Source organism: Paraburkholderia gardini, from assembly GCF_907164575.1.
Classification (GTDB): Bacteria; Pseudomonadota; Gammaproteobacteria; order Burkholderiales; family Burkholderiaceae; genus Paraburkholderia; species Paraburkholderia gardini.
The window spans coordinates 57672-113231 of sequence record NZ_CAJQYY010000009.1 but is presented as its reverse complement, the minus strand read 5'-3'; the positions used below and the strand labels follow the sequence as shown (position 1 = coordinate 113231).

Sequence of the window (55560 nt, the reverse complement as noted above, 5' to 3'; positions counted from 1 at the left end):
TGCTCGCGGTGACGTCCTGCGACGCTCATCTGGACCCTGGGGCACTGAATCGTGGTCACGGTGAAGTCCGTCACGTCACCCGATCCATGAAGCAAAACGCCGCCCTGACAGGGTCGGGGGCGGCGCTGCGTGGTTACTGCTTACTGCCATCCAGTTTCCGCGCTTCGTTCGAATTATCCGAAACGCAGCAGGCCGCATCCGCGAAATAACCGCCGATGCAGGTCCGACAGCTTTACAGCCAGTACACGACAACGTACAGCCCGAGCCACACGACGTCCACAAAGTGCCAGTACCAGGCCGCGCCTTCGAACGCGAAGTGATGATCCGCCGTGAAATGGCCGCGGATCATGCGCACCAGGACGACTGCCAGCATCGTGCCGCCGAGGAACACGTGGAAACCGTGGAAACCGGTCAGCAGGAAGAACGTCGAGCCATACACGCCTGAAGCCAGCGTCAGGTTCAGTTCGTTGTACGCGTGAAAGTATTCGAAGGCCTGGAGGAACAGGAAGCTGACGCCAAGCACGAGCGTCGCGGCCAGCCAGACGATTGCCTTGCGACGATGATCCTCACGCAGCGCATGGTGCGACACGGTCAGCGTCGCGCCCGACGACAACAGCAGCGCGGTATTGATGGTCGGCACCGGCCACGGCTGCATCGACTTGAAATGCGAGACGAGCGCAGCAGGACCGTTGTTCGGCCACACCGCCGAGAAATCCGGCCAGATCAGCTTGTAATCGAGGCTGCCGAGCTGATGCAGTGCGATTTCGCGTGCATAGAACAGCGCACCGAAGAACGCGCCGAAGAACATCACTTCGGAGAAGATGAACCAGCTCATGCTCCAGCGGTACGACGCGTCGACACGCTTGCCGTACATGCCGCTTTCCGATTCGGAGATTGCATCGCCGAACCAGTGCCACAACGTGAAGAGCAGCCACAGCAGGCCGACGGCCACGCCGAGGGGCCCCCAGCTCGCATCGTTGATCCACGACGCAAGCGATCCGAGCATGACCAGCAGCCCGACCGCCGCGCTGATCGGGTGCCGCGACGGATGCGGTACGAAATAGTACGGGCTCTCGTTTTGACCGCTCATTCTTGATTCTCCACTTCAGTCCAGTTGTTCCGCTTGGTCCGGTTGGTTCCGGTTTTATCTTCGACGGCGCGTGGATACCGCACCGTTTCACGCTAATTTGTGGGCCATCCTGGACCCGCGCTACCCGCTATCTCCGGGACAGCTTTATCCGACCACGAGGCGCACCACGAAGATCAGCACGCCAATGAAGATCGCCGTGCAAATCAGCGCTGCGACGATCACATGCAGCGGATTGAGATGCGTCGCGTCCGCTTCGAGATCGCGCCGTTTGCGCACCCCCAGAAACGACCACATCACAGCCCTCATCGACTGCATGAAACTGCTTCTGCGCCCACCGTTGTCGCTCATTCGCGTCGCCTTCCCTTGCCTGCATCACGCGCCGTCAGGCGGGGTTCGGCGCCTTGATGCCCGTACCAGCCGCCTCGTTCGCGGTGCCTTTCGTTGTCGGCGCCGGCGTATTCAGTTCGAAGAACGTGTACGACAGCGTGATCGTCTTCACATCCTTCGGCAGTTTCGGATCGACGACGAACACCACCGGCAACCGCTTCGTTTCGTTTGCAGCCAGCGTCTGCTGCGTGAAACAGAAACATTCGATCTTCTTGAAGTACCCGGTCGCCTCGCGCGGCGCGTAGCTCGGAATCGCCTGCGCGTGAACCGTGCGCGCCTGCTCGTTGCTGACCTGATACATCACTGTTGTTACTTCACCCGGATGCACGTCCATGCTGTGCTGTTCCGGCTTGAAACCGAGCGGGCCACGCGCGTTCGCATCGAATTCGATCGAAATCGTGCGGCCCATGTCGACCTGCGTATTCTTCGCCTCGCGCTCCGTTGCATCGCGCTGCACGAGGTTGTTGATGCCCGTAACCTGACAGATCGCGCGATACATCGGTACCAGCGCGAACCCGAAGCCGAACATCATCAGCGCGACGACGAACAGCTTGATCAGCATCGAACGGTTAAAAGAGCGGTCGGCCTCGGCCGGCGGGTGCTTCGACATCGAACTTCCTCAATCACGCTGCCTGGGCAGGGTCAGACAGCGCGGTCAGCTAAACCACACCTGCTTGATCACCGCGGCCGCAAAAAACGCAATCACCACGACGAGCAGAATCAAACCCAGCCGCTTGTTGCCCGCGCGAATCTGCTCGGGAGTACGTCTTTGCTGTGAATTCCGGATCATGCTCAATTTCTGGGTACTTTACTGAACGGGCGGCTACGCTGCCACCACCCGTCTCGCATCCCGGTTCAAACGGCTTCTGGCCGAACCGGGATGCATTGACCGAAGCATCTTATTCGACGGTCGGCGGGTTTTCGAACGTATGGAACGGAGCCGGGCTCGGCACGGTCCATTCGAGACCCGTTGCACCGTCCCACGGCTTGTCCGATGCTTTCTCGAGTTCGCCACCGCCGCGATAGGTCGGCAGTGCAACCGCGAACAGGAAATAGACCTGTGCCAGACCGAAGCCGAAGGCGCCGATCGAGATGACCTGGTTCCAGTCGGTGAACTGCGCCGGGTAGTCGGCGTAACGACGCGGCATGCCGGCGAGACCCACGAAGTGCATCGGCAGGAACGCGAGGTTGAAGAAGATCATCGACGCCCAGAAGTGGATCTTGCCGCGCGTCTCGTTGTACATCCAGCCGGTCCACTTCGGCGACCAGTAGTACCAGCCGGAGAAGAGACCGAACAGCGAACCTGCCACCAGCACATAGTGGAAGTGGGCGACCACGAAATACGTACCGTGATACTGGATGTCGAGCGGCGCCATCGCGAGCATCAGGCCCGTCAGGCCACCGAACGTGAACACGAACAGGAAGCCCACCGCGAACAGCATCGGCGTTTCGAAGGAGAGCGAACCGCGCCACATCGTGGCAACCCAGTTGAACACCTTCACGCCCGTCGGCACGGCGATCAGCATCGTCGCATACATGAAGAACAGCTGGCCCGTCACCGGCATGCCGGTTGCGAACATGTGGTGCGCCCAGACCATGAACGACAGGATCGCGATCGAAGCCGTCGCGTACACCATCGAGCTATAGCCGAACAGCGGCTTGCGCGAGAACGCCGGGATCACCTGCGAAACGATCCCGAACGCCGGCAGGATCATGATGTACACCTCGGGGTGACCGAAGAACCAGAAGATGTGCTGGTACATCACCGGGTCGCCGCCGCCAGCCGCGCTGAAGAACGACGTGCCGAAGTGACGGTCGAACAGCACCATCGTGATCGCGCCTGCCAGAACCGGCATCACGGCGATCAGCAGGTAGGCGGTGATGAGCCACGTCCACGCGAACATCGGCATTTTCATCAGCGTCATGCCCGGGGCGCGCATGTTCAGGATCGTCACGACGATGTTGATACCGCCCATGATCGACGAGGCGCCCATCAAATGGAGCGCGAAAATCGCGAAGTCCATGCCCGGGCCCATCTGGGTGGACAGCGGTGCATACAGCGTCCAGCCCGCGGCGGTCGCGCCGCCCGGTGCGAAGAACGAACTGACCAGCAGCACGGCAGCCACCGGCAGGAGCCAGAAGCTGAAGTTGTTCATCCGCGCGAAGGCCATATCGGATGCGCCGATCTGCAGCGGCACCATCCAGTTCGCGAAGCCGACGAATGCCGGCATGATCGCGCCGAACACCATGATCAGGCCGTGCATGGTGGTCAGCTGGTTGAAGAACTCGGGACGCATGATCTGCAGACCCGGCTCGAACAGTTCGGTACGGATCGCCAGCGCCATCACGCCCCCGGACAGGAACATGACGAACGAGAAGATCAGGTACAGCGTACCGATATCCTTGTGGTTGGTGGCGTGCAGCCAGCGACGCCAGCCGTGCGGCAACTCATGGGCGTGGCCGTCGTGCTCGTGACCAGCGGCTACATCGTGTCCGATGCTAGACATGACAATCTCCTAAAACGAATACTGCAATGCTGACCGTGACACGTCAGGCCGCTGCGCTGATCTCGACACGCCGGGCTTCTTTCGCGTCAGCACCGCCCGTGATCGTTTCCGGCTTCTTCAAAATGATGTGGTCTTCGGCGATGCCCGCGGCCTTCAGCGCGTCACGCACGGCTTCCGCGCGGGTCTTCGCGAGCTTCGCGTTGACGCTGGCCGAACCCGTCTTGTCGGTGAAACCCGACAGCGTGAACTTCGCGTCAGGATGCGCCTTCGCGTACGCAGCCGCCGCGTCCACCGCCGCTTTCGCGTCGGCCGGCAGCGCGCTCTTGCCCGTCTCGAAGTAGACGCTGGCAGGCAGGCCTGCCTGCGGAGCCGAAGCCGCGCTGTCCGAGCCCGCTGCGCCAGCCGATGCCGGTGCCTCGCCCGAAGCCGCCTCGGCGCCGCTCGCCGCGGCTGCGTCGCTCGCACCTGCTGCGGCACCTGCGCCTGCGTCAGCCAGATGGTTGCCGCCTTCCGGCAGCTTGCCGTTACGGGCGTCGGCGACCTGCTTCGGCTGCAGGATGTCGCCGGTGTGATTGCCCCACGAGTTACGTTCGTACGTGATAACCGAAGCGATCTCGACGTCGTTCAACGTCGGTGCCCACGAAGGCATTGCATTCTTGCCCTTCAGCACGAGGCTGACGTGTTGCGCGATCGGACCGTTGGCGATCTTGCTGCCGTCGAGTGCCGGGAATGCGCCCGCGCCCTTGCCGTTCGGCTGGTGGCAGACCGCGCAGTTCGCCGCGTAGACCTTGCTGCCGCGCTCCGTCAGTTCAGCGAGCGTGTACGTCTTGTTCGGATCGTCGGCGCCGGCGGCCATCTTCTTCTTTTCGCCGTCGACCCACGCCGCGTAATCCTCAGCCGACAGGACCTTCACGACGACCGGCATGAACGCGTGTTCCTTGCCGCAAAGTTCGGTGCAGAAACCACGGAAGGTGCCCGTTTTGTCGGCCTTGAACCATGTGTCGCGCACGAAGCCCGGAATCGCATCCTGCTTCACGCCGAAGGCCGGCACGTACCAGGAGTGAACGACGTCGTTCGCGGTGGTGATGATGCGGATCTTCTTGTCGACCGGCACGACCAGCGGATTGTCGACTTCCTGCAGATACGTATCGGAAATTGGCTGGCTGCCGTCCGTTTCAGCACGCGGCGTAGCCAGCGTGGAAAGGAAGCTGATGCCTTCGCCCGGGCCCTTCACGTAGTCGTAGCCCCACTTCCACTGATAGCCGGTGACCTTGACGGTGAGATCGGCGTTGGTCGTGTCCTTCATCGCTACGACGGTTTTGGTGGCGGGCAGCGCCATCAGAATGACGATGATGAACGGCACGATCGTCCAGATGATTTCGACGGTGGTGCTTTCGTGGAAATTGGAGGCTTTGTGGCCCTTCGATTTGCGGTGGGCAAAGATCGAATAGAACATCACGCCGAACACGGCGATGAAGATCACCGTGCAGAGAATCAGCATGAACGTGTGGAGGTTGTAGAGCTCCTCAGCGATTTTTGTAGCAGGCGGCTGGAGATTGATCTCGTTGACGGCTGGGCCGCCCGGACTGTTACCGACTGCCATGGCCGCACCGGCGAAGAACATCCCGCTAAACGCCAGCACGCCCATGAGGGCTCGCTTGATTGTTTTCATAGCTTCCTTACCCAAAATTTCCATTCAAACCCTCGACCCCGCTGGAAGGCTTTCCGCGCTTTTAACCGCGCATTTTCCGCTCTGTCCGGGAACGGCATACGGCTCGGTGCATCTAATCGCAACGTCCAAGCCACACTCGCAATTCGCCAGCGAACTGGGCACGCCGGTACTGCGCGAGATGCTGCCCGATCATCACCGCCTGACCACGCGACACCAGCGTGATCCGGTCACGCGGCGTTGCTCCGGTTTCGACCCGCACCCAGCGCGGATTGAATTCGAATTGCGTGATCTGCTCCGCACTCACCTGCTCAATCACCAGCCGGTTCGGATAAAGCCGGATGCGCTCGTAATCCACAGCGTGACGCGCATAGATGGCAAACGCGACACCTACCGTCAGCAGCTCGATACCCGTGAACGGCAACACCAGCCACGCGCCGCACAGCAAAAGCATGAAAGCGATCGCCGACGAGACCAGCGCAAGCGACACATAGAAGCCAACGAACTGCCGCGGTGAAACCGAACAGTTACGCTTCATGGTCCAGTCTTTCAGGACCGGTTCTGAATCCGCCAGCAGACCGGACGCTTGCATCGCTGCCTCCCTGCACCCTGTAACGACCCTGACACCGCTACTTTCGACGCTTTCGGCCTGATTCCTGTCTATTCCCGCCTTGATCTGCCGCACCAAATGCGGGAACGCCGGGCGACAAACTGACGCATTATAGGCGCGTTCAATGGCATCCACAAGCAATGCACTATCGGCTTGCAAGCCAGTAGCGACAAGCTTCTGCGCCGTTTTGACGCACCTCGTTGACGTCTTTTGCAGTGGTAATTTCAGACATAACAGATGTCATCTTTACCGCATCACCGATTCTTCGATGAACCTCGTCCGATGTCCTCGATCCGCACGATGCCATGGCCCTCGGCCGTGGTCCGCGGCACTGCTTTCCACGCGTGTCCGTAGATGACTTCGAAGGTGAGCGCGATCGTGCCGTCGGGCCGCCGGCGGGCTTCGAGCGCCGACAGTAACGCCTTGTGCAGACGCCTTGACGTGCCCGGCGAAGCGGTTTCGCGCTCAAACGGGTAGGCGCCCCAGCGGCGCACATCCTCGAGCAGCGACTCCGGCGACTTGTAGGTGATGGTAAGCACTTCCTGATCCATGACCGGGATCTCGAATCCGCTCTCGACGAGCATGTCGCCGAGATCGTGCATGTCGACGAAGTCGATTACATGCGCGCGCGAACTCACGCCGTGCGACGCCTCGACTTCGGCCCACGCACCCCGCAATTCCTTGAGCGTGTCGGGACCGACCGTGCTGAACATCAGCAGACCGTTCACCTTCAGCACACGTTGCCACTCGGGAAAGACGAGGTCGGGACGCGAATGCCAGTGCAGGGCGAGGTTGGACCAGACGAATTCGAACGCGCCATGCGCGAACGGCAACGCCGAGAAATCGGCCTGCGCGAAACGCGGACCGCGCGCGCCGAGCGCCTTGCTGATCGATGCCGGCAGAAAGCGTCGCCAGGTGGTGTCGCCGGCGTCGTGATGCAACGCGCGGCGCAGCATCGCGTGCGACAGGTCGGTACCGAATACCGGCGCTTCGGGGAACCGCTCGCGCAGCAGGGGAAGGTCGTCGCCCGCGCCGCAGCCTGCATCGAGCACGCTCGCCGGACTCATCTTGATGAAATCGAGACGCTCGCGCATGCGTTGCGCGATTTCGCGCGGCAGGAACGCGACTTCGTCGAAAGTCGCGGCGCGGCGATCGAAAATCCGTCGCAAGCGCCGCGAATCGTAGGCCGGACGGCTGGTTTTGGCGGAAGTTGGGGGCATGGCGGTCGAACGGACGAAGAGTGCGAAGTATACTCGCTCGCTCCCTTTGCTTCAGTGCAGGAGGCCTTTGCGGGCACATTCAGCCATGCCGGTCACGTTCGTTTCCCCGTCGTCGCGAGACCGTTTCGCGATCGTCTCGCGTCAGGTCCGCTCCCTCTGCCAGCAGGTGGCTGCGTTCGCGTTGCCGACACTTTGCGGGCTATGCGGCAATTTGTCGCAGCGAACGTTATGCGATGGCTGCGACGCGGCGTACTGGAACGAAGCGCGTCTGCGCTGCACGGTCTGCGCGATTCCGCTCGCGGCGTCGGTGCGGCGGAGCAGCCAGAAGCGCGACCGGTATCGCTGCGGCGATTGCGTTACCGCGCCGCCCGCATTCGACGCGACCTTCGCGCTCGCCGATTATCGTGCGCCGCTCGATTCGCTGGTGCTTGGGCTGAAGTTTCGCGCGCGGCTCATGCTGGCTCGCGAGTTCGGCGAACGGCTCGCGCACCTCGCACAAGATTCGCTCGACGCCGGCTCGCGCCCCGAGGTGATCGCGCCCGTCCCGCTCGCACGCCGCCGGCTGGTCGCGCGTGGATACAACCAGGCGTGGGAAATCGCAAAGCCGCTCGCAGATGCACTGGAAATACGGCGCGATGCGACGCTGATCCGGCGCATCATCGATACCGCGCCGCAGTCGCGGCTCGATCTCGACGCGCGGCGCGGCAACGTCGGGCACGCGTTTGCCGTGGCAAAACCCGTGGAAGGATTGCATGTCGGAATTGTCGACGACGTGATGACCTCGGGCGCCACGCTGGAAGCCGTCGCGCGTACGCTCAGGCAGGCAGGCGCACGACGCGTCACGTGCTTCACCGCGCTGCGCACACCGAAAAACTAGTTTCCAACCTGTTCAAACCATGTTCAACGTCGTTCTCGTCGAGCCCGAAATTCCGCCGAATACCGGCAACGTGATCCGCCTGTGCGCGAACACCGGCGCGCGGCTGCATCTGATCGAACCGCTCGGTTTTCCGCTCGACGACGCGAAGATGCGCCGCGCCGGCCTCGACTATCACGAGTACGCGCAGATGCATGTGCACGCCAGTTGGGACGCGTTCATCACCGCCGAATCGCCCGATGCCGCGCGCATGTTCGCGTTCACGACGCGCGGCTCGGGGCGCTTTCACGATCATGCGTTTCTGCCGGGCGACTGGTTCGTGTTCGGCGCCGAGACACGCGGGCTGTCCGATCATGTGTTGTCGCAATTCGCCGGCGAACAGCGTGTGCGTTTGCCGATGCGTCCTGACAACCGCAGCCTGAACCTGTCGAATACCGTCGCTGTGGTCGTGTTCGAAGCGTGGCGTCAGGCAGGTTTCGAAGGCGGCGCCTGACGATCGTTGTCCAGTTCGGTTTCGTATAGCCGGAACATCGCATCGTCGAAGCAGGCGAACGTCATGTGTCGGATCGAGCCGGGCGTTTGCCGCAAGGATTCGATCACCGTGCTCACGGCAATCCGTACCGCCTGCTGCGCAGGGAAGCGATAAACACCACAACTGATGGCGGGAAACGCGATGCTCGCGCAATGCGTGTCTTGAGCGAGTTCCATCGAACATCGATAGCAGGAGGCAAGCAGTTCCGCCTCGCCGTGGCCGCCACCGCCCCATACCGGGCCCACTGCGTGAATCACCCGTTTCGCTGGAAGTCCGTAGCCAGCGGTGATCTTCGCATTGCCCGTGGCGCAGCCGCCGAGCGTCTCGCATTCGCGTAAAAGTTCGCGCCCCGCCGCACGATGGATCGCACCATCGACGCCGCCTCCGCCCAGCAATGACGTGTTCGCCGCGTTGACGATCGCATCGACGGCGAGCGTCGTGATATCGACGACCCGCGCTTCGAGCCTGCATTGACCGATCGAGAGCATGGCAACCTCCGTATCCGGACGCCTGTCTTCATGTGGACAACGCGGTAACGCAGCGGTTCGGAACCGCGCCTGGGAATGGAGAGAAAGAAGCGAATGTCCAGCGTCGGAAACGCGACGCCGGACGCCGAAACTATTCGGCCTTCGAATCGCGGCGTAAAAGCGCGCTGACCGCATCGCGTGGCGCGATACCGTCGAACAGCACGGCGCAAACCGCCTGCGTGATCGGCATGTCGATGGCATGCGCGCGGGCGATGGCCAGCACCGCCTGCGCGCATCGCACGCCTTCGGCCACATGACCGAGGCCACCGAGAATATCGTCGAGCGGGCGACCCGAGGCGAGTTGCACGCCCACTGTCCGATTGCGGGACAGATCGCCTGTTGCGGTAAGAATCAGGTCGCCGAGACCCGTGAGACCCGTGAACGTTTCCGCCCGGCCGCCAAGCGTCACGCCGAGCCGCGACATTTCCGCGAGCCCACGCGTGATCAGCGCCGCACGTGCGTTGAGACCGAGGCCGAGGCCATCCGAAATGCCCGTTGCGATGGCGAGCACGTTCTTGACCGCGCCGCCGACTTCGACACCGACGAGGTCCTCGCCGGTATAAATGCGCATCGCGCCGTGATGAAACGCCGCGACCGTGCGCTCGCGGCACGCGGCCGCGCCGCTCGCCACCGTCAACGCAACCGGCAGCCCCTGCCCGACTTCACGCGCGAAGCTCGGCCCGGACAACACACCGTTGCTCGTGTGTCCCGCCAGTTCCGCCGCGACCACCTGATGCGGCAACAACTGCGTATCCGCCTCGAAACCCTTGCACAGCCATACGACGTGCGCGGGCACGCTGCCCGCATCGCGCATCGCGCGAAACAGCCCGCGCAATCCGGCGACCGGTGTCGCGACAACGCACAACGCATCGTCTGCCGCGCAATGCGCGAGCGCTGCCTGAAGATCCGCTTCGTAGCGAAGCGCGGACGGTAACGAAACGCCCGCCAGATAGCGGGCGTTTCGTTGCGTCGAGGAAAGGTCGGCAATGAGCGCGCTGTCACGCGCCCAGAGCACCGTATCGTGCCGCGCGGCCAGATGGCCCGCGAGCGCGGTGCCCCATGCGCCCGCGCCGAGAACGGCGACCTTCATGCCCGGCACTGGACGCGTCCCTTAATGGGTCTGGGTCGCGTTGCCGTTGGGCACGCCGTCCTGGCCGCCGAGCTGCGCGAGGCGTTGCTCGTAGAGCGCCTGGAAGTTGATTTCGGCGAGGTGGATCGGCGGGAAGCCCGCGCGCGTGATCGCGTCGGCGATGTTCGAGCGCAGGTACGGGAACAGGATCGTCGGGCATGCGATGCCGACGAGCGGATCGATCTGTTCCGCCGGGATGTTGCGGATGTCGAAAATACCTGCCTGCTTGGCTTCGATCAGGAACGCGACCTTGTCCTTGACCTTGGCGGTGACCGTGCCGGTCACGAGGATTTCAAAGACCGTGTCGGCGAGGCGCTCAGCCTTCACGTCGACTTCGACTTCGACCGACGGCATGTCCTGTTCCAGGAAAATGGCCGGCGAGTTCGGCTGCTCGAGCGACATGTCCTTCAGGTAAATGCGCTGGATGTTGAAGAACGGCTGGTTGTTCTCGTCAGACATGATTGAATGGTTCCTGGATAAATTCATGACGGCGGGCCATCGCCGATGGTCCGCCGGATTTTTGGGTAAGCCGCGTCAAAGTGCCGTGACTCGCCGGTCAAGGCGATGCGAGCTGCTACGTTACGCGACCGCTTCGAGCAGCGGCGCCAGACCGCCCGCGCGATCGAGCGCGGAAAGATCGTCGTAACCGCCAACATGCGTCTCGCCGATGTACACCTGCGGCACTGTCCGCCGCCCGGTGCGCGTCATCATTTCCTGACGGCGGGCCGGGTCTTTGTCGATGAGCACTTTTTCAACGTGCTCGACGCCGCGCGACTTTAAAAGACGTTCGGCCATCTGGCAATACGGACACACCTGCGTGCTGTACATGATCACTTTGTTCACTTCGCAACTCCTTGTTTCACGACCGGCATGCCGGCCTGCTGCCAGGCGTTGAGCCCGCCCTGCAACACATGGACTTCGGCGTAACCCGCATCCTGAACGACGCGCACCGCCTTGTTCGACTGCTGGCCGGTCTGGCACACCAGCAGCACCGGGTTGCTCTTGTTCTTCACGAGCGGGCCGATTTTCGCCTGCAAGCCTGCGAACTCGATGTGACGCGCCGACGGAAGATGACCTTTATTGAAATCCTCGGTGGAACGAAGGTCGATGACCACGGCATTGCGCCGGTTGATCAGTTGCGTGGCTTCGGCAGCGGAAAGGCCGCCGCGGCCGCGCCGGATGATCGCCGGCCACAGGAGCAACGCCCCGGAGATGAGGGCAATCGCGATGAGTACAAGGTTTGTGTAATCGGTGAAAAACTTCACGGAAAATCCGCCGAAAAAGAGAGAAATCGGAAAGGGCAATCTTCCCATTATAAAATAACCGCCTGACGCGATGGCGGCGACCCGTCCGGCCCCCTGCGAATGACCCGCCAGCGTGCTTTACCGCTTCCTTACTACCGACCGGCACCATGTACAAACTCGTTCTCATCCGCCACGGCGAATCGACGTGGAACAAGGAAAACCGATTCACCGGCTGGGTCGACGTCGACCTGACCGAACAGGGTAACCGCGAAGCGCAGCAGGCGGGCGTGCTGCTGAAGGAATCAGGCTACACGTTCGACATCGCGTACACGTCGGTGCTCAAGCGCGCCGTGCGCACGCTGTGGCACGTACAGGACCAGATGGACCTGATGTACCTGCCGGTCGTCCATTCGTGGCGGCTGAACGAGCGTCACTACGGTGCGCTGTCGGGCCTCAACAAGGCCGAAACGGCGGCGAAATACGGCGACGAACAGGTGCTGGTCTGGCGCCGCAGCTATGACACGCCGCCGCCCGCGCTCGATCCGTCCGACGACCGCACGGCCTACAACGACCCGCGCTACGCAAAGGTTCCGCGTGATCAGTTGCCGCTCACCGAGTGCCTGAAAGACACCGTCGCGCGCGTGCTGCCGGTGTGGAACGAGTCGATTGCACCCGCCATCAAGTCGGGCCGCAAGGTGCTGATCGCCGCGCACGGCAATTCGATCCGCGCGCTCGTGAAGTATCTCGACGGCATCTCGGATGCCGACATCGTCGGGCTGAACATTCCGAACGGCGTGCCGCTCGTGTATGAACTCGACGAGAACCTGAAGCCGGTCAGGCACTACTACCTCGGCGATGCCGACGCGATCGCGGCAGCACAGGCCGCTGTTGCGAAGCAGGGCAAGGCGGGCTGAACACCACCTGGCCGGCAATGCCGGGAGACAGACGGCGCGTGCCCCGGCAAGAACTACCGGGCACGCGCCGTTCAGCAATCGAGGTGGGCCAGCTGGCATCCGGGCAGGCCGCCTGGCCGGTTGACTGTTACCGCACATTACTTCGCGATCCGGGCATCGTTGTGACGAACCTGCTGCATCTGCCGCTGTCGAATTCCCGAAAGCCGATTATCTGCCCCATACACTTGCGCACTTGCTGCACGGGTGTGCAGTTATACTTGTCCGTCCCATCTCTTTGACGCTGCCACGCGCATCCGACCGCACCAGACTCTATGCGAAAGAACCTGAAAAATATCGGCCTGATCGTCGCGGGCCTTGCTACTGGCGTTTTTGCCACCCTGCAGCTTTCCGCTTCGGCCCAGCAAACCGCGACCACGCCACTGCCACTTGACCAGCTCCGGCTCTTCGCCGAAGTCTTCGGGCAGATCAAGCATGAGTATGTCGAGCCGGTCGACGACAAAAAGCTGCTCACCGCTGCCATCAAGGGCATGGTGTCGAGCCTCGACCCGCACTCGTCGTATCTCGACAAGACCGATTACGAGGAACTGCAGGAACAGACCAAGGGCCGCTTCGCCGGTCTTGGCATCGAGATTTCCTCGGAAGATGGTTTGATCAAGGTGATCTCGCCGATCGAGGACACGCCTGCGTTCCGCGCCGGCATCCGTCCAGGCGACCTGATCACACGCATCAACGACAAGCCGGTGCGCGGCATGACGCTCGATAAAGCCGTCAAGCAGATGCGCGGCGAGCCGGGCACGAAGGTCACCCTCACGATCTTCCGCAAGACCGACGACCGCACGTTCCCGCTCACCGTCACGCGCGCCGTGATCCGCGTGCAGAGCGTGAAGATGAAGATTCTCGCGCCGGGTTATGCATACATTCGCATTACGAGCTTCCAGGAACGCACCACGCCTGATCTCGCCGCGAAACTGCAGGACATCGCGCGCCAGCAGCCGAACCTGAAGGGCTTCGTCCTCGATCTGCGCAACAACGGCGGCGGTCTGCTGCAGAGCGCGGTCGGCGTTGCCGGCGCGTTCCTGCCGCCGGATTCGGTCGTGGTGTCGACCAACGGCCAGATTCCGGATTCGAAGCAGGTCTACCGGGATACCTACGATAACTACCGTCTGCCTTCGTTCGACGGCGATCCGCTGAAGAACCTGCCGCCAATCTTCAAGACGGTACCGATGATCGTGCTGACGAACGCGTATTCGGCGTCGGCGTCGGAAATCGTCGCGGGTGCGCTGCAGGATCAGCATCGCGCGCTGATCGTCGGCAAGACGACGTTCGGCAAGGGTTCGGTGCAAACGGTGCGTCCGATGACCGCCGATACCGCGCTGCGCCTCACCACGGCGTACTACTACACGCCGAGCGGCCGTTCGATCCAGAACAAGGGCATCCGCCCGGACATCGCGGTCGATCAATACGCCGAAGGCGATCCGGACGACGCACTCGTGACGCGTGAAGTGGATTACTCGAACCACCTCGCGAACACGCAGGATCCGAACGAGAAGAAGGAACAGGAACAGCGCGAAAACGAGCGCATGGACCAGTTGCGTCAGCTCGAGGAACAGAACGACAAGAAGACGCCGGAACAGCGTCAGAAGGATCGCGATCGCAAGCCGGTCGAGTTCGGTTCCGCCGACGACTTCATGTTGCAACAAGGCCTGAACAAGCTGGAAGGCAAGCCGGTTCAGGAATCGAAGTCGGTGACCGAGCGCCGTCTCGCGCAGAACAAGCCGCCTGCATCGGCTTCGGCGCCCGTCGCCGTGAAGCCGGCTCAAGCCGTTACGCCGGGGGCGTCGAGCCCGGCACCGGCTTCCGCACCGGCGCCCGCTTCGCAAAGCAACTAACGTTTCATGTCTCATCGGCCTTCGCAGCTTCGGCTGCGAAGGCCGTCTCTCTCGTCAGTGCGCCCGCGCGATTAAAATAACCACAACTACGACGCGCCCCGCCATGAACGACGACCAGCTCCTCCGCTATTCCCGCCACATTCTTGTCGATGAACTCGGTATCGAGGCGCAGCAGCGCTTTCTCGACGCGCACGCGGTCGTCATTGGCGCGGGCGGCCTTGGGTCGCCCGCGGCGATGTATCTGGCGGCGGCAGGTGTCGGCACGCTAACGCTCGTCGATGCCGATACGGTCGATCTCACGAACCTGCAGCGGCAGATCCTGCACGTCACGGCTTCGGTGGGTCGCCCGAAAGTCGAATCGGGCCGCGACGCCATCGCGCAACTGAACCCCGACGTGAAGGTGAACGCGGTCGCCGCACGCGCCGACGACGCCTGGCTCGACGGGCACGTGTCGCTCGCGACGGTCGTGCTCGACTGCACCGACAACTTCGCGACGCGCCATGCGATCAACCGGGCATGCGTGCGGCATCGCGTGCCGCTCGTGTCCGGCGCGGCGCTGCGCTTCGACGGTCAGATCAGCACGTTCGATTTTCGCGACGAAGCGTCGCCCTGCTACGCGTGCGTGTTCCCCGAAGACCAGCCGTTCGAGGAAGTCGCATGTTCGACGATGGGGGTTTTTTCGCCGACGGTCGGCATCATCGGCGCGATGCAGGCCGCCGAGGCGTTGCGCGTGATCGCCGGCATCGGCACGCCGCTCGTCGGGCGTCTGATGATGCTCGACTCAATGCGCATGGAGTGGAACACGATGCGCATCGCGCGTCAGCCGGATTGCCCCGTCTGCGGCGACACGCATCGCGAATAACATCGCGCGGCCCGCCTGGGCCGCTTATTAACCGCTCAGGCCGCGGCGACACGCCTGAGTGCTGCCTGAACTTCCTCCGGCTCGAACGAAGCGAGCACATCCGCAACGGGCTTTTCGAGCGTCTTGAGGTTCGAGCGCAACACTTCCTGTTTGACGACCAGCAGCTGGCTCGGATGCATCGAGAACTCGGTGAGCCCCATGCCGAGCAAAAGACGCGTCAGCGTCGGATCGCCCGCCATTTCACCGCAGACCGACACCGGCACACCCGCGCGTTTCGCCTCGCGCAGCGTGAGCGCGATCAGATGCAGCACGGCCGGATGCAGCGGGTCGTACAGGTGCGCCACCGCGTTGTCCGCCCGATCGATGGCAAGCGTGTACTGGATCAGATCGTTCGTGCCGATCGACAGGAAGTCGAGTCGCTTCAGGAACAGCGGCAACGCAATTGCCGCAGCCGGAATCTCGATCATCGCGCCGACACGGACGTTCGGATCGTAGACAAGGCCCGCGTCGTCAAGCTGACGTTTGGCTTCGCGGATCAGATCGAGCGTCTGGTCGATTTCCTGCGCGTGCGCGAGCATCGGAATCAGGATCTTCACCTGACCGAACGCCGACGCGCGCAGGATCGCGCGCAGCTGCGTGAGGAACATCTGCGGCTCGGAAAGGCTCCAGCGGATCGCACGCAGCCCCAGCGCCGGGTTCGCGGCCGTTTCGTACCCGTCGCCACCGCCCATCGAATCGAGCGGCTTGTCGGCGCCTACGTCGATCGTGCGGATCGTCACCGGCAGGCCGTTCATGCCTTCCACCGCGCGACGATAAGCGTCGAACTGCTCTTCTTCCTGCGGCAGGTGCTGCTTGTGGTTCATGAACAGGAATTCGGTGCGGAACAGACCGACGCCTGTCGCGCCCGCCTCGAGCGCGGCGTGCGCGTCGTCAGGCAATTCGATGTTCGCGCAAAGTTCGATTTTCGTGCCGCACAGCGTTTGCGTCGGCGAAAACTTCAGACGTTGCAGCTTGCGTTGTTCCAGCGCCTTTTCGCTCTGACGGTACGAATATTCTTCCAGCACGATCGGCGCCGGATCGACGATCACGATGCCATGGTCGCCATCGACAATGATCAGGTCGTCCTGCCGGATCAGCGCACTCGCCTGCTGCACGCCGACGGTCGCCGGAATGCCGAGACTGCGCGCGACGATCGCCGTGTGCGACGTACGGCCGCCCAGATCGGTGACGAAACCCTGGAACGTCTGCGTCTTGAACTGCAGCATGTCGGCGGGCGCGATGTCATGCGCGACGACGATCATTTCATTGCACGCTCCGTGCACGGCGTCGCCGAGCGTCGAGGTCGACGCGCCCGCGAGCGCCTTCAGCACGCGCTCCACCACCTGCTCGATGTCGGCTTTGCGCTCGCGCAGATATTCGTCTTCGATGTCGTCGAAATGGCGTGAAAGGCGTTCGAGCTGCTCAGTGAGCGCCCATTCGATGTTGTAGCGGCGCGTGCGGACGAGGTCGATGGTTTCCTGCACGAGCATTGCGTCGTTCAGGATCATCGAGTGGACGTTGATGAATGCACCCATTTCGCTAGGTGCGTCGGCGGCAAGGTCGGCACGCAATGCGTCGAGCTCGGTATGGACGAGTTGCTGGGCCGTGCGAAAGCGCTCGATCTCGCCCTCGATCTGGGCGTGCTCGATCAGATAGTGGTCGACGTCGAGTGCAGCCGGGGCGATCAGATAGGCCCGCCCGATGGCGATACCGCGTGACACGGGAATTCCATGCAGCGTGAACGACACGCGCACCTCCTCTAGTTGTGTGATGCCGCGGCAAACCGCTGCAATGCTCTCAGACCCCGAGGTTCATTATAAATTCCGCACCTTCAGATGACTGCGTGCAGTGCAGCAATACTGAATCTTCGTAAACGATCTGACGCGCGTCTTTCTGAAAACCGGCAGGGCAGGCTGATCGTGCCACACATCGGCGATATTCGTGATGTCACGAGGCGATGGCCGATTGTGGCGGGCCAAAAAAAGCCGCGTCAAAACGCGGCGTTTTCCTGTAGCTGTCCGGTCAATGCCAGCAAATCGCGCGGATTATTGACCTTCGCCGAACTTGTCCGCAATCAGTTTCAGCAATGCATCCATTGCCTCGGTTTCGTCTGAACCTTCGGTTTCGATCGTCACCGTGCTGCCGATGCCCGCTGCGAGCATCATCACGCCCATGATGCTCTTCGCGTTGATCCGGCGACCGTTGCGGCTCATCCAGATCTCCGCCTGAAAATTACCCGCCAGTTGCGTCAGTTTCGCCGACGCGCGCGCGTGCAGGCCAAGCTTGTTCACGATTGTCGTTTCTTTTTGCAGCATCTGGTCTTCCGGAGCGCGGGTTGAAAGTGAGGGAATGAAGCGGGTGTGACGAGGTCAGACGGGATCTGCTCCGGGCACCTGCACGGGCAGACAAACCGGATCGACCTTCGCCGCGGCCGGTATCGGCGTACCCGGAACAATCGTATGAATACCTTTTGTCGCGCCGGCGATTGCCTTGTCGACCAGCGTGTCGAGAGGCGTCGCACGATAGCAGACGGCGCGCACCAGCATCGGCAGATTGACGCCCGCCAGCACGCGCACATCCGGCAGCGTGGCCAGACGCGCGGCGATGTTGGCCGGTGTCGCGCCGAATACGTCGGTCAACACAAGCGCACCGTTGTCTTCCCTTAGCCGCTCGATCTCGGCGTACGCGAACGCGATGACTTCGGGAGGATCGCAGTCGGGCATGACGTCGATCACGCCGATGCGGGCGGGCAAGCCGCCATATATGTGGGCAATACACTCCCGCAGCGCGGTGGCGAGCGGAGCATGCGCAACAATCAGAATGCCAGCCATGTCAGTGTTACAGCAAAAAACGGCTTGAGAACGGGAGAACGGGATTGTAACAGCACCATTTTCCCGCTTTCGGCGCCTCCGTGCAGGCGACGCGCCGGTCCTTCCGCCGCCCGCCTGCCGGGTCTGTCGCGCCCGTCCCGCGCGCCGTTCAGCCGGCGGCGCGCTCCAGCGCATCGATGAACATGCCGGCGACATCGAAGCCTGTCTGCTCCATGATCTCGCGAAAGCACGTCGGGCTCGTAACGTTCACTTCAGTCAGCCAGTCGCCGATCGCGTCGAGTCCGACCAGCAACAATCCGCGGGCGGCGAGCACCGGGCCGAGCGCACCGGCGATTTCGGAATCGCGCGCGGTCAACGGCTGCGCGACGCCCAGCCCGCCAGCCGCCAGATTGCCGCGCACCTCGTTGCCCTGAGGAATCCGCGCCAGCGAATACGGCACCGGCTGGCCGCCGATCAGCAGAATGCGTTTGTCGCCCGTCTTGATCTCGGGGATGAACTTCTGCGCCATCACCGAGCGTGCGCCATCGTGGCTCAACATTTCGATAATCGAGCCGAGGTTCATGCCGTCCGCCTTCACACGGAACACGCCCATGCCGCCCATGCCGTCGAGCGGCTTCAGGATCACGTCGCCATGTGTGTCGTGAAATGCGCGCAGACGTGCCGGATCGCGCGTGACCAGGGTGGGCGCGACGAATTGTGGAAACTCGCCGATCGCGAGTTTTTCCGAGTGATCGCGGATCGACTGCGGCTTGTTGAAGATCCGCGCGCCGCCGCGTTCCGCCAGTTCCAGCAGCCACGTCGACGTGACGTATTCCATGTCGAACGGCGGGTCCTTGCGCATGATCACGGCGCCAAAACTCTTGAGCGAACGTGCCGCGGCCGGATCGGCGGCGTACCACGTGTCGCGCTTCAGATCCGCACCGTCGCCGACAATCGCAAAGCGCCGCGCATTCGCCTCGACATCGCCGCCCGTCCACGCCAGATGCTGCGGCTCGCACGCATGCAGCGTGTGCCCGCGCCGCGCGGCTTCGGCCATCATCGCGTAGGTCGAATCCTTGTAGATCCTGAAGCGGTCGAGCGGGTCGGCGATAAAGAGAATATCCATGAAGGTCCTGGTGCGCCCGTGCGGGCGTTGCGTTGATCAGGTCGATCAAGTTGATCGTTCAAAGCGCGCGGACGACGCTTGCCGCGCCGCGCGCCTGCATGTGGAAAGCCTAGACCTGGATCGCTTCCGGATCCGTCTTTTCGAGTTCCACCGATGCGGCCAGCAGCCCGAGCCGCGCGACCACGCCGTACATATAGAAGCGGTTCGGCGGCGCCGCGCCCGGTTTGGCGTGCGCGTCGGGCAGCGCCGTGTGTTCGAAACCGAGCGGCACGAAGTGCATGCCGGGCGCGTTCAGGTTCTGGTCGCGCTCACGGCTACCGTGCACACGATAGAAACCGCCGACCACGTACCGGTCGATCATGTACACGACCGGCTCCGCGACTTCCTCGCCGATGCGCTCGAACGTGTACACCCCTTCCTGAACGATCACGTCGTGCACTTCGAGGCCGTCTTTCGTGGTCGCCATCTTCGCGCGCTCGCGCTTGGTGAGCGCCGCGACTTCCGATGCGTCGTGCACGGTCATCACGCCCATGCCATAGGTGCCGGCGTCCGATTTGATGACGACATACGGCCGTTCGGTGATGCCGTACTCGCGATACTTCTTCGCGATTTTCTTCAGCACGCCGTCGATCGCATCGGCCAGCGCTTCCTCACCGGTGCGCGCCTGAAAATCGACGCCTTCGACGTGCGCGAAGTACGGGTTGATCATCCATGGATCGATCTCGACCAGCTTCGCAAACTTCTTCGCCACGTCGTCATAACACGAGAAATGCGTCGATTTGCGACGTACGGCCCACGCGGCGTGCAGCGGCGGCAGCAGATACTGTTCGTGAAGATTTTCCAGCACAGGCGGGATGCCGCCTGACATGTCATTGTTCAGCAGAATCGAACAGGGATCGAAATTCTTCAGTCCGAGGCGACGCTGCGAGCGTTCGAGCGGTTCGATCACGAGCTTCTGTCCGTCGGACAACGCGATCGTCACCGGTCCGGCAACGTTTTCATCGAGCGTGCCGAAGCGCACGTTCAGGCCGGCCTGACGCATGATCGTCGCGAGCCGCGCCACATTCTCCAGATAAAACGCGTTGCGCGTGTGACGCTCGGGAATCACGAGCAGGTTCTTCGCGTCCGGGCAGATCTTTTCGATCGATGCCATCGCGGCCTGCACGGCGAGCGGCAGCGTTTCCTGCGGCAAATTGTTGAAGGCGCCGGGAAACAGGTTCGTATCGACCGGCGCGAGCTTGAAACCCGCGTTGCGCAGATCGACCGAACAATAGAACGGCGGCGTATGTTCCTGCCATTCGAGGCGGAACCAGCGTTCGATGGCGGGCGTCGCGTCGAGGATCTTCCGCTCGAGGTCGAGCAGCGGGCCGTTTAACGCCGTAACTAGGTGCGGAACCATTGATCACTCGCAGACTGGAGAAAAAAGATTGTAGAGCAAATGCCCAGCCCATTTGGGGATGGTTTCTCCAATCGCAAGTTTCGCTGCGGATGCATTCCGGCTATCGCATCGATAGCCAGCAGTCTGTGCTGTTTTCGGGATGAAACGGAAATGGTCTGATAAAGAAAAAAGCCCGCCGTGAGGCGGGCCAAAAGTCGCTGTTGCCTGTTCCTTGCGGAATAACCTCTCGCGTTATTCCACGTGTTCGCCATGCAGTACCACGTCGAGGCCTTCGCGTTCTTCTTCTTCCGTCACGCGCAGACCGATGACCATATCGATGATCTTCAGCAGGATGTAGCTCATCACGCCACTGTAGATCAGCGTCGTCAGAACGCCCTTGGCTTGCAGAATAACGCTGCCGTCCGCGCCGCCGATGTCCTTGACCGCGAACACACCCGTCAGCAGCGCACCCACGATACCGCCGACGCAGTGCACGCCGAACGCGTCGAGCGAGTCGTCGTAGCCGAGCTTGTGCTTGAGCCATGTTGCCGACCAGAAACAGACCACGCCAGCCACCAGACCGATCACGAGCGAACCCGTCACGCCGACGAAGCCCGATGCCGGCGTAATGGCCACGAGACCCGCCACGGCACCCGACACGATACCGAGCACCGAAGGCTTGCCCTTCGCGATCCATTCAGCAAACATCCAGCTGAGCGCAGCCATGGCCGTTGCGACCTGCGTCGTCAGCATCGCGAAGCCGGCACGACCGTCAGCCGCCACTGCCGAACCTGCGTTGAAGCCGAACCAGCCCACCCACAGCATGGCGCCACCGATCAGCGTGAGCGTCAGGTTGTGCGGCGCCATGGCTTCCTTGCCGTAGCCCACGCGCTTGCCGAGCACCAGACAGCACACCAGACCCGCGATACCGGCGTTGATGTGAACCACCGTGCCGCCTGCGAAGTCAAGGATGCCGGCGCTAGCCAGCCAGCCCGTCGGTTCCCAGACCATGTGCGCGATCGGCGAATAGACGAGGATCGACCACAGCGTCATGAACACGAGCATCGCCGAGAACTTCATACGGTCTGCGAAGGCGCCCGTGATCAGTGCCGGCGTGATGATCGCGAACGTCATCTGATAGACGAAATAGACCGTTTCGGGGATCGTCGGCGCCAGATGGCTGACTGTCAGCGTCGTGGCCTTGTCGCCCTTGATGTAGTTCATGCCCGTGAGAAACACGCGCGAGAAACCACCCAGGAACGAGCCGCCCGGCGTGAACGCGAGGCTGTAGCCGACGACGGTCCAGACGATCGTCACGACGCAGGTGATCGCGAAGCTTTGCATCAGCGTCGCGAGCACGTTCTTCTTGCGGACCATGCCGCCGTAGAACAGCGCCAGGCCCGGGATCGTCATGAACAGCACGAGCGCGGTGGAGGTCAGCATCCAGGCGGTATCGCCCGAGTTGATCTTCGACGAATCGACCGAGAACGGTGCGCTCGGTGCTGCCGGAGCAGCGTCAGAAGCGGCGGCCGGCGCCGGTGCGGCGGAAGCATCGGCTGCGGGTGCGGCGGATGCTTCTGCTGGGGGCGCGGCCGAAGCGTCCGGAGCCGGCGCGGCGGCCGTCGTATCCGAAGCGACAGCCGATGCTGCTGCGGGCGCGGACGCATCGTCCGCGAGGGCGGCCCCGATTCCACCCGCCATCAGCGAGCCGGCCACCAGCAAGGACATCAATAATTTGCGCATCTCTATTTCCTCTTGTCGCTGTTTTTTTGTTACAGGGCGTCCGCGCCGGTCTCCCCGGTACGAATCCGGATCACCTGTTCGATCGGCGTGACAAAAATCTTGCCGTCACCAATCTTGCCGGTGCGCGCGGCACGTTCGAGGGCCTCGATCGCCTGATCGACGATGTCGTCCGAGACGGCTGCCTCGATCTTCACCTTCGGCAGGAAATCGACGACGTACTCTGCGCCGCGATACAGTTCGGTATGACCCTTCTGACGCCCGAAGCCTTTCACTTCGGTCACCGTGATGCCTGAGACGCCGATGGCCGACAAGGCTTCGCGCGCCTCATCGAGCTTGAACGGCTTGATGATTGCGGTAATGAGTTTCATGAAATCCTCGCTGTGGTTGCTAAACCTTGTGTGCGTATGCCGTTGCGTCGACTAGCGGGCACTCCCGAAACTGCGTCGATGCGCCACCGGCAAATCTGCCCGGCAGAGCGCGCGGGGCAGTAAGAGCAACTCGCATGCCATGTTGAAATGCGGAGAACATCGCGGCCGCGCGCAGAACGTTTGCGCGCCGCTTCCCTGGCCGGACAGCCAACGTTGTGGGGCCACGGTGGCGCGAGCGGTAGATCGTTGCTAGAGTGTCCGCAGGCTCTACGGACCGGACCGCACCAAAGGCGCACATCCAGTCAGGAGGCGAGACTGCACATGCACCACATTCGACCATCAGTCATCGAAGGGCACAGACGTAACGACTCATGCACATTTTTTGTGCAACCAAGGGGAACACATATGAAACAACCGAACGACGTCTTCAACGATTTCCAGGCGCGAATGAGCGACCTGCTGAAGAACTCGCCGGCGAAGGACGTTGAAAGGAACGTGAAGGCGATGCTGTCGCAAGGCTTTTCGAAGCTGGATCTCGTCACGCGCGAAGAATTCGACACGCAAACCCAGGTGCTGGTACGCACGCGCGCCCGCCTGGAAGAGCTGGAGCGCCGCGTGGCCGAGCTCGAACAGAAGCTGCCGGTCACACAGACACCGTGAACATGGCGTGAACTGAACTGGATTGAGCATCACCGGCAAGCGCGCCGCGTCGTCTCACCAGCATTAGCGTTTTAGCGTTTCAGATGGCGGATGCGCGCAAGGCGCGCCGCCTGACGGGGAGAAAACATGTCGCTTGCCGTGGTGCGCAGTCGCGCGCCGGCCTCTGGCCGCGCGCCCGAAGTAACAGTCGAGGTTCACCTCGCCAACGGATTACCCTCATTTTCCATCGTCGGCCTGCCCGACCTCGAAGTGCGCGAAAGCCGCGAACGCGTGCGCGCCGCGCTGCAGAACTGCAACTTCGACTTTCCCGTCCGGCGCATCACCGTCAATCTGGCGCCCGCCGATCTTCCCAAGGAGTCCGGCCGCTTCGACCTGCCGATTGCGCTCGGCATTCTCGCGGCGAGCGGACAGATTCCCGTCGATTCCCTGAACCAGCGCGAGTTCGCGGGCGAACTCTCGCTCACCGGGGCGTTACGGCCGATGCGAGGCGCATTCGCCATGGCGTGCGGCACGGCGCGCGCGGGCGCGCAGTCGGAACGCACGCCCGAGCTGTATTTGCCGGCGGGCAGCGCAAACGAGGCGGCGCTCGTGCCGGGCGTCGATGTCTATGGTGCGCACGACCTGCCCTCGCTCTGTGCCCATCTGGCCGGTGAGCCGGATCAGCGGCTGTCGCCGGTGCTTGTGCCTGAAGTGCTGCCCGGCGAGGCCGCCGCGTATCCGGACATGGCGGAAGTGATCGGCCAGCGCGGCGCGCGACGCGCACTCGAGGTCGCGGCGGCGGGTGGCCATCACGTCCTGATGGTGGGCCCTCCAGGCGCGGGCAAATCGATGCTGGCCGCGCGCCTGCCGAGCCTGTTGCCGCCCATGACCGATGACGAGGCACTCGCTTCCGCCGCGCTGCTTTCAGCAAGCGCTTCCGGATTTTCGCCGGCCCACTGGCGCAAGCGCCCGTTTCGCGCGCCGCATCACTCTTCGAGCGCGGCCGCACTTGTTGGCGGACGCAATCCGCCGCAACCCGGCGAAATCACGCTGTCGCATCTCGGCGTGCTGTTCCTCGATGAGATTCCCGAGTTCGATCGCCACGTATTGGAAACGCTGCGTGAACCGCTTGAAGCCGGGCGCATCACGATTTCGCGCGCCGCGTTGCAGGCGGATTTTCCGGCGGCCTGCCAGCTGATTGCCGCGATGAATCCGTGCCCGTGCGGCTGGCGCGGCGATCCGAACGGTCGCTGCCGCTGCACGCCCGAAATCGCCGGGCGCTATTTGCGCAAGCTGTCGGGGCCGCTACTCGACCGGATCGACATCCAGATCGAGATCCCCGCGCTGACACCTGCCGAGTTGTCCGCCCGCGCCGCGGAACCCGCCGAAACGAGTGCGATGATCGCGGAACGGGTGAGCGCGGCACGCGACCGGCAACTACGCCGGCAGGGCAAGACCAACCGTGAACTGAGTGGTCGCGAAGCCGATCAGGTCTGCCGGCCGGGCGCGGCGGGCGAGGCGTTATTGCGCGAGGCTGGCGAACGTTTTGGCTGGTCTGCGCGCGCCTATTACCGTGTCCTGAAAGTGGCGCGCACGATCGCCGACCTGGCTGACGCCGACATGCCGGATGCGGGCCAGATCGCGGAAGCGATCCAGTACCGGCGCGCGTTCGCGCTTTTATAAAGCAAAAAAACAGCTGTCAAGACTTGACTTATGCACACGCCTGCGTTCCGGACACCTTTTGATACATTTGAAAGGTGTCCGGAAGAGATTTTGTCAAACACCTTGATTCAATTGAGTTTTTTGATTTGCCGAGATCGCGGGCAAACTAACAGCAAGCCCACAGGACGGGCCTGTGCGCGACAACAAACAGAGTTTTCAACAATGTTATCCACAGGTCCTGTGGGTAACAAAAAAAGCCTCATGAAATCCGGCGATTAGCGCCGTCTTCTGCGAAGGAACTTTCACTGCACTGATGCGCGACAAATGCGAACAGGAGCAATTTCTTCCGCTTCAATAAAGTTTGAAGGACTGAAAAAACTGGTCGAGCTGCTCCACCGGCAGTTCGCGATCTGCGATGACGGCGGCCTGGTACACATGCCGCCCATGCACAACGAGTCGCGCATGCAGCGTCCGCGCTTCCTGTTGCGGGCCGGCCTTGCCGCTGAAGGCCATTTCAAGGCCGGGTACCTGCCCGCCCGCCGCCAGTGGAATCTGCGTCGCGTTGGATTCCGGCGTTGCCCCCAGATTGCGCGCGAGGCCGGTGCGCAGGAAGTCGAGCGCGGCCTGCTGCATTTGCGGGTCGTCGTCCGGCAGCATGACCGTGCCGATTGCGAACACAGCGTGGCCGGCCTCGGCGGTCTGCATGCTCATCTTCATCTGCGTACCGCCGATGTCGATCGTGCGCTCGTCGGTGTCGGGTTTGGCCGGAAGATCGACGGTGTAGCCGTTGTCGTTGTTCATGATCGTGCGCCAGTCATACGTCGGCGAACACGCGATCAGGACCGCGCCGGCAATCAGCGCGCCGACAGCGACGCGAACCACTCGCGACAGGTCGAGCACGGTATGTGCAATAGAGCGGGACGCAAAACGGGGAGCAAAGCGGCGGGAGAGCTGGGACAGGCTGAACGCTGATCGATGCATGTGACAGTTTATAAGTGCGGAAATCAGGGTAAACGGCGGAAACAAACCGTCATTATCCGCTGTCGGGCGGCGTCCTGCCGCCGGGCAAGTTTGACGCTACAATACAGAGATAACGAGGCTGCAGATTGCATGCGGCTTACGCCTTTCGCATTTCCGCGCGCCTGCGCGCTCCTGAGGTCCTGAGGTCCATTTATGAGCCCCACTCCAGATTCCCGCCGCGCCAGCCCGGTTCGCTACATCGCGATCGCGGTCGTCGCCGGTGCGATCGCGACTGCCGGTTACTTTGCGTTCGGCAGCCAGCAACATGTGCCGGATGCAACGTTCACGCTGCTGTCCGGCCAGAAAGTATCGACCGCCGATCTGAAAGGCAAGGTCTATCTGGTCAACTTCTGGGCGACGAGTTGCGACACCTGCATGAAGGAAATGCCGCAGATGGTCAACACGTACAACCGCTACAAGGGCAAGGGCCTCGAGTTCGTCGCAGTGGCGATGAATTACGACGCGCCGATGTACGTGGCGAACTACTCGCAAACGCGCCGGCTGCCGTTCAAGGTCGCAATGGACGACGGCTCGGCCGCGAAGCAGTTCGGCAATGTCCAGCTGACCCCGACGACGTTCCTCGTCGATCGTAATGGCAAGATCCTGAAGCGCTATGTCGGCGAGCCTGAGTTCGGCGAGCTCGACAAGCTGCTCGACAAGGCGCTGGCAACCTGATCGCCCGGTACGCGCGACGACATAAAGAACTTCACGTCGTCGTCGCGCTTTAACTTCCTTCGCCTCAACGTACTCCCGGCCTCATCCCGAAAGCCCCACGGTGCATTCCGGTACGGGTCTGCGTCCATTCGCGACGCATCGCGCATTCAGCCTCACCGCTCGTTTTCACCCCGCGCCGTCAGGCCATATCGCTTGATCTTTTCGTAGAGTGTCGCCTTGCCCAGTTGCAGGCGATCCGCGGCCATCGACACCACGCCGCCCGTCTGCTCCAGTGCCTCCGCTATCACCGTCCGCTCGAATTGCTCGACGCGCTCCTTGAGCGATTGCGTCGTGGCGTCGTCCGCCGAAGATCCGACGGTCTCGTCGGCGACGCCGAGCACGAAACGGTCCGCGGCATTACGCAGCTCGCGGACGTTGCCGGGCCACTCGCGCTGCATGAGGCTCGTACGCTGACGGTCGGTGAGAATGGGTGCCGGCCGCTGATAGCGCACCGCGGCGCCAAGCAGGAAATGCTCGAAGAGCGGCAGGATGTCTTCGCGACGCTCGGACAGCGGCGGCAGCGCGATCGTCACCACGTTCAGCCGGTACAGCAGATCGCGCCGGAAGGTGCCCGCCGCGACGTGGTCGGTCATCTCGCCCTTCGCCGCCGCGACCACGCGACAGTTCACACGCACCGGCTGGTTCGAGCCGAGCCGCTCCAGTACGCCGTCCTGCAGCACGCGCAGGAGCTTCACCTGCAGCGCGAGCGGCATGCTTTCCACTTCGTCGAGAAAGAGCGTGCCGCCTGAAGCGTGTTCGAGCTTGCCGATCCGGCGTCTGGCCGCGCCGGTAAATGCGCCGGGCTCGTAGCCGAACATCTCCGACTCGAACATCGGTTCCGGCAACGCGCCGCAATTCACCGCAATAAATGGCTTGTCGCGCCTCGGCGACAGATCGTGCAGGCTGCGCGCGATCAACTCCTTGCCGGCGCCCGTGTCGCCGTTGATCAGCACGGAGGCGTCCGTCGGCGCGACGTTCGCAATCAGCCGCCTGACCTGCTCGATCGCGGGACTGCGCCCGATGATGCCCGGCGTCAGCGTGTCCTGGCCCGCCAGTTCCCGCCGCAACGCCAGATTCTCCAGAACGAGCTTGCGCCGCTCGAGCGCGCGTCGCACGGTTTCGATCAGACGCTCCGAAGCGAACGGCTTTTCGATGAAATCGTACGCGCCATCGCGCATCGCCTGCACGGCCATCGAGATATCGCCGTGACCGGTGACGAGGATCACGGGCACGTCGGGCGCGCGCTCCTGGCATTGCGCGAGCAGGTCGAGCCCGCTCGCGCCCGGCAGACGGATATCGCTCACGATCACGCCAGGGAAATCCGCGCGAATCACCCGCGCGGCGGATTCGGCCGACGCGTGTCCCGTGACGTCGAAGCCGGCCAGTTGCAGACTCTGAACGCTCGCGCGTCGCACGAGTTCGTCGTCTTCGATGTAGATCACCTGCAAACCACTGTTACTCATAGCATTGCCACCTGAAGCCATCTGAATTCATGAACCGGACGCCACGGCCGGGACCGAATGCACCTGTGCGCGCCGCAGCGTCAGCACGAACATCGCGCCGCCATCCGGCGCGTTACGTGCGACGAGCGAGCCGCCGCAGTCGCGCGCAATCGACGACGAAATCGCCAGACCCAGCCCCAGACCCTGGCCCATTTCCTTCGTCGTGAAAAACGGTTCGAAGAGGCGCGGCAGCACATCGTCCGGGATACCGGGGCCGTTGTCATGCACGACAATCAGCAGCGTCGCCTCACCCACCTCGATATCGATCTCGATGCGCGGCGACGGCAGGCCGGTCACCACGTCGAGCGCGTTCGCGAGCAGGTTGATCAGCACCTGTTCGAGCCGCAGATCGTCGCAGTTCGCGACGAGCGCCGGATGTTCGTCCGCGATCTCGAAGCGCTCCGTGCGACCGGTACTGGCATCGGTCAGCGACAGCCGCACCGTTACGTCCTGCAGGCGCTTCTGTAACAGCGCCAGCACGTTACGTAACGCGCGCGCGACCGGCGCGCGCGCGCCGCGCGGCCGCGCCCGACCGACGAACAGCTTCAACTGGTTGGTGATCTTGCCCATGCGCTCGGTCAGCGATGCTATCGCTTCGAGATTTTCGCGCGCGGACACCTGGTCGCCGCGTTCGAGCAGCACACGCGTGTTGTCCGAAAAGCCACGCAGCGCGGCAAGCGGCTGGTTGAGTTCGTGCGTGATGCCGGCCGCCATCTGGCCAAGGGCGGCAAGCTTGCTCGTCTGGATCAGTTCTTCGTGCGCCGCGCGTAGTTCCAGCTCGGCGCGCGTCCGTTCGGCGACTTCCTTCTGAAGCTGCTCGTTGGCCTGCGACAGATCGGCTGTGCGTTCAGCGACGCGCTGGTTCAGTTCCGCATACGCCTTTTGCAGCAGCGCGCGGCTGCGCATCACTTCGCGAACGCGCGCGCGGCGCATGCGCCAGTAGAACGCGAGAAGACACAGCGACACGTAGCAGAGGCCCGTCACGATCGATGCGTTGCGTGCGTCGGCGTTGACCGGATCGATGGGTGCCATCGTGATCAGATGCCAGTCGGGCTCGCCGATCCCGCGCCGGGTCGCCAGAAACCGTTGCGCGCCGCGTCCGCCGCCGACGCGCACAATCTGCGCGCCGCCTTCCAGCGTGCGCTCGATCGTGACGGGCAGCGCCGCGATCGGCTGCTGCGCGTATTGCCGCGTCTGCCAGATCACATCGGCAATCGCTCCCGACAACGGCCGCACCGTGTGATATTTCCATGCCGGCACGGACGACAGAAAGATCACGCCGTGATCGTCGGTCACGACGAGCGGCTCGGATGCGTCGGCGCCCTGCAGCCATTCGAGACTCAGCTTGACGACCGCGACGCCGACAATGCGTCCGTCGCGCATCACCGGCTGCGAAATGTAGTACCCGGGATCGTGCGACGTCGTGCCGATGCCAAAAAAGCGCCCGACGCCGCCTTTCATCGCATCGATGAAATACGGCCGGAACCGATATTCCGCGCCGACGAAACTGTCGGCGCCGCCGTCCCAGTTGCTCGCCGCAACGCAGATGCCGTCCGCGCGGATGATGTACGTCGCGGTTGCCCGCGCGCGTTGATTGAGGTCTTCGAGATAACGGTTCGCGCGCTCGACCAGAACCGGGCTGGGCGCGTCGAGGACTTCCTGGACGAATGGATGACTTGCCAGCAGGTAAGGCAACGATTCGTAGCGATCGAGCGTGCTTTTCAGCGTGCCCGTGGTGCGATCGACGCGCACCGCGGCGTTGCGCCGCAGCGTGTCGATGCCGTGTCGCCAGGTAATCGTCCATGTGAGACCGCACGCCGCGATGAGCCCGGCGGCGAGCGCAACGAGGATCAGCAGACGGCGCGTCACGGTAGCGATTTCCAGTCCGGTGTGCGGAGGAGTGGGATCGACTATTGTGGCATACCGTGACGCGTCGCCCGCCGGTTGGGCGGACGGCAGCGCGGAGCGCGCCGCCGTCTTCATGACATCAGGCTTCGGCCGTTTCGCGATCGATGACAGGCGTCTCGCCGCGAATCACCGAATTCAGCTTCGCGCGGTCCAGTTCCTTCTCCCACGCTGCCACGACAACCGTTGCCACGCCGTTGCCGACGATGTTCGTCAGCGCGCGGCATTCGCTCATGAAGCGGTCAATGCCGAGAATCAGCACCATGCCCGACAGCGGGATCGTCGGCACGACAGCGAGCGTTGCGGCCAGCGTGATGAAGCCGGCACCCGTCACGCCGCTTGCGCCCTTCGACGTCAGCATCGTGACGGCGAGCAGCGTGAGCTGCTGGCCCCACGTCAGATCGATGTTGGTCGCCTGCGCGATGAACAGCACGGCCATCGTCATGTAGATGTTCGTGCCGTCCAGATTGAACGAGTAGCCCGTCGGCACGACGAGACCCACCACCGAGCGCGAGCAGCCGAGCTTTTCCAGCTTCTGCATCAGTTGCGGCAGCGCCGCTTCCGACGAGCTCGTGCCCAGCACGATCAGCATCTCTTCCTTGATGTACGCGACAAAACGGAAGATGTTGAAGCCCACGAGGCGCGCGATGGTGCCGAGCACGACGATCACGAACACCACCGACGTCAGATAGAACGTGCCGATCAGCTTGAGCATCGGAATCAGCGAACCGATGCCGTACTTGCCGATGGTGAACGCCATCGCGCCGAACGCGCCGATCGGCGCCAGCTTCGTGATGATGCGCACGATGCCGAACAGCACGTGCGACAGGCCGTCGATCAGGTTCGTCACGACCTTGCCCTTCTCGCCGGCGGTGGCGAGCACCGAGCCGAACAGCAGCGCGACGAGCAGGATCTGCAGGATTTCACCTTGCGCGAACGCCGACGAGATCGTGTTGGGGATGATGTGCATCAGGAATTCGACGGTGCTCTGGCCGTGCGCCTTGGCGGCGAACGACGCGACCGACGCGCTGTCGAGCGTCTTCGGATCGATGTTGAAGCCGGAGCCCGGCTTCAGTACGTGCGTGGCGATGAGGCCCAGCACCAGTGCGAACGTCGAGACGATCTCGAAGTACAGAAGCGCCTTGCCGCCTACGCGCCCGACCTTCTTCATGTCTTCCATACCGGCGATGCCGGTCACGACCGTGCAGAAGATGATCGGGCCGATCACCATCTTGATGAGCTTGATGAAGCCATCACCGAGCGGTTTCATGTCGACGCCGAGCGTCGGCCAGTAGTGGCCGAGCGCGATCCCGATCAGGATCGCGACGATCACCTGGACGTACAGCACTTTATGGATGGGTTTTTTCACGAAGCTGTCTCCTTGCTCTAGTTTGTCGGGCCGTGGTGGCCACGGCTTCTGTTTTGCAAGGTCAGTGCCAGCGTGGCATCGCTCGATGGCCGTTGATTTATATAGGATTTTTCGCAGAGCGAGGCAACGCGTGTCCGGATTTCCGGAAATCCGGAATCCGTCCGTCGGAGAATCCGGACGCACACCCACCCCGATGGAGACGAAATCCGGGTTGCAGCCTGTCGAGGGCGAGGGTTAAAGGACAGGCCATCCGGTCTATTGCGACGCCGGAATGTCAAACCTGATCGACGCAACCATCGCCAACACCGCGGCGCCACACCAGAAATTTGCCGTCGTGGGCGGCATTCTAGCTGTCGCCGTGACGGTCATCGGAATGAAGTTCTTCCCCAGGCAGCGTTTGCCCTATCCAGCCGTTGCAACGCAACGCGACACAAAAAAGCCCGCAACATTTTGCGGGCTTTTTATCAGCACAAACGGAAAACCTTCAGACTCAAACCACGCCGGCCTCATGCGCCTGCACGTCCGCGTGATAGCTGGAGCGCACCATCGCGCCCACGGCGGCATGCGTGAAGCCCATCTTGTATGCTTCTTCCTCGTACATCCTGAAGGTATCGGGATGCACGTACGAACGCACCGGCAAGTGGTGCTCCGACGGCTGCAGATACTGGCCGATCGTCAGCATGTCGACGTCGTGCGCGCGCAGATCGCGCATCACCTGAAGAATTTCTTCTTCGGTTTCGCCGAGACCCACCATCAGGCCAGACTTCGTCGCGACGTTCGGATGCAGCGCCTTGAAATCCTTCAGCAGCTTCAGCGAATGCGCATAGTCCGAACCCGGACGCGCTTCCTTGTACAGGCGCGGCACCGTTTCGAGATTGTGGTTCATCACGTCGGGCGGCGCGGCATTCAGAATGCCGATCGCGCGGTCCAGACGGCCGCGGAAATCCGGCGTCAGGATTTCGATGCGCGTTTCCGGCGAAAGCTCGCGCGTCTGACGAATACATTCGACGAAGTGCGCCGCGCCGCCGTCGCGCAGATCGTCGCGGTCGACGCTCGTGATCACCACGTATTTCAGCTTCAGCGCCGCGATCGTGCGAGCCAGATTAGCCGGCTCTTCAGTGTCGAGCGGATCAGGACGGCCGTGACCAACGTCGCAGAACGGGCAACGGCGCGTGCACTTGTCGCCCATGATCATGAAGGTCGCCGTGCCCTTGCCGAAGCACTCACCGATGTTCGGGCAGCTCGCTTCTTCGCAGACGGTGTGCAGGTTGTGCTCGCGCAGGATCTGCTTGATCTCGTGGAAACGCGAGTTGCCGGTGGCGGCCTTGACGCGAATCCAGTCCGGCTTCTTCAGCTTTTCGATCGGAATGATCTTGATCGGAATGCGCGCGGTCTTGGCCTGCGCCTTCTGCTTCGCGGTGGCGTCGTAGGCTGCGGGCGCCGGGACGGCGTCGGTGGCGGGAGTGCCGGCGAGGTTCGCGGTAACGTCAGTCATTCGTTCGATCCAGTCAGGCGGTGACGGCACCGGCCTGCGGTTGGGCGACGGCCGCGGGTGTGCCGTCGATGTTTGCGGTGAGGCGTGCTGCGAACGTCCGGGCCACGTCGTCCCAGCCGGCAGCGACGCCCAGCGTCGCCATGTCGACCGTTTCGAGTCCTGCGTAGCCGCATGGATTGATCGCCAGAAACGGCTGCAGATCCATGTTCACGTTCAGACTGACGCCGTGATAGCTGCATCCGTTGCGGATTTTCAGGCCGAGCGCGGCGATCTTGGCGCCGGCATGCAGACCGGCATCCGGACCAGGCGCCACGTAGATACCGGGCGCGCCCGCCTTGCGTTCTCCGGCGAGATTATACGCCGCGAGCGTTTCGATCACGGCCTGCTCGATCCGCGTGACCAGCTCGCGCACCATCAGCTTGCGCCGACGCAAGTCGAACAGCAGGTAGGCGACCACCTGTCCCGGGCCGTGATATGTGATCTGTCCGCCACGATCGACCTTGACGAGTGGAATCCCGCTGTCGGCGGCCAGCAGATGGGCCGGATCGCCGGCCTGGCCGAGCGTGAAGACGGGCGGATGTTCGACGAGCCAGATTTCGTCGACGGTGTCCGCGGAGCGCGCATCGGTAAAAGCGCGCATGGCGTCGAAACTGATTTCGTAAGATTCGACGCCGCGCCAGCGCACCGTGACCTGCCGCGCGGCGGCCACAGAACAATCGCTCCCGATGGTGGGAGCAGTCTGACTGGACGGGGTTGAACCGGGGGACAACGTAGACGGGGAAACAGGCGTGGCGCACATGATTTCGCCAGTTTACCGAAATACGGCGCGCCCCGCCGGAGCGCGCCCGGTTCCTGCAGGCACTCCGGTAGAGCAACGCTCGCTCAAACGGTCCGCCAGCCTTGCCTCAGCCAGCATCCGAGCCGGTCAGCCACGCGTGCGGACCAGTTCATCGCGCGCTCGTCGGGACGGGTCGGCACCGCGAACGCGAGCCGCGCCACCGGACCGCCTTCGACGCTCAGCCACAGCCGCTCGCCGCGCCGCAGCCGCAGCGTGTGGCCGGCCTCCAGCCAGTAATCCTCGATATCGTCGCTACGGGTTACCCACACGGCAGCGCAGCTCACCTTCAGGCGCGTGCTGCGCATCACCATCAACGGCACCGTTTCACCCGCCTGGATTTCAAAGGTTATGCTAGAGGAAATTTCTCGCATGATTCGCTCCGACAAAGTCATTCTGATGACTACAATCGTAGACGTATCAAGGGTTTGAGCAAAACGACCAATTTTCACGGATATGTGAGAAAAATTGCAATGGACCTCCGACAACTTCCCGCCCTGAACGCCGTCAAGGCGTTCGAAGCCGCCGCCCGGCACGAGAGCTTTTCGCGCGCCGCCGACGAACTCTTCGTCACACATGGCGCCGTGAGCCATCAGATCCGCGCGCTCGAAGCCGAACTCGGCGTGGCGCTGTTCGCCCGCGACGGCAAGCGCGTGCGGCTCACCGAAGTGGGCGGCCGCTATGCGACGCAGGTGCGCGCCGCGCTCACGGCGCTCGCCGATGCGACCCGCCAGATCCGCGCCGGAGACCGGGAGCGGCGACTGGTGGTGACGATGCTGTCGTCGTTCGCGGCGCGCTGGGTGACGCCGCGTATCGGCAGCTTCATCGAGGCCAATCCGCAGTGGGACCTCGAACTGCTGTCCACCAATGTGCTCGCGGATTTCGCGCGCGACGACGTCGATGCGGCGATCCGGTTCGGCTTCGGCAAGTATCCGGGCCTGCACTCAGAACTGCTGCTCGAGGAGATTTTCTTCCCGGCGTGCTCGCCGGACTTCAACGGCGGCAATCTGCCGAAAACGCCGGCTGATCTCGCGAATGCGCCGCTGCTGCGCTCGGACGACGAGCTATGGCGCCCGTGGTTCGACGCCGCCGGGCTTACCGATCTGCCGGAACCGAAGCGCGGCGTGCTGTATCAGGATTCGTCGAACCTGCTGCAGGCGACCATCGACCGTCAGGGTATCGCGCTCGTCCGGCGCTCGCTGGCGATGCACGAGATTGCAAGCGGGCGACTCGTGCGTCTGTTCGATGTCGACGGCCCGAGCCCGTGGCAGTACTACTTCATCTGCCCGCAGCCCATGCTTCAGGCGCCGCGGGTCGCGGCGTTCAGGGAGTGGCTTTTCGCGGAGGTGGCGCGCTTCAGGCAGCTTTTCGAGCGCGCGTGCGCTGAACGTTCGGGCGCGGGGAAAATGCCGGACGCGTTGCACGTCCAGCCGTAGCTGTCGCCGCGGCGACAGCGCATCAAAGCACCACTTTCACCATCGGATGACCGGTGAGCGCGCGATAAATATCGTCGAGATGCGCGCGGCTCTGCGCGCGTACGGTCACCGTCAGGCCAGTGTAGTTGCCGCTGCTCGACGGGCGCGTTTCAATACGCGTCACGTCGAATTCGCCGTCGAACTCGCGGATCACCGTCACGATCGTGTCGTGGAAATCCGGATGCGACTTGCCCATCACCTTGATCGGGAAATCACAGGGAAACTCGAACAGCGAGTCGTTTGCTGAATCCATCTTTTACTCCTTCCAGCGCCGCATTCCTCAATTCACCGATGCGCCGCCCGCGTCTGCCTTCGATGCGGCGCGCGGCCCGCGGCAACTACCGCCGGCACACGCCGCATCGACCTTCCCAAGCTTACTTCTTCTTGTTGAACATCAGCATCATCGAATCCCACACGCGCCCGACGATACCTGCCTGCGGCACCGCCTGCAGCGCGACGACCGGGATTTCCGAGAGCGTCTTGCCATCCGCCACGATCTTCGCAGTGCCGACCCGCTGGCCGTCCGCGATCGGGGCGATCAGCGGGTCCGTGAGCTCGACCTGCGGCTTCGCCTTGTCGCCCACGCCCTTCGGCACGGTGATGTACTGGTCGCTCTTCACACCAATCTTGACGGTATCGGCCGCACCCTTGTAGACGCGCGGCGTCCCGATCACCTGACCCGCCTTGTACAGGCGCACCGTGTCATACGCGGTGTAGCCGTAGTTCAGCATCTTCAGGCTGTCCTGTACGCGATCGTGTTCCTTCGGCTCGCCCATCATCACCGTGACGAGACGACGCGTCGCATCAGGCGCTCCCGGCACCGGACGCTTCGCTGTTGCGATCAGGCAATAGCCGGCAGCCTGCGTGTGACCCGTCTTCAGGCCGTCGACGGTCGGATCGAGCCACAGCAGACGGTTGCGGTTCGGCTGCTTGATCTTGTTGTACGTGAATTCGCGGACCGAGAAGATGTTGTAGTAGTCCGGGAAATCGCGGATCAGGCGCGTCGAGAGAATCGCGAGGTCGCCTGCCGTCGTGTAGTGCTGCGGGTCGGGCATGCCGTTCACGTCAGCGTAGTGCGTGCCCTTCATGCCGAGGCGCTGTGCTTCGGCGTTCATCTGCGCGACGAACTGCGTCTCGCTGCCGCCGACCAGTTCGGCCAGCGCGATCGCCGCATCGTTGCCGGACTGCACGATCATGCCGTACACGAGATCGTGCACGGTGACCGGCTTGTTCGCTTCGATGAACATGCGCGATTCGTCCGTGCGCACGCGGCGCACGGCTTCGCTCGGCATGATCGTCTGATCCATCGTGATCTTCTTCTTTTGCAGCGCGTCGAACACCAGATACGCGGTCATCAGCTTCGTGAGCGATGCCGGTTCGACCCGCTCATCGGGATTGCCCGAGGCGAGCACCTGGTTGCTGGTGGCGTCGACGAGTACCCACGAGCGCGCGTTCACGCCCGGAGGCGCCACCTGCGCGAACGCCGTGCTCGCCACAAGCGTCGCGGGCAGCAGAACGCCGAGCGCAACCGTGCGACGGATCGAAGAAGGCGTGAAAGACGCGAGGGACATCGGGGACGAAGTGCCGGAGGAGGAAAAGCGCATAGGATCGATTCGGGCAGAAATATGCTTTGCGCGCGGGGGCACGCAGATGGGAAGAGCCGGTCGGCGGGCGCTCGCCGAACTGCACGTGCAGTTCGGCGGTACGGCGCCCGTTGGACTTCCGGCCACGCGATCGGTTCGCGCGGCGTTGTCAATCATCCGGCGATGCAAGCGGGCATCCCGCCGGACGGAGCGACAACACCGCGCCCAAAAAAGAGCGCTCATTATACGCGCCGCAATCCGACAATCCGCCGACAGCGGGACCGATAAACTCACATTTCGTGCGTACCTGTACCCCGGAATCGTGTGCGGGGAGGTTGCAGCGGCACATTGACTTCACATGAGCGCCGCGTTAGCGCCAGGCGTCGACGATGATCCGCTTCAGGATATGCAACTTGCGATGCAGGAAATGCTCGGCGCCCGGAATCACGACGACCGGCAGTTCCTGCGGCGCGGCCCAGTCGTAGACCGACTGGATCGGCACCGTTTCATCGGTTTCGCCGTGAATCACGAGCGTGTTTTCCGGCACCGGCGCAACTTCCCAGTTGCTCGCGGCCGTGCCGACGAACACGATGCGTTCGATCGCATGGCCCTCCTCCTTTAACCGCGCGGCCACGTGCGAGAGCACGAACGTGCCGAACGAAAATCCCGCCAGCACGAGCGGCATCTCCGCCTGGCCTTCCTGCGCGCGCATGAAATCGAGCACCGCGCGCAGATCGTCCCGCTCGCCGATGCCCTTGTCGTGCTCGCCCTGCGTTTGCCCGACGCCGCGAAAATTCGCGCGGTACGTCACGTAGTTCAGCTGCACGAGCGTGCGTGCGAGCGTCTGCGCGACCTTGTTGTCCATCGTGCCGCCGAAGAGCGGATGCGGATGCGCCACGAGCGCGATACCGCGCGGTGCGGCGCCTGTGTCGCGGTTTTCGTCGGGCGTGTCGACGGCGACTTCGATCTTGCCGACCGGGCCGTCGATCAGGAATTTTTTCGTATGAACGTTCATGGGCGGATCAGATTTTCAGACGTTCGACGACCTTGCCGTTCACCAGATGCGAATCGACGATTTCATCGATATCGGTTTCGTCGATGTACGTGTACCAGGTTCCTTCGGGATACACCACGATCGTCGGGCCTTCCTCGCAGCGATCGAGGCAGCCTGCCTTGTTGATGCGCACCTGGCCGGGACCCGCGAGGCCGAGCTTCTTCACGCGTTTCTTCGCATATTCCTGCATCGCCTGCGCGTTGCAGTTCGCGCAGCAGGGTCGCTCCGCGCCGGGTTCACGCTGGTTGAGACAGAAAAACACGTGGTACTTGTAGAAGGAATCCATGGTGTCCGGCGAGTGGGCAGAAAGAGTTTGAGTGGCGCGGCGTGGACCGGGAGTACAGGTCCGCCATGTGGGCACTGGGTCCGGACGATTATAACGAGCGTGCCCGTCAGCCGCTGGCGCGACCCCGCGAGAACCACGCCCGTTCGGCCGAAAACGCCAGCCACACGAGCGCGGCGTACGGCCACATCCACGCGAGCCAGCGTGCAAGGCCATTGAAATGCAGATAGCGGCCCTGACGCCAGTCGGCGAGCACGACGTCGAAATACGGATTCACCGGCAGCAGGTTGCCGAACGCCAGCATCAGCACGAGCGCGAGCGCCGCAAGCGCCGCACGCCACGCCGACGGCACGCTGAGCGCAAGCAGCCCGGCGAGCACGCCGCACAGCAGGCCGGTCAGCGCACCGGGCGTCGCCCAGTCGAACGCGAGGCCAGTCTGCGACTGCAGGAACGTGGCGCCGACTTTCACGAAAAGCGTCACCGCGACGAACGTCAGCAGCAGCCGGATGCGCGGCGCCCGGTCGCGCATCGGCAGCGACGCCAGCGCGCACGCGGCGAACAGGCTGAGCGCGGTGATCACGGCTTCCCACGCATCGTCGGGCAGCCAGGCGGCGACGTGCGCGGGCCACGACGGCACGTTCCAGCGCCCGGGCGTCCACGCGAGGAGCGCGTCCTGCATCGTCGAATCGAAGCGCAGCCATAATTCACGCGGCCAGTCGCCGATACCGAAGAGGCGCGGCGCCGGATACATCGTCGCGAACGGCCATAGCAGCGCGAGCCCGAGGAGTGCGGCCGCGTCGCGATGGAACCACAGGAAACGCATACGCCTGAGGACGCCGCGATCGAGCAGCGGGCCGGTCGCCGGCGCCATCAGCACCGCGCCGAGGAGCGCGCCCAGCGCGTTGGCGGCGAGGTCGAGATTCGACGCGACGCGCGTCGGCAGATACGTCTGAATGGCTTCCATCGTGCCCGAGAGCCACGCACCCAGCACGAACGCGATGCCAACGGCCAGCGCACCGCGACAGCGCGGATATACCGCGAGCACGACGAGCGCGCCGAACGGCATATAGCCGAGCACATTGGTGACGACGTCGAACGCAGTGAGGTACTGCGGAAGCGGATCCAGCAGGAAATCAAGCGGCCCGAGCCCCAGCGAGCGCCAGCCGGCAAACGGATACAGCGAGCCGTACACGATCAGGGCCGCGTAAAGCGCGAGCGCCTGTCTTGCGAACGCCGACGGGCGGCGCTGCCAGGACTTCACCGACATGCAGCGCTCCGGAACATGCGCCGCGCAGTGGTCATTGCGCGGCGACGAGCGGCTGCACGCCGAGCCACGCGCTGATCTGCGAGACGAGTTCATCGCTGGCGGCGGCAAGCGCGCGCGCGCCGCCCGCCGCATCCGGCGAACTTGCCGGCGCGCGCGAGACGAACGTGCGCTGGCCGACGACCTTGCCGTCCTGGAACAGCGTGGCGCGGGCCGTCACGGCGCCGTGGCTTTCCGCCTGGCCGTCGAACACCTGCTCGAACTCCTGCAGATCCACCTTCAGCACCGGCGCGCGCACGCTGTCGGCACCCGTCAGCACGGCGCCGCGCGAACTGAGCGCCGCACGCAGACGCTGCGTCAGCAGTTGCGCGGGCGGCATCGTCCAGTGGCTGTTCGCGTACGCGGAGAGCTGCTGCGCGTCGCTGTAGCTCAACCGGTAGCTGAGCTTGTCGGAGCCGAGCGTTTCGGGCGCCTCGACGTCGAGCACCTTGATGGCCGGCATCGGACCCACCGACGCAGCCGGCGACGGTGGCCCGAAGTCGTAGCGGATATCGGAGATGGCCGCCGGATTGCCGGCGCATCCCGACAGCACGCCGAGCGCGAGCACGAGCGCGAACGCCGCGCCGGACGGGAAAAACCGGCGTGTGTGCCGGAAAGGGCTGAACGAGCGTGGCATTTCAATGTTCCTTGTCAGTCATTTCGTGGCGTGGGCCGCGGGCCAGGTAAAGCCTGGCTCGCCGGGGCCCGGCGCGGCCGGCGCAGCGCCGAACAGCACGCTGCGCGGGTTGTTGCTGAACGTGTCGGCGGCACGGTCGACCGAGCGCGCGGCGCTGCGCACGTCGTCGGCAAGCGTGTTCACGTGCGGCAGCGTGTCGTAGTCGACGCGCGCCGACAGCTCCTGCACCGTCTCGTCGATCGACGTCAGCGCGACCCCCGCCTGCTGCGCCGCCGTGCCGACCTTGTTCAGATTGACTTCGAACGGGCCATCGGGCCGGTTCAGGCTGGTGATCAACTGGTTCGTCGAGGCCAGCGTGCGATCCAGCTGGTTCAACGTCGACGGCAGTTTGCCCGCTACGGGCGCCATCTGCTGCGTCAGGGTCGCGACGCCGTCCGCTGCGTGCTGCAGGCTCGCCGCACTCGACATCAATTGCGCGCGCATTTCGGGCGACAGCAGATCATCGACGTCGTCCGCTACCTCTTCCAGTTTGCGCAGCAGGATGTCGCCGCGCTTCTGCAACTGGTCGAGCAGCCCCGGATGCATCGGAATCTGCGCGATCTGCTTCGGGGTCGACGGCATCGGCGACGGGTCCTTGCCCGTGTCGTCGAGCTGGATGAACGCGATGCCGGTCACCCCCTGGAAGCCGAGGCTGCCGAACGTCGAATGCGTGATCGGCGCGTTCCGGTCGACCAGAATGCGGATCAGGATCTGCCCCGGATGGTCGTGATCGAACTTGATCGACTGCACCTTGCCGACGTCGAGCCCGCGATAGCGCACGGCGGCGTCGGTAAAGAGGCCCGTCACGTTCGTGCGCGCGATCAGGTCGTACGGTTCGCGCACGGAGCGGTCGACGTTGAACAGGAACGCCGCGATGCCGACCGCGACCACCAGCACAACGGTGAAGAGCCCGGCCCAGAAGGCGTGTGATTTGTTTTCCATGGTCAGGTTCCCGGATTCACAACTGGACTTCGGCCGAGGCCGGCTCGAGGGCGGCGGCGGGCAGCTTCGCGCGTCGTTCCGGCGGCAGCGCCTGCAGCGCGCGCCGGCCGCGCAGGCCAAGAAAATACTCGCGGATAAACGGATGATCGACGCCCGCGGCCTCTTCGACAGGCGCGGCGACCAGCACCTTGCGGTCGGCCAGCACCGCAACGCGGGTCGAAAGCGCGACCATCGTGTCGAGATCGTGCGTGACCATCACGACAGTGAGCCCAAGCGCACGATGCAACGTGCTGATCAGATCGACGAATTCTTCCGACGCCTGCGGATCGAGGCCGGCCGTCGGTTCGTCGAGAAACAGCAGTTCCGGTTCGAGCGCGATCGCCCGCGCGATGCCGACGCGCTTGATCATGCCGCCCGAGAGCGCCGCCGGCATTTTCGACGCGTGCTTGCACGGCAGACCGACCATTTCGAGCTTCAACATCACGATGTCGCGCAGCAGGTCTTCGGGAATGTCGCCGAGTTCGCGCAGCGGCTGCGCGATATTGTCGAACACCGACAGCGACGAAAACAGCGCGCCCTGCTGGAACAGCATGCCGTAGCGGCTGCGCATGAGGCGCGCCTCTTCCGGCTCGATCTTCGAGGTGTCTTCGCCGAAGACCTTGATCGTCCCCGACGACTGCCGTTCGAGGCCGAGAATCTGCCGCACGAGCGTCGTCTTGCCGGATCCCGAACCGCCGACGATCGACACGATCTCACCGCGCCGCACCTCGAAGTCGAGATGCTGATGCACGATGTTGCGCCCGTAGCGTTTGGTGAGATTGTGGACCTCGATGACCGGTTCGGCGATCTCCGGCAGCGGCTGGTCACGAACAGCGGTCGCGAGCGGTGCGGTCATCCGAGCCCCACGTTCTGAAAGAGGATCGCGAACACGGCGTCCGCGAGAATCACGATCGTGATCGACGTCACCACCGACGTGGTCGTGCCTTCACCAAGACTCTGCGAATTCGCCTTGATGCGAAACCCGAAGTGGCAGCCGACGATCGCGATCAGCATGCCGAACGCGACGCCCTTGCCGAGGCCGATCCACAGGTTCGCGACCGGCACCACGCCCGGCAGCGCCCGTGCGAAGTAGCTCATGTCGATGCCGAGCACGATTTTCGCGGCGAGCGCACCGCCCGTCAGCGCGACGATGTTCGTCCACATCACGAGCAGCGGCATCGCGATGCCGAGCGCGAGCACACGCGGCAGGATCAGCCGCAAGCCGTGCGGAATGCCCATCACCCGCATCGCGTCGAGTTCCTCGGTGACGCGCATCACGCCGATCTGCGCGGTGATCGCCGAACCGGAGCGCCCCGCGACCAGAATCGCCGAGAGCACCGGCCCGAGTTCGCGGATCACCGCAAGCCCGAGAATATTGACGATGAACTGATTGGCGCCGAAGAGCCGCAATTGCTGCGCGGAGAGGTAGCTGAGCACGATGCCGATCAGGAACGCGACGAGCGCCGTGATCGCCAGCGCCTTTGCGCCGGCGTTATAGACGTTCGCTGAAATCTCGGTCCATGGAATCAGCTTCGGGTTACGCGCGATGGTGAGCAGATCGAGCACGACCCGCCCGAACATCGCGATGCCGCCATACAGGTGCTCGAAGAACGAGAAGATCGCGAGGCCCAGCCGTGTGAACGGATCGAAGCGCTGGACCTTGTCGGGGTTTTCACGGGCCAGGTCGAGCAGCGCGATGCGGTGGAAGATTTCGCGCTGCGTGTCGTTCAGCTCGACGAGATCGGCGGGCATCCGGTGGCCCCACACGCGCCACAGCGCCTGGCCGCCGACGTGATCCATCCGGTCGACCCGCGACAGGTCCCACTGGCCGATCTTCTCGGTCGCAAGGGCGTGCAGCCTGATCACGACGCCACTGCGATGGCGGTCGCGCGCGAGCGCAAGCGCCGTCCACTGGCCGGATAGCCGGACGATCTTTCCCTGGCTGCCAGCCGCGACTTCAAGGCCGGGCGGAGTGTCGTAGTTCAAGGATCGCGGGTTCGCTTGGATGGAGTCAGCGGCCATTGTAACGAAGGCGCTGCGTTTGAGCGGTCCGGGAGCACTCCGTTATGTCCGCTTGCGCCCTCGCGCCCACTTGCGGCGATGGACAACTACAATACGCCTCATGAATCCCCGCACACCTTCCCCCGATGCCGCGCCAGCCGGCGACTGGCGCATCGACCGGGCGCGCGCCGTGACGCTGTTCGGACCGGCCGCGCACGACTGGCCCATCGACATCGTCGAAGAAACCGGCTCGACCAACGCCGACCTGATGGCCCATCTTAAGTCGCTGCCGCGCGAGCGCGATGCGTTGCCGCGGCCGGTGGTCCGCGTCGCCTATCTGCAGACGGCCGGACGCGGCCGGCGTGGCCGTCCGTGGTACGCCGAGCCTGGCAACGCGCTGCTGTTCTCGGTGGCGTGCGTGCTGCCGCGCCCGCTGGAAGGGCTGGCCGGGCTGAGCCTCGCGGTCGGCGTCGCGCTCGTCGACGGATTGCGCTCGCTGCCGCTCGCGGCGCCGGGTCAGATCTCGCTGAAATGGCCGAACGACGTACTCTTCGAAGGCGACAAGCTCGCCGGCATCCTGATCGAGACGGCGTGGAGCACAGCGGACGCGAGCGCGGTCGTCATCGGTATCGGCACCAACGTGAAAGGCGCTGAGGAACTGGCGGCGAAAGTCGGCGCGCTCAATGCTGGCGCCCCCGCGCAGACGCGCGGCACGACGCCGACCGCGTTGTCCCGCGCACTGCCGAACGCGAATCTCACCGATACGCTCGCGGCCGAGCTGAACGCGCTCGAACCGGCGTTGCAGCGCTTCGCCGCCGAAGGCTTCGCGCCGTTCCGCGCGCGCTGGAACGCGTGCCACGGTTACGCCGGGCGCGAAGTCGTGCTGATCGAGCAGGGCGTCGAGGTGATGCGCGGCGTCGCGGCAGGCGTCGATGACAACGGGCTTCTGCTGCTCGATACCGCGACGGGCCGCGAGACCATCTCGACCGGCGACGTGTCGCTGCGTCTCGCCGACGGGGTCGCATGAGCGGCCAGCCTTTTTTGCTGATCGACGCGGGAAACAGCCGCATCAAATGGGCGCTGGTACGACGCGACGGCACGTTGCTGCAAAGCGGCGCGTTTGCACACGGCGCGCCCCAGACCGACGCGTCCGCCGACGATCCGGACTGGTCCGCGTTACCGGCATCACCGCTAGCGGCGCCTGAAAGTGCGTGGATTTCGAACGTCGCGGGCGAAGTTGTCGCGCGGCGCATCGAGCGACTGATCGACGCGCACTGGCCGGCACTGCCGCGCACGACGATTCGCGCCGTCGCGCAGCAGTGCGGCGTGACCAACGGCTATACGACGCCGGCGTCGCTCGGCAGCGACCGGTGGGCCGGGCTGATCGGCGCTCACGCGGCGTTTCCCGGCGAACCGCTCCTGATCGCCACGTTCGGCACTGCGACGACGCTCGAAGCGCTGAGCGCCGACGGCACGTTTGTCGGCGGCGCGATCGCGCCTGGCTGGTCGTTGATGATGCGCTCGCTCGGCGAACACACGGCGCAGTTGCCGACGCTCGATGCCGCCTCCGCCCGCGATCTGCTGGATCAAGGTGAAGGCCCGGGCAAGCGCCGCGGGCCGTCGTTTGCGACCGATACGCCGCGCTCGCTGTCGGCGGGCTGCGCGCTCGCGCAGGCGGGCCTGATCGAACGCATGTGGAACGACCTGAGCGACGCGTGGAAGGTGCCCGTTCGGCTCGTGACCGGCGGCGGCGCCGCGGACGAGGTGACAGCGGTGCTCAAGGTGCCGCATACTCGCCACGATTCGCTGGTGCTGTCCGGTCTCGCGCTGATTGCTGCCGAAGTCAGCGGCGCCGGACACCGCTGATCTGATCCAAACTACTTGCCGACGGAGAACCCGACGATGCTGCGCTGGCTGATCGCCATCCTGTTTCTTGCCAACATGCTGGCGTTTGCCGCCGTGCGCGGCGTGTTCGGACCGTTGCCGTCCGCCGGGCTGCGCGAGCCGAATCATGTGAGCCGCCAGATTCACGCCGAATCGCTACAGATTCGACCGATGACAGCAGCCGAAGCCGCCGATCAGGCGGTAGTCGGCGAACCGGCGCCCGCTGCGCCCATCGCGGCGTCGGCGTTGACGCAGTAAGCACCCGGGAGCGCGATCCACACCGATGGCGCCGCCCGCGACATCAGCCCTGCGTACGCACCTTCTTGAGCAGCGCAGTGGTCGAGCGGTCATGCTCGAACGGAATCGCGAGCGCACGGCCGCCCCAGCCGCGCACCAGCGCGGATTCGGGCAGCACATCCATGTCGTAGTCGCCGCCCTTCACCAGCACGTCCGGACGCAGCGCTTCGATCAGCGCAACCGGCGTCTGCTCCTCGAAGCACACCACCCAGTCGACACTTTCGAGCGCGGCGAGCAACGCCATGCGGTCGGATTCGGTGTTGATCGGGCGGTCGTCGCCCTTGCCGAGCATGCGCACCGACGCATCGCTGTTCACACCGACAATCAGCGATGCACCGAGCGCCTTCGCGTCGGCAAGATACGTGACGTGCCCGCGATGCAGGATGTCGAACACGCCGTTCGTGAACACCACCGGCCCCGTCAGCGACGCACGCAGTTGTGCGAGCGCGTCGCGGGTCATGATCTTGCGTTCGAAAATGGCGGACATGGCGAGGAAATCAGAAAGAAGAACCCGACAGGATCGCGCTTGCCATTGCAACGCGCGATAACGCAGGTTCGTTGAAAAGTGAGAATACGCGACCCGGTTCCGGACTGAACGAGAAATCTGGACGGCAGCTAAAACAACGGCCCGGAAAGCTTGCGCTTGCCGGGCCGTTTCGATTCCTGGCTGCACCCGGTGCGATCGTCATGCAACGACCGCAGCAGCAGGGCAGCGCGACGCGTCAGGCCGGTTGCTGCTGGGGCGCGCCGGCACCCTGCTCCGCCTGCAGGCGCGTCACCACTTCCTTGCGATAGCGGTTCAGTTCCTGCGCTGTCGTGAACGTGCGCTCGAACAGGATCGACAGGTTGTGCAGAATGCGCTCGACGACCTTCTTTTCCCAGCCGTCATCGAAGCGGATCTGTTCGTCAAGCCAGCGCTCGAGCCATTCCGGATCCGGCAGACGCGACTGGATCGTGTCGCGCGGGAACAGCGCCTGGTTCACGTGCAGGTTCGTGGGGTGCAGCGGCTTTTCCGTGCGACGCGCCGACGCCATCAGCACGCCGATCTTCGCGAATGCAGCACGCGCGATATCGCCCGTTTGCGCCATCGCCTTCTTCATGTAACGCAGATACGCACCGCCATGACGCGCTTCGTCGCGCGAAATGGTTTCGTAGATGTGCTTGATAACCGGCTCGGTATGCCATTCAGCCGCGCGGCGATACCAGTGGTTCAGGCGGATTTCGCCGCAGAAGTGCAGCATCAGCGTTTCGAGCGGCGGCGCCGGATCGAATTCGAAACGCACGGCGTGCAGTTCTTCTTCCGTCGGACACAGTTCCGGCTTGAAGCGGCGCAGGTATTCCATCAGCACCAGCGAATGCTTCTGCTCCTCGAAAAACCAGACGCTCATGAATGCCGAAAAATCGCTGTCGTGATGGTTGTCGCGCAGGAACATTTCCGTGGCGGGCAACGCCGACCACTCGGTGATCGCGTTCATTTTGATCGTTGCCGCCTGCTCATCGGTGAGCAGCGACGCATCGAACGTGGACCATGGAATGTCTTTCTCCATGTCCCATCGAACGGATTCGAGCGATTTATAAAGTTCCGGATAAAGCATGGTGTTCATAGTCCCACCCCTGTTCTGCGCAATGCGACGTCTGTTTGTATCTGTTTGCTGCGAGCAAGCCGGAGCCCGCTTTCGCGACCTGAGAATCATTCAATTTTACGCGGTAATCGGGCGTTCAGATGCACCGTCTGGCAAAGAAGCCGACGGCAAAATGTGCACTTGCGAAAACCGGAGTTCCTGAATCGGTCGACCGTGGGTGAGGAAAAACCGTGCCTGGGTCGGACCGGCCCGCGCCGGACTGCACCGCCGAACCTCCTGCCGGCCTTGCCGGTGGCGGTTCGGGCTACTCGAATCATTGTTTTCAGTGCGCGCAAACGGGCCCAAAAAGCTTACAGGATGATAGCACGGGCCACATGACAGTTCAGAGGAAGGGACGGTCGGCGCCGGTTTCAATTGTGGCGTCGACGCCGCTATTTGCGCCCGCGCATTGCGCGAGCGCAAAACCGCACGGGGATGCGTGTTCAGGCCCCTGAAGCGGGCGCCTTCTTCGCGCCGCGCCCTTCACCTGCGCTTTTCGACGACGACGCACGCTTCGTCGCCGGACGCTTCGCCGCGCCAGACGGTTTCTGCATGGTTTCGCGGGTGGCCTCGGCACCGCTGGCGACGCCAGGCCCGTCCGTGCCGTGCGCGGCTTCTGCCATGTCTTCCGCGGTGGCCGTCGCACCCGGCGCCGCGGCCGGCTGCGCTATCGCGAACTGGGCCAGCTGGTTGAATTGGGATTGCAGCAGGTTCCACCACGCCGAGGTGTCGAAAGACGGCGCCTGGCCGGCGTCAGCGGCTTCGCTCGCTGCATCGGACTCGTTCGGTTTCGTTCCGGCGGCCCCGGATTGCCCTGCTGTAGCCGTACCCGGATGCGACATCCACGACGGCATCGAAGACGAAGGCGGGGACGCCGGATCCGATGTGGCAGCCGCCTGCTTCATCGACGACTGCGCGAACGCGCCGAACGCCCGCAATGTGGCAAGCGTCGCGCGCTGCACCTCGAGCGCCTGAATGGCCGACTGCAGCATGTTCAGATTCAGCTTCAGCCATTGCTCGACGGCGCGCATGTCGGTAATGCGCTTGTCGAGTTCCTCGACGTTGGTGAGCGGCGCCATCATGTCCGACATCATCGAAAGCGACGGCCCCAAACCCTGCGCCGCGCCGGCCTGCGCGCCAGGAAAGGCCGAGCCGAAGGGCGTGAGCCGCATCATGTCCCACATCCGGTCGAGCATTTCAGCGGGCGGAAAACCCGGAAAGCCGGGAAAGGGCGGCGTGGAGCCGGTTGTATCGGTCATGGTTTTCTCCTCGCACCTTGAAGTGGCGGGACGCGGCGGCCATGCCGCGCCCGGTTCGTCCGATCATACCGCGCGTATCAGCGCGCCAGAAGACCAGCGCCGCATGGACGTCACGCGGTACGGCCACCGGCATCAGAACGGATCGCCGCGTTTGAAGTCAGGAGCGCGACGCTCGCGCAGCGAGCTCACACCCTCGCGCACGTCGGGCCCGGCAAAGCCCATGAACTCAAGCGCAAGCGACGTATCGAAGGTCGGTCCGGCCGAGCGCAGCCAGTTGTTCAGCGCGTACTTGGTCCAGCGGATCGCCGTCTGCGAACCGTCCGCGAGTTTCCGCGCGACTTCGAAGGCTTTCGGAAACAGATCGTTTTCATCGACCGCGAGCGACACGAGCCCGATTCGCTCGGCCTCCTCGCCGCTCACCGGTTCGCACAGCATCAGGTAATACTTCGCCTTCGCCATGCCGCACAGGAGCGGCCACACGATCGCCGCGTGATCGCCGGCCGCGACGCCAAGTCGCGTGTGACCGTCGATGATCCGCGCGCTCTTCGCCGCGATCGAAATATCCGCGAGCAGCCCGGCGACGAGGCCCGCGCCCACCGCCGGCCCGTGCATCGCGGAAACCACGGGCTTGCTGCAGTTGATCACGTTGTAGACGAGGTCACGCGCCTCGCGCCACACGCGCGTGCGCACGTCGAAATCGGTGGCCATCTGCTCGACGAGCGCGAGATCGCCGCCGGCCGAAAAACCCTTTCCTTCGCCGCGGATCACCGCGACGCGCACTTCCGGATCGCGGTCGATATCGCGCCAGATATCCGCCAGCTCGCGATGCATGTGAGCATCGGCGGTCGCGAGGCCGCTTTTGTTCGCACCTTCGCCGCTCATCACGATTTCGAGAATGCCGTGCGGATGGCGCCGCAATCGCAGCGCGTGATACCCGGCGTAGAAATCCGGATTCGGTGTGCCTTGATCTGGCGAATCGTGAGACATGACGGTCGATCCAGTAGAACGGTTCGTATCGGAAAGCGGCGACGAGAAACACCAGGGTGAACGTTCGCGCATCAGCGCGCCTGATACACCCACTTGCCGTCGCGAATCTCCACCATGACGCGGGCGCGCTGGTCGAGGCCAAGGTGATCAGTCGTGCTCATGTTGACAATACCATTGGAGTCCGCGAGATCGCGCGTCGCCTCGAGTGCATCGCGCAGCGCCTGGCGAAATTCAGGCGTGCCAGGCGCCGCCGTCTTCAGCGCGATCGGTATGGCGTTACCCAGCAGCAGCCCTGCATCCCATGTGTACGAACCGAACGCCGATACGCTGCCCGCGCCGTGCTGCGCCTCGAAACGCGCGATGTAGTCGAGCGCGAGTCGCTTTGCCGGATGGTCGACGGGTAGTTGCGCGGCAACCAGCACCGGGCTCGCGGGCAGGAACGTACCGTTGCAATCCGCGCCGCACACGCGCAGGAAGTCGTTATTGCCCACGCCGTGGTTGTGATAGATCAAGCCTTTGTAGCCGCGCGCTTTCAGTGTCTTCGGCGGGAGCGCGGCGGGCGTGCCGGCGGCGCCTACGACCACGGCATCGGGATGCGTCGCCATGATCTTGAGAATCTGGCCGGTGACGCCCGGATCGGTGCGATTGAAGCGCTCGTTAGCGACGACCGTGATCTTGTGGAGTTGCGCGAACTTCGCGACTTCGGCGTAAAAGGTTTCGCCGAGCGCATCCGCCTGGCCGATATAGGCGATCGTCTTCACGCCGTGTTCGCTGGCGTGTTCCGCGATCGCCGAGGCCATCATCGCGTCGGTCTGCGGCGTCTTGAACATCCAGCGACGCTTCGCGTCCACCGGCTCGATGATCTTCGCGGACGAGGCGAGCGAGATCGTCGGTGTCTGCCCTTCGGCGATCACGTCGATCATCGCGAGCGAATTCGGCGTGATCGACGAGCCGATGATGGCGTCGACGTGTTCTTCGGAGATCAGCTTCTTCGTGTTCTGGACGGCCTGGGTGGTATCCGACGCGTCGTCGAACACGAGATATTCGACTTTCTGGCCAGCCAGTTCTTTCGGAAACAGCGCCACGGTGTCGCGCGCAGGAATACCCAGCGAGGCCGCCGGCCCCGTCAGCGACAGCACCAGCCCGATCTTCACCTGAGCCGCGGCTGTGACAGGAAGCGCGACGCTCATCGAGACGGCGAGCCCAAGCACGAGCCGTCGAAGAACGCGAGCCGGGACAGAGCGGCCGCCGGATTGAACCTGCGTCCGGGGACGACCGGATCTGGGAATGAACGACCGGATTCGCATGCAAGTCTCCTCACCGTGGCAATGTGTTTTTTGTCCTGGCGTTACTCCGGTCCCATGCAAGATGGTTGCTGCCTCGATGGGGATTCCCGGGCATCGCGCGAGGCACGGCACAAAGGCCGTGCAAACGAACGCGTATGCCAGTGTAGCGACGCCTGCATGCGGCGTAATCGGGCGAAACCCTCCTGAAAGGTTGCCCGGGCGTGAACCATGCCTAAACCAGGGATTTCCTCAGGCAGATCAATGCGCCCCTTCGACGGGCGCCACCGACTGGTCGATCGAGCCGAAAATCGATTTGCCGGCTTCGTCGAACATCTCGATCTTCACCGTGTCGCCGTATTTCATGAATTCCGTCTGCGGCGCGCCGTGTTCGATCGTCTCAAGACAACGCTTCTCGGCGATGCAGCAATAGCCGCGCTTCGCGTCCTTGTTCGACACAGTCCCCGAGCCGACGATCGCGCCCGCCCGCAGATTGCGCGTTTTTGCCGCGTGCGCGACCAGCTGGCCAAAATGAAACACCATGTCGGTGCCCGCATCCGGCTGTCCGACTTTCCTGCCGTTCCAGTGCACGATCATCGGACGATGCACGCGCCCCTCGCGCCAGTGTTCGCCGAGTTCGTCGGGCGTGACGGCAACGGGTGCGAACGAAGTCGCCGGCTTGCTCTGGAAGAAGCCAAAGCCCTTGGCAAGTTCGGCGGGAATCAGGTTGCGCAGCGAAACGTCGTTCGCGAGCGTCACGAGGCGCACGGCCTTGAGGGCCTGCTCGGGCGTTGCGCCCATGCGCACGTCGCCGGTAATGACGGCCACTTCGGCCTCGAAGTCGATGCCGTATTCTTCCGACTCGCACACGATATCTTCTTTCGGGCCGATGAAATCGTCGCTGCCGCCCTGATACATCAGCGGATCGGTCCAGAATTCCGGCGGCATTTCGGCGCCGCGCGCGCGGCGCACCAGCTCGACGTGATTCACGTACGACGAGCCGTCGGCCCACTGGAACGCGCGCGGCAGCGGCGCCATGCACGCCTTCGGATCGAACGGGAACGTGTTGCGGGCGCGCCCCTGGTTCAGCGCCTCGTACAGATCGATCAGTTGCGGCGCGTAGAAGGCCCAGTCATCGAGGACGCGCTGGAGCGTCGGCGCGATCGCGTCCGCGATCGCCGCGGTATGCAGGTCGCGGGACACGACGATCAGTTGACCGTCGCGCGTGCCGTCCTTTAGCGTGGCAAGTTTCATAAGCGATTTCAGCAGTGTGGATGACGATGGAAGGAATCTATTCTACGATGGTGAATCGTCGCAGCCCAAACGTGTGTGTTTCATGAGCCTTCACGCGTCGGGCTGCGGTTGCGCGCATCGGGTGGAAGTCTGCTACCGTCCGTTGCCTGTTTACACGCGTTACCGCCTGCGTGCCGCGCGCCCTGTCCGTATCTTCACATGACCGGCCAGCCGCCACTTCATCCGACATCACTGCCAGAGCAATGCATTCCACCCCCATCGACTCCACCGACGACGACGCAACCGATACGCACGAAGCCGGCGAAGAAAAACTGCGTTCGGGCATCCAGTCGATCGAGGTCGGGTTTCGCCTGCTGGAGGTGCTGACCGAAGAGCCGCGCGCGATGATGCTGCGCGACCTCGCCCAGCGCGCCGGCATGAGTCCGGCGAAGGCGCATCGCTACCTGGTGAGTTTTCTGCGACTCGGCGTCGTCGCGCAGGATCCGCTGTCGGGACGCTATGAGCTTGGCGGCTTCGCGTTGCAGCTGGGTCTCGCGAGACTGGCGCGCGTCGACGGCGTGAAGCTCGCGCGCATCGCGCTTGCCGAAATGCGCGACCGGCTCGATTTCACGGTCGGCATCGCCGTGTGGGGCAACCAGGGGCCGACCGTCGTACACTGGATGGAGTCGAGTCATCCGGCGAAAGCGTCGCTGAAGCTGGGCGACGTGATGCCGCTGCTCGGTTCCGCAACCGGTCTGCTGTTCGCCGCTTATCTTCCGCGCAGCAAGACGGGCGCGATGATCGAGCGTGAGCTTGCCGATTCGCGGCGCTCGACCTGGGCACACACACCGCGCACGCACGATGACGTCGAGGCCGCACTGGCCGATGTGCGTGAACATGGCGCGGCGCGCGTCGAAGGCATGCTGCTGCCCACCATTCACGCGTTCTGCATGCCGGTATTCGACTCAACCGGCGACCTCGCGCTGGGTCTGATCGCGCTTGGACACGAAGGCGCGTTCGATATCCGCTGGAACGGAACGGTCGATACGGCCATGCGCGGATGCGCGGGGAAACTGTCGTATGAGCTGGGCTACAGCGCGCATGCGCGCTGACCGGCGAACCGACGCTCACCGGCCCGCACGCATCGATGTTGTCGCACTCTCCCACCTCCGGTCCTGAACGTACGCCGCGCGCCATGCCGCCCGCTCCAGCCGCGAACCGGCGCAGGCGCGCGTTGCGCTGGGTCGCGGTGCTGCTTGTCGTGGTGCTGCTGCACTGGATCGCCGCGCAATGGATCGAGCGTCATCGCAGTGCCTCGCAACCACTCGAACCAGACCATGCCCGTGTGCAGGTCGCACTGCTCAAGCCCGAACGCGTCGAGCAGGCGCCCGCGAACGCTGCGCCGCAGCCCGCCGCGCCCGCTCACCCCGCGCCTGCACGCACGCCCGGTGAGCATGTGCTGACCATCACACGTCCCGAAGCCAGGCATGCCGTAACAGCCGCGCCAGCTGATAGCACGCCGGCTTCCGCTACATCTGAAACGACATCGGCTGGATCGCCGGCTTCGTCAACCGGAGTCGCGAGCGCCACGACCGCTGCATCGGGCACCGGGAACGCCGGGGCATCGCATGGCGTGAAGTTCTCCGTGCCGCCTTCGGGCGACCTGCAGTACGACACGTTCTATAACGGTGTGCGCAACCAGCCCGGCACGATCCACTGGACAAGCGATGGGCACACCTACGAGATGATCGTCTCCGTACCGCTGCCGTTTGTCGGCACCTTCACGTACGCGAGTCATGGCCATGTCGACGCGTTTGGCATTGCACCCGATCAGTACATCGAAAAGCGCGGCCATCGCGCCGAAGACGTGACGATTTTCAATCACGCCGACAGACAGATCGCCTTCACGCGCACGCCGACCACCCTGGCGCTGCCAGATGGCGCGCAGGATCGCTTCAGCATGGTCATGCAACTGGCGAGTCTCGTACGCGGTGACCCTGCCGCGTACAAACCTGGCGTCACGCGCGAGTTCTATGTCGCCGACAACGACAGCGGCGAAATCTGGCCCATCGAGACGATCGGTGACGAAAGCGTGCGCATACCGGGCGGCTACGTCGAGGCGCGTCACTTCATGCGCCTGCCGCGACGCGAACGCGACCGGCGACGCATCGATGTATGGCTCGCGCCGTCGCTCGGCTGGCTGCCTGCGCGGCTCGTGCAGACCGAACCGAACGGCACGCAGATCGAACTGCGCTGGCGCGGTACGTCCGCCACGCCAGACCCGGACAGCGACAACACAGCCAACCCGTCCGCACCTTCGGACGGCCCCGGCGGCGCCATCGAAAAACCCTGAGTGACGCAGGCTGGCGCAAATGCCATTCCTGGGTTTCGTTTCGGGTACAGAAGCCCCGCCCGTCTTGCGTCGTTGCGCAATCGCACCGTTTTGCTGCGTTACTTGAAACGTTTCTCACCACCCGGGTCTAAACTGTAGATCCGGACCTTTCACGCGCGTTACTCCGGGTCCACCCCTTGAATTCCACACCATATGCTCCATTTACAGCGCAGGAACGGCCTGGAGCCAACGGAAATATAAGGAGTGTCGCCATGCAGATGATCTATAACAGCCCCAACTATTGTGTTGTCGAGTTCCCGCCGGAAGACGGCCATCTCGCCATGCGTTCCGGTGGCTACGAGATTGTTGACAAGACCATGCAGCGCGAAATCTACATTGATGGTGCAATGGCGGCACGCTTTCGTGAACACGTACAGAAACTGATTGAAGAAGAACCGTCGCTCGACGAAGTAGACGAATTCCTCGGCCAGTTCGACAGCCTGATGCATCAACCGGTGATCCTTCACTGAAACGTCGCCTGGGCGACAACTCCTCTCCTCGAAACCCCGTCCGGCATGCCGGACGGGGTTTTTCTTTTACTGCGGAACAAACGCGCACCAGACGACATCGCGCCCATTGAAGGGCAAAGCCATGCCGCTCCAGCTACAATGATGCGTTTACCGTATCTTTCAGGCGCAAGCCTTGCGAGCCATGACCCAGCCTGCCCAAACCGTTGCTCCTGAACGCTCCGCCGCGACCTATACGCGCGGCGGAGCCCTGCCAGAACACATGAATTCGCGCATCCTGATCCTGGACGGCGCGATGGGCACGATGATCCAGCGCTACAAGCTCGATGAAGCGGGCTATCGCGGCGAGCGCTTCAAGGACTACGGTCGCGACATCAAAGGCAATAACGAGTTGCTGTCGATCACGCAGCCGCGGGTTATCAGCGAGATTCACGAGCAGTACCTCGCGGCAGGCGCAGACATTCTCGAAACCAACACTTTCGGCGCGACCCGTGTTGCGCAGGCCGACTACGGCATGGAAAGTCTCGCCATCGAGATGAATCTCGAATCGGCAAAGCTCGCGCGCGCGGCCTGCGACAAATATTCGAGCGCGGACAAGCCGCGCTTCGTCGCGGGGGCCATCGGACCGACGCCGAAGACCGCGAGTATTTCTCCAGACGTAAACGATCCAGGCGCACGCAACATCACCTTCGACGAGCTGCGCACGGCGTATTACGAACAG

Annotated in this window: 58 protein-coding genes (1 of these 58 cut by a window edge); 16 read left to right on the top strand and 42 right to left on the bottom strand. The window is 63.6% G+C overall.

The annotated features are described in order from the left end of the window. Nucleotides 1–232: 232 nt before the first annotated feature. From LPA34_RS09580 to LPA34_RS09545, 8 genes are all read right to left on the bottom strand, one after another. Nucleotides 233–1090 carry a cytochrome c oxidase subunit 3 gene (locus LPA34_RS09580; RefSeq protein ID WP_228977377.1) on the bottom strand — a complete coding sequence of 286 codons (858 nt, stop codon included), beginning with the start codon at nt 1088–1090 and terminating at the stop codon, nt 233–235. Between the two features lie 144 nt (nt 1091–1234). After that, nucleotides 1235–1438, bottom strand: a complete 204-nt coding sequence (locus LPA34_RS09575) for a DUF2970 domain-containing protein (RefSeq protein ID WP_228977374.1) — start codon at nt 1436–1438, stop codon at nt 1235–1237. A gap of 34 nt (nt 1439–1472) precedes the next feature. Next, a complete protein-coding gene (locus LPA34_RS09570) occupies nt 1473–2087 on the bottom strand; it encodes a cytochrome c oxidase assembly protein (RefSeq protein WP_228977372.1) in 615 nt (204 codons plus the stop codon). A gap of 45 nt (nt 2088–2132) precedes the next feature. After that, complete coding sequence (locus LPA34_RS09565; protein ID WP_228977370.1) at nt 2133–2267, bottom strand: cytochrome oxidase small assembly protein; 135 nt, start codon at nt 2265–2267, stop codon at nt 2133–2135. 109 nt (nt 2268–2376) lie between these two features. Continuing rightward, nucleotides 2377–3984: a cytochrome c oxidase subunit I gene (gene ctaD / locus LPA34_RS09560; protein WP_228977368.1), complete on the bottom strand. Its 1608-nt coding sequence runs from the start codon at nt 3982–3984 to the stop codon at nt 2377–2379. Between the two features lie 43 nt (nt 3985–4027). Next, nucleotides 4028–5680: a cytochrome c oxidase subunit II gene (gene coxB, locus LPA34_RS09555; protein ID WP_228977366.1), complete on the bottom strand. Its 1653-nt coding sequence runs from the start codon at nt 5678–5680 to the stop codon at nt 4028–4030. A gap of 88 nt (nt 5681–5768) precedes the next feature. Then, nucleotides 5769–6245 carry a DUF2244 domain-containing protein gene (locus LPA34_RS09550; RefSeq protein WP_228977364.1) on the bottom strand — a complete coding sequence of 159 codons (477 nt, stop codon included), beginning with the start codon at nt 6243–6245 and terminating at the stop codon, nt 5769–5771. A gap of 272 nt (nt 6246–6517) precedes the next feature. Further along, nucleotides 6518–7483 (bottom strand): methyltransferase domain-containing protein, encoded by a 966-nt coding sequence (locus LPA34_RS09545; RefSeq protein ID WP_228977363.1) that lies wholly within the window; start codon nt 7481–7483, stop codon nt 6518–6520. An 85-nt stretch (nt 7484–7568) separates the two neighbouring features. Between LPA34_RS09545 and LPA34_RS09540 the strand changes: the two genes are divergently transcribed. Both LPA34_RS09540 and trmL read left to right on the top strand, forming a co-directional pair. Beyond that, nucleotides 7569–8360, top strand: coding sequence for a ComF family protein (locus LPA34_RS09540; RefSeq protein WP_228977532.1), 792 nt, complete (start codon nt 7569–7571; stop codon nt 8358–8360). 19 nt (nt 8361–8379) lie between these two features. Beyond that, a complete protein-coding gene (gene trmL / locus LPA34_RS09535) occupies nt 8380–8850 on the top strand; it encodes a tRNA (uridine(34)/cytosine(34)/5-carboxymethylaminomethyluridine(34)-2'-O)-methyltransferase TrmL (protein ID WP_228977362.1) in 471 nt (156 codons plus the stop codon). Here the strand turns inward: trmL and LPA34_RS09530 are convergent. From LPA34_RS09530 to LPA34_RS09510, 5 genes are all read right to left on the bottom strand, one after another. After that, nucleotides 8823–9377, bottom strand: coding sequence for an O-acetyl-ADP-ribose deacetylase (locus LPA34_RS09530; protein ID WP_228977360.1), 555 nt, complete (start codon nt 9375–9377; stop codon nt 8823–8825). The genes trmL and LPA34_RS09530 overlap by 28 nt on opposite strands. A gap of 130 nt (nt 9378–9507) precedes the next feature. Then, nucleotides 9508–10506, bottom strand: coding sequence for an NAD(P)H-dependent glycerol-3-phosphate dehydrogenase (locus tag LPA34_RS09525; RefSeq protein WP_228977358.1), 999 nt, complete (start codon nt 10504–10506; stop codon nt 9508–9510). Between the two features lie 21 nt (nt 10507–10527). Beyond that, nucleotides 10528–11004, bottom strand: coding sequence for a protein-export chaperone SecB (gene secB / locus LPA34_RS09520; RefSeq protein WP_228977356.1), 477 nt, complete (start codon nt 11002–11004; stop codon nt 10528–10530). Nucleotides 11005–11124: 120 nt separating this feature from the next. Further along, nucleotides 11125–11388 (bottom strand): glutaredoxin 3, encoded by a 264-nt coding sequence (gene grxC, locus LPA34_RS09515; protein ID WP_228977354.1) that lies wholly within the window; start codon nt 11386–11388, stop codon nt 11125–11127. After that, entirely contained in the window at nt 11385–11810 is a 426-nt protein-coding gene (locus tag LPA34_RS09510; protein WP_228977352.1) for a rhodanese-like domain-containing protein, read from the bottom strand. The genes grxC and LPA34_RS09510 overlap by 4 nt, the downstream gene beginning before the upstream one ends. Before the next feature lie 146 nt (nt 11811–11956). Here LPA34_RS09510 and gpmA point away from each other — a divergent pair, with 146 nt between their 5' ends. The 3 genes from gpmA (at nt 11957) to LPA34_RS09495 (ending at nt 15454) form a co-directional block, all read left to right on the top strand. Next, on the top strand, nt 11957–12703 hold the full coding sequence (gene gpmA, locus LPA34_RS09505) for a 2,3-diphosphoglycerate-dependent phosphoglycerate mutase (protein ID WP_228977346.1): 747 nt from the start codon (nt 11957–11959) through the stop codon (nt 12701–12703). Nucleotides 12704–13014: 311 nt separating this feature from the next. Further along, entirely contained in the window at nt 13015–14592 is a 1578-nt protein-coding gene (locus LPA34_RS09500; RefSeq protein WP_228977344.1) for a S41 family peptidase, read from the top strand. A 103-nt stretch (nt 14593–14695) separates the two neighbouring features. Next, nucleotides 14696–15454, top strand: a complete 759-nt coding sequence (locus tag LPA34_RS09495) for a HesA/MoeB/ThiF family protein (RefSeq protein ID WP_228977342.1) — start codon at nt 14696–14698, stop codon at nt 15452–15454. Nucleotides 15455–15489: 35 nt separating this feature from the next. Here the strand turns inward: LPA34_RS09495 and ptsP are convergent, their stop codons facing one another. The 7 genes from ptsP to LPA34_RS09460 all read right to left on the bottom strand — a co-directional run bounded on the left by ptsP (nt 15490) and on the right by LPA34_RS09460 (nt 22918). Further along, entirely contained in the window at nt 15490–17241 is a 1752-nt protein-coding gene (gene ptsP, locus LPA34_RS09490; protein ID WP_228977341.1) for a phosphoenolpyruvate--protein phosphotransferase, read from the bottom strand. Between the two features lie 297 nt (nt 17242–17538). Further along, nucleotides 17539–17808, bottom strand: coding sequence for an HPr family phosphocarrier protein (locus LPA34_RS09485; RefSeq protein WP_228977339.1), 270 nt, complete (start codon nt 17806–17808; stop codon nt 17539–17541). A 54-nt stretch (nt 17809–17862) separates the two neighbouring features. After that, complete coding sequence (locus LPA34_RS09480; protein WP_228977337.1) at nt 17863–18324, bottom strand: PTS sugar transporter subunit IIA; 462 nt, start codon at nt 18322–18324, stop codon at nt 17863–17865. 148 nt (nt 18325–18472) lie between these two features. Next, nucleotides 18473–19429 carry a glutathione synthase gene (gshB, locus tag LPA34_RS09475; protein ID WP_228977335.1) on the bottom strand — a complete coding sequence of 319 codons (957 nt, stop codon included), beginning with the start codon at nt 19427–19429 and terminating at the stop codon, nt 18473–18475. Between the two features lie 109 nt (nt 19430–19538). Then, complete coding sequence (gene gshA / locus LPA34_RS09470; protein ID WP_228977334.1) at nt 19539–20828, bottom strand: glutamate--cysteine ligase; 1290 nt, start codon at nt 20826–20828, stop codon at nt 19539–19541. Nucleotides 20829–21059: 231 nt separating this feature from the next. Further along, complete coding sequence (locus LPA34_RS09465; protein ID WP_228977331.1) at nt 21060–22550, bottom strand: ammonium transporter; 1491 nt, start codon at nt 22548–22550, stop codon at nt 21060–21062. A gap of 29 nt (nt 22551–22579) precedes the next feature. Continuing rightward, nucleotides 22580–22918 (bottom strand): P-II family nitrogen regulator, encoded by a 339-nt coding sequence (locus LPA34_RS09460; protein ID WP_006048089.1) that lies wholly within the window; start codon nt 22916–22918, stop codon nt 22580–22582. Nucleotides 22919–23323: 405 nt separating this feature from the next. Between LPA34_RS09460 and LPA34_RS09455 the strand changes: the two genes are divergently transcribed. Together LPA34_RS09455 and LPA34_RS09450 are read left to right on the top strand one after the other, a co-directional pair. Next, the gene (locus tag LPA34_RS09455) at nt 23324–23578 is read left to right on the top strand and encodes an accessory factor UbiK family protein (RefSeq protein ID WP_064267170.1); all 255 of its coding nucleotides are present in this window, start codon (nt 23324–23326) and stop codon (nt 23576–23578) included. Between the two features lie 126 nt (nt 23579–23704). Beyond that, nucleotides 23705–25240, top strand: coding sequence for a YifB family Mg chelatase-like AAA ATPase (locus LPA34_RS09450; RefSeq protein WP_228977329.1), 1536 nt, complete (start codon nt 23705–23707; stop codon nt 25238–25240). A gap of 330 nt (nt 25241–25570) precedes the next feature. On the opposite strand, the gene LPA34_RS09445 is transcribed toward LPA34_RS09450, so the two are convergent. Then, nucleotides 25571–26119 (bottom strand): hypothetical protein, encoded by a 549-nt coding sequence (locus LPA34_RS09445; RefSeq protein ID WP_411178890.1) that lies wholly within the window; start codon nt 26117–26119, stop codon nt 25571–25573. 273 nt (nt 26120–26392) lie between these two features. Between LPA34_RS09445 and LPA34_RS09440 the strand changes: the two genes are divergently transcribed. Next, nucleotides 26393–26914, top strand: a complete 522-nt coding sequence (locus tag LPA34_RS09440; protein WP_228977325.1) for a TlpA disulfide reductase family protein — start codon at nt 26393–26395, stop codon at nt 26912–26914. A gap of 152 nt (nt 26915–27066) precedes the next feature. Here LPA34_RS09440 and LPA34_RS09435 read toward each other — a convergent pair whose 3' ends face one another. The 6 genes from LPA34_RS09435 to LPA34_RS09410 all read right to left on the bottom strand — a co-directional run bounded on the left by LPA34_RS09435 (nt 27067) and on the right by LPA34_RS09410 (nt 34433). Beyond that, entirely contained in the window at nt 27067–28416 is a 1350-nt protein-coding gene (locus LPA34_RS09435) for a sigma-54-dependent transcriptional regulator (protein WP_228977323.1), read from the bottom strand. Nucleotides 28417–28443: 27 nt separating this feature from the next. Further along, complete coding sequence (locus LPA34_RS09430) at nt 28444–30438, bottom strand: sensor histidine kinase (RefSeq protein ID WP_228977321.1); 1995 nt, start codon at nt 30436–30438, stop codon at nt 28444–28446. Between the two features lie 4 nt (nt 30439–30442). After that, nucleotides 30443–31729 (bottom strand): dicarboxylate/amino acid:cation symporter, encoded by a 1287-nt coding sequence (locus LPA34_RS09425; protein WP_228977319.1) that lies wholly within the window; start codon nt 31727–31729, stop codon nt 30443–30445. Between the two features lie 490 nt (nt 31730–32219). After that, nucleotides 32220–33224 (bottom strand): lipoyl synthase, encoded by a 1005-nt coding sequence (lipA, locus tag LPA34_RS09420; protein ID WP_228977317.1) that lies wholly within the window; start codon nt 33222–33224, stop codon nt 32220–32222. Nucleotides 33225–33237: 13 nt separating this feature from the next. Beyond that, nucleotides 33238–34023 (bottom strand): lipoyl(octanoyl) transferase LipB, encoded by a 786-nt coding sequence (lipB, locus tag LPA34_RS09415; protein WP_228977315.1) that lies wholly within the window; start codon nt 34021–34023, stop codon nt 33238–33240. A gap of 83 nt (nt 34024–34106) precedes the next feature. Continuing rightward, on the bottom strand, nt 34107–34433 hold the full coding sequence (locus tag LPA34_RS09410) for a DUF2917 domain-containing protein (protein WP_228977312.1): 327 nt from the start codon (nt 34431–34433) through the stop codon (nt 34107–34109). Nucleotides 34434–34532: 99 nt separating this feature from the next. Here LPA34_RS09410 and LPA34_RS09405 point away from each other — a divergent pair, with 99 nt between their 5' ends. Beyond that, nucleotides 34533–35495 carry a transcriptional regulator GcvA gene (locus tag LPA34_RS09405; RefSeq protein ID WP_228977310.1) on the top strand — a complete coding sequence of 321 codons (963 nt, stop codon included), beginning with the start codon at nt 34533–34535 and terminating at the stop codon, nt 35493–35495. Between the two features lie 22 nt (nt 35496–35517). On the opposite strand, the gene LPA34_RS09400 is transcribed toward LPA34_RS09405, so the two are convergent. The 9 genes from LPA34_RS09400 to LPA34_RS09360 form a co-directional block, all read right to left on the bottom strand. Continuing rightward, entirely contained in the window at nt 35518–35787 is a 270-nt protein-coding gene (locus LPA34_RS09400) for a DUF493 family protein (protein ID WP_228977307.1), read from the bottom strand. Between the two features lie 121 nt (nt 35788–35908). After that, nucleotides 35909–37138, bottom strand: a complete 1230-nt coding sequence (locus tag LPA34_RS09395) for a D-alanyl-D-alanine carboxypeptidase family protein (RefSeq protein ID WP_228977305.1) — start codon at nt 37136–37138, stop codon at nt 35909–35911. A gap of 349 nt (nt 37139–37487) precedes the next feature. Next, nucleotides 37488–38132, bottom strand: coding sequence for an alpha/beta hydrolase (locus tag LPA34_RS09390; protein WP_228977304.1), 645 nt, complete (start codon nt 38130–38132; stop codon nt 37488–37490). A 7-nt stretch (nt 38133–38139) separates the two neighbouring features. Further along, nucleotides 38140–38457, bottom strand: a complete 318-nt coding sequence (locus LPA34_RS09385) for a (2Fe-2S) ferredoxin domain-containing protein (RefSeq protein ID WP_228977302.1) — start codon at nt 38455–38457, stop codon at nt 38140–38142. A 106-nt stretch (nt 38458–38563) separates the two neighbouring features. Beyond that, nucleotides 38564–39721, bottom strand: coding sequence for a VanZ family protein (locus LPA34_RS09380; RefSeq protein WP_228977300.1), 1158 nt, complete (start codon nt 39719–39721; stop codon nt 38564–38566). 31 nt (nt 39722–39752) lie between these two features. Next, nucleotides 39753–40394: an ABC-type transport auxiliary lipoprotein family protein gene (locus LPA34_RS09375; RefSeq protein ID WP_228977299.1), complete on the bottom strand. Its 642-nt coding sequence runs from the start codon at nt 40392–40394 to the stop codon at nt 39753–39755. Between the two features lie 18 nt (nt 40395–40412). Then, the gene (locus LPA34_RS09370; RefSeq protein WP_228977297.1) at nt 40413–41375 is read right to left on the bottom strand and encodes an MlaD family protein; all 963 of its coding nucleotides are present in this window, start codon (nt 41373–41375) and stop codon (nt 40413–40415) included. A gap of 16 nt (nt 41376–41391) precedes the next feature. Next, nucleotides 41392–42270 carry an ABC transporter ATP-binding protein gene (locus LPA34_RS09365; RefSeq protein ID WP_228977295.1) on the bottom strand — a complete coding sequence of 293 codons (879 nt, stop codon included), beginning with the start codon at nt 42268–42270 and terminating at the stop codon, nt 41392–41394. After that, on the bottom strand, nt 42267–43400 hold the full coding sequence (locus LPA34_RS09360) for an MlaE family ABC transporter permease (RefSeq protein WP_228977293.1): 1134 nt from the start codon (nt 43398–43400) through the stop codon (nt 42267–42269). Before LPA34_RS09360 ends, LPA34_RS09365 begins: the two co-directional genes overlap by 4 nt. Before the next feature lie 136 nt (nt 43401–43536). Here LPA34_RS09360 and LPA34_RS09355 point away from each other — a divergent pair, with 136 nt between their 5' ends. From LPA34_RS09355 to LPA34_RS09345, 3 genes are read left to right on the top strand one after another with little or no spacing between them, the layout of a single operon-like run. Next, nucleotides 43537–44442: a biotin--[acetyl-CoA-carboxylase] ligase gene (locus LPA34_RS09355; protein ID WP_228977292.1), complete on the top strand. Its 906-nt coding sequence runs from the start codon at nt 43537–43539 to the stop codon at nt 44440–44442. Next, nucleotides 44439–45281, top strand: a complete 843-nt coding sequence (locus LPA34_RS09350; protein WP_228977290.1) for a type III pantothenate kinase — start codon at nt 44439–44441, stop codon at nt 45279–45281. The genes LPA34_RS09355 and LPA34_RS09350 overlap by 4 nt, the downstream gene beginning before the upstream one ends. Before the next feature lie 36 nt (nt 45282–45317). Then, nucleotides 45318–45557 (top strand): hypothetical protein, encoded by a 240-nt coding sequence (locus LPA34_RS09345; RefSeq protein ID WP_228977289.1) that lies wholly within the window; start codon nt 45318–45320, stop codon nt 45555–45557. 43 nt (nt 45558–45600) lie between these two features. Here the strand turns inward: LPA34_RS09345 and rfaE2 are convergent, their stop codons facing one another. The 6 genes from rfaE2 to LPA34_RS09315 form a co-directional block, all read right to left on the bottom strand. After that, nucleotides 45601–46083: a D-glycero-beta-D-manno-heptose 1-phosphate adenylyltransferase gene (rfaE2, locus tag LPA34_RS09340; protein WP_228977287.1), complete on the bottom strand. Its 483-nt coding sequence runs from the start codon at nt 46081–46083 to the stop codon at nt 45601–45603. A gap of 235 nt (nt 46084–46318) precedes the next feature. After that, nucleotides 46319–47200: a ferritin family protein gene (locus LPA34_RS09335; protein ID WP_228977286.1), complete on the bottom strand. Its 882-nt coding sequence runs from the start codon at nt 47198–47200 to the stop codon at nt 46319–46321. Between the two features lie 461 nt (nt 47201–47661). After that, nucleotides 47662–48477 carry a PhaM family polyhydroxyalkanoate granule multifunctional regulatory protein gene (locus LPA34_RS09330; protein WP_228977285.1) on the bottom strand — a complete coding sequence of 272 codons (816 nt, stop codon included), beginning with the start codon at nt 48475–48477 and terminating at the stop codon, nt 47662–47664. 132 nt (nt 48478–48609) lie between these two features. Next, nucleotides 48610–49464: an enoyl-CoA hydratase/isomerase family protein gene (locus tag LPA34_RS09325; RefSeq protein ID WP_228977283.1), complete on the bottom strand. Its 855-nt coding sequence runs from the start codon at nt 49462–49464 to the stop codon at nt 48610–48612. A 71-nt stretch (nt 49465–49535) separates the two neighbouring features. After that, entirely contained in the window at nt 49536–50654 is a 1119-nt protein-coding gene (locus LPA34_RS09320; protein WP_228977530.1) for an ABC transporter substrate-binding protein, read from the bottom strand. Nucleotides 50655–51008: 354 nt separating this feature from the next. Then, the gene (locus tag LPA34_RS09315; RefSeq protein WP_228977281.1) at nt 51009–52001 is read right to left on the bottom strand and encodes a fumarylacetoacetate hydrolase family protein; all 993 of its coding nucleotides are present in this window, start codon (nt 51999–52001) and stop codon (nt 51009–51011) included. 242 nt (nt 52002–52243) lie between these two features. Between LPA34_RS09315 and LPA34_RS09310 the strand changes: the two genes are divergently transcribed. The 4 genes from LPA34_RS09310 to LPA34_RS09295 form a co-directional block, all read left to right on the top strand. Continuing rightward, on the top strand, nt 52244–53092 hold the full coding sequence (locus LPA34_RS09310; protein ID WP_228977275.1) for an IclR family transcriptional regulator: 849 nt from the start codon (nt 52244–52246) through the stop codon (nt 53090–53092). Nucleotides 53093–53175: 83 nt separating this feature from the next. After that, on the top strand, nt 53176–54333 hold the full coding sequence (locus LPA34_RS09305; protein WP_228977273.1) for a DUF3108 domain-containing protein: 1158 nt from the start codon (nt 53176–53178) through the stop codon (nt 54331–54333). 251 nt (nt 54334–54584) lie between these two features. Further along, complete coding sequence (locus tag LPA34_RS09300) at nt 54585–54842, top strand: BTH_I0359 family protein (RefSeq protein WP_228875410.1); 258 nt, start codon at nt 54585–54587, stop codon at nt 54840–54842. Between the two features lie 181 nt (nt 54843–55023). After that, nucleotides 55024–55560, top strand: the 5' portion of a protein-coding gene (locus LPA34_RS09295; RefSeq protein WP_228977271.1) for a homocysteine S-methyltransferase family protein. Its footprint extends 534 nt past the window's final position; the window shows 537 of its 1071 coding nt (coding positions 1–537); the start codon lies at nt 55024–55026; its stop codon lies off the right edge, out of view.

What these genes read in the sequence shown, in the direction of transcription:
- LPA34_RS09580 (WP_228977377.1), bottom strand. Translation starts at nt 1,090, where the DNA reads ATGAGCGGTCAAAACGAGAGCCCGTACTATTTCGTACCGCATCCGTCG.
- LPA34_RS09575 (WP_228977374.1), bottom strand. Translation starts at nt 1,438, where the DNA reads ATGAGCGACAACGGTGGGCGCAGAAGCAGTTTCATGCAGTCGATGAGG.
- LPA34_RS09570 (WP_228977372.1), bottom strand. Translation starts at nt 2,087, where the DNA reads ATGTCGAAGCACCCGCCGGCCGAGGCCGACCGCTCTTTTAACCGTTCG.
- LPA34_RS09565 (WP_228977370.1), bottom strand. Translation starts at nt 2,267, where the DNA reads ATGATCCGGAATTCACAGCAAAGACGTACTCCCGAGCAGATTCGCGCG.
- ctaD (WP_228977368.1), bottom strand. Translation starts at nt 3,984, where the DNA reads ATGTCTAGCATCGGACACGATGTAGCCGCTGGTCACGAGCACGACGGC.
- coxB (WP_228977366.1), bottom strand. Translation starts at nt 5,680, where the DNA reads ATGGAAATTTTGGGTAAGGAAGCTATGAAAACAATCAAGCGAGCCCTC.
- LPA34_RS09550 (WP_228977364.1), bottom strand. Translation starts at nt 6,245, where the DNA reads ATGCAAGCGTCCGGTCTGCTGGCGGATTCAGAACCGGTCCTGAAAGAC.
- LPA34_RS09545 (WP_228977363.1), bottom strand. Translation starts at nt 7,483, where the DNA reads ATGCCCCCAACTTCCGCCAAAACCAGCCGTCCGGCCTACGATTCGCGG.
- LPA34_RS09540 (WP_228977532.1), top strand. Translation starts at nt 7,569, where the DNA reads ATGCCGGTCACGTTCGTTTCCCCGTCGTCGCGAGACCGTTTCGCGATC.
- trmL (WP_228977362.1), top strand. Translation starts at nt 8,380, where the DNA reads ATGTTCAACGTCGTTCTCGTCGAGCCCGAAATTCCGCCGAATACCGGC.
- LPA34_RS09530 (WP_228977360.1), bottom strand. Translation starts at nt 9,377, where the DNA reads ATGCTCTCGATCGGTCAATGCAGGCTCGAAGCGCGGGTCGTCGATATC.
- LPA34_RS09525 (WP_228977358.1), bottom strand. Translation starts at nt 10,506, where the DNA reads ATGAAGGTCGCCGTTCTCGGCGCGGGCGCATGGGGCACCGCGCTCGCG.
- secB (WP_228977356.1), bottom strand. Translation starts at nt 11,004, where the DNA reads ATGTCTGACGAGAACAACCAGCCGTTCTTCAACATCCAGCGCATTTAC.
- gpmA (WP_228977346.1), top strand. Translation starts at nt 11,957, where the DNA reads ATGTACAAACTCGTTCTCATCCGCCACGGCGAATCGACGTGGAACAAG.
- LPA34_RS09500 (WP_228977344.1), top strand. Translation starts at nt 13,015, where the DNA reads ATGCGAAAGAACCTGAAAAATATCGGCCTGATCGTCGCGGGCCTTGCT.
- LPA34_RS09495 (WP_228977342.1), top strand. Translation starts at nt 14,696, where the DNA reads ATGAACGACGACCAGCTCCTCCGCTATTCCCGCCACATTCTTGTCGAT.
- LPA34_RS09485 (WP_228977339.1), bottom strand. Translation starts at nt 17,808, where the DNA reads ATGCTGCAAAAAGAAACGACAATCGTGAACAAGCTTGGCCTGCACGCG.
- LPA34_RS09480 (WP_228977337.1), bottom strand. Translation starts at nt 18,324, where the DNA reads ATGGCTGGCATTCTGATTGTTGCGCATGCTCCGCTCGCCACCGCGCTG.
- gshB (WP_228977335.1), bottom strand. Translation starts at nt 19,429, where the DNA reads ATGGATATTCTCTTTATCGCCGACCCGCTCGACCGCTTCAGGATCTAC.
- gshA (WP_228977334.1), bottom strand. Translation starts at nt 20,828, where the DNA reads ATGGTTCCGCACCTAGTTACGGCGTTAAACGGCCCGCTGCTCGACCTC.
- LPA34_RS09465 (WP_228977331.1), bottom strand. Translation starts at nt 22,550, where the DNA reads ATGCGCAAATTATTGATGTCCTTGCTGGTGGCCGGCTCGCTGATGGCG.
- LPA34_RS09460 (WP_006048089.1), bottom strand. Translation starts at nt 22,918, where the DNA reads ATGAAACTCATTACCGCAATCATCAAGCCGTTCAAGCTCGATGAGGCG.
- LPA34_RS09455 (WP_064267170.1), top strand. Translation starts at nt 23,324, where the DNA reads ATGAAACAACCGAACGACGTCTTCAACGATTTCCAGGCGCGAATGAGC.
- LPA34_RS09450 (WP_228977329.1), top strand. Translation starts at nt 23,705, where the DNA reads ATGTCGCTTGCCGTGGTGCGCAGTCGCGCGCCGGCCTCTGGCCGCGCG.
- LPA34_RS09440 (WP_228977325.1), top strand. Translation starts at nt 26,393, where the DNA reads ATGAGCCCCACTCCAGATTCCCGCCGCGCCAGCCCGGTTCGCTACATC.
- LPA34_RS09435 (WP_228977323.1), bottom strand. Translation starts at nt 28,416, where the DNA reads ATGAGTAACAGTGGTTTGCAGGTGATCTACATCGAAGACGACGAACTC.
- LPA34_RS09430 (WP_228977321.1), bottom strand. Translation starts at nt 30,438, where the DNA reads ATGAAGACGGCGGCGCGCTCCGCGCTGCCGTCCGCCCAACCGGCGGGC.
- lipA (WP_228977317.1), bottom strand. Translation starts at nt 33,224, where the DNA reads ATGACTGACGTTACCGCGAACCTCGCCGGCACTCCCGCCACCGACGCC.
- lipB (WP_228977315.1), bottom strand. Translation starts at nt 34,023, where the DNA reads ATGTGCGCCACGCCTGTTTCCCCGTCTACGTTGTCCCCCGGTTCAACC.
- LPA34_RS09410 (WP_228977312.1), bottom strand. Translation starts at nt 34,433, where the DNA reads ATGCGAGAAATTTCCTCTAGCATAACCTTTGAAATCCAGGCGGGTGAA.
- LPA34_RS09405 (WP_228977310.1), top strand. Translation starts at nt 34,533, where the DNA reads ATGGACCTCCGACAACTTCCCGCCCTGAACGCCGTCAAGGCGTTCGAA.
- LPA34_RS09400 (WP_228977307.1), bottom strand. Translation starts at nt 35,787, where the DNA reads ATGGATTCAGCAAACGACTCGCTGTTCGAGTTTCCCTGTGATTTCCCG.
- LPA34_RS09395 (WP_228977305.1), bottom strand. Translation starts at nt 37,138, where the DNA reads ATGCGCTTTTCCTCCTCCGGCACTTCGTCCCCGATGTCCCTCGCGTCT.
- LPA34_RS09390 (WP_228977304.1), bottom strand. Translation starts at nt 38,132, where the DNA reads ATGAACGTTCATACGAAAAAATTCCTGATCGACGGCCCGGTCGGCAAG.
- LPA34_RS09385 (WP_228977302.1), bottom strand. Translation starts at nt 38,457, where the DNA reads ATGGATTCCTTCTACAAGTACCACGTGTTTTTCTGTCTCAACCAGCGT.
- LPA34_RS09380 (WP_228977300.1), bottom strand. Translation starts at nt 39,721, where the DNA reads ATGTCGGTGAAGTCCTGGCAGCGCCGCCCGTCGGCGTTCGCAAGACAG.
- LPA34_RS09375 (WP_228977299.1), bottom strand. Translation starts at nt 40,394, where the DNA reads ATGCCACGCTCGTTCAGCCCTTTCCGGCACACACGCCGGTTTTTCCCG.
- LPA34_RS09370 (WP_228977297.1), bottom strand. Translation starts at nt 41,375, where the DNA reads ATGGAAAACAAATCACACGCCTTCTGGGCCGGGCTCTTCACCGTTGTG.
- LPA34_RS09365 (WP_228977295.1), bottom strand. Translation starts at nt 42,270, where the DNA reads ATGACCGCACCGCTCGCGACCGCTGTTCGTGACCAGCCGCTGCCGGAG.
- LPA34_RS09355 (WP_228977292.1), top strand. Translation starts at nt 43,537, where the DNA reads ATGAATCCCCGCACACCTTCCCCCGATGCCGCGCCAGCCGGCGACTGG.
- LPA34_RS09350 (WP_228977290.1), top strand. Translation starts at nt 44,439, where the DNA reads ATGAGCGGCCAGCCTTTTTTGCTGATCGACGCGGGAAACAGCCGCATC.
- LPA34_RS09345 (WP_228977289.1), top strand. Translation starts at nt 45,318, where the DNA reads ATGCTGCGCTGGCTGATCGCCATCCTGTTTCTTGCCAACATGCTGGCG.
- rfaE2 (WP_228977287.1), bottom strand. Translation starts at nt 46,083, where the DNA reads ATGTCCGCCATTTTCGAACGCAAGATCATGACCCGCGACGCGCTCGCA.
- LPA34_RS09335 (WP_228977286.1), bottom strand. Translation starts at nt 47,200, where the DNA reads ATGAACACCATGCTTTATCCGGAACTTTATAAATCGCTCGAATCCGTT.
- LPA34_RS09330 (WP_228977285.1), bottom strand. Translation starts at nt 48,477, where the DNA reads ATGACCGATACAACCGGCTCCACGCCGCCCTTTCCCGGCTTTCCGGGT.
- LPA34_RS09325 (WP_228977283.1), bottom strand. Translation starts at nt 49,464, where the DNA reads ATGTCTCACGATTCGCCAGATCAAGGCACACCGAATCCGGATTTCTAC.
- LPA34_RS09320 (WP_228977530.1), bottom strand. Translation starts at nt 50,654, where the DNA reads ATGAGCGTCGCGCTTCCTGTCACAGCCGCGGCTCAGGTGAAGATCGGG.
- LPA34_RS09315 (WP_228977281.1), bottom strand. Translation starts at nt 52,001, where the DNA reads ATGAAACTTGCCACGCTAAAGGACGGCACGCGCGACGGTCAACTGATC.
- LPA34_RS09310 (WP_228977275.1), top strand. Translation starts at nt 52,244, where the DNA reads ATGCATTCCACCCCCATCGACTCCACCGACGACGACGCAACCGATACG.
- LPA34_RS09305 (WP_228977273.1), top strand. Translation starts at nt 53,176, where the DNA reads ATGCCGCCCGCTCCAGCCGCGAACCGGCGCAGGCGCGCGTTGCGCTGG.
- LPA34_RS09300 (WP_228875410.1), top strand. Translation starts at nt 54,585, where the DNA reads ATGCAGATGATCTATAACAGCCCCAACTATTGTGTTGTCGAGTTCCCG.